This window comes from Enterobacter cloacae complex sp. 2024EL-00227 (assembly GCF_043945315.1).
Taxonomy (GTDB): Bacteria; Pseudomonadota; Gammaproteobacteria; order Enterobacterales; family Enterobacteriaceae; genus Enterobacter; species Enterobacter roggenkampii.
In genome coordinates this window covers 109,474-167,144 of the sequence record NZ_JBIMQP010000009.1, presented here as the reverse complement: position 1 = coordinate 167,144, position 57,671 = coordinate 109,474, and the positions used below count along the sequence as shown (strand labels likewise).

The 57,671-nt window shown below is 57.0% G+C and carries 35 protein-coding genes and 2 pseudogenes (2 of these 37 only partly in view); 23 read left to right on the top strand and 14 right to left on the bottom strand.

All coding sequences use genetic code 11. The annotated features are described in order from the left end of the window. Positions 1–397, bottom strand: the 5' portion of a protein-coding gene (locus ACHH0Z_RS16790) for a DUF421 domain-containing protein (protein WP_023327438.1). It extends 50 nt beyond the left edge of the window; only the first 397 of its 447 coding nucleotides appear in the window; it begins with the start codon at positions 395–397; its stop codon lies beyond the left edge, outside the window. A gap of 9 nt (positions 398–406) precedes the next feature. After that, positions 407–910, bottom strand: a complete 504-nt coding sequence (locus tag ACHH0Z_RS16785) for a hypothetical protein (RefSeq protein WP_045410522.1) — start codon at positions 908–910, stop codon at positions 407–409. A 138-nt stretch (positions 911–1,048) separates the two neighbouring features. On the opposite strand from ACHH0Z_RS16785, the gene ACHH0Z_RS16780 reads away from it, so the two are divergent. From ACHH0Z_RS16780 to ACHH0Z_RS16765, 4 genes are all read left to right on the top strand, one after another. Further along, positions 1,049–1,438 (top strand): YdeI family stress tolerance OB fold protein, encoded by a 390-nt coding sequence (locus ACHH0Z_RS16780; RefSeq protein WP_008502282.1) that lies wholly within the window; start codon positions 1,049–1,051, stop codon positions 1,436–1,438. A 64-nt stretch (positions 1,439–1,502) separates the two neighbouring features. Beyond that, positions 1,503–2,387: an SDR family oxidoreductase gene (locus tag ACHH0Z_RS16775; RefSeq protein ID WP_021242539.1), complete on the top strand. Its 885-nt coding sequence runs from the start codon at positions 1,503–1,505 to the stop codon at positions 2,385–2,387. Positions 2,388–2,567: 180 nt separating this feature from the next. After that, a complete protein-coding gene (locus ACHH0Z_RS16770) occupies positions 2,568–3,491 on the top strand; it encodes a LysR substrate-binding domain-containing protein (protein WP_021242540.1) in 924 nt (307 codons plus the stop codon). A gap of 250 nt (positions 3,492–3,741) precedes the next feature. After that, positions 3,742–6,123 carry a glucose/quinate/shikimate family membrane-bound PQQ-dependent dehydrogenase gene (locus ACHH0Z_RS16765; protein WP_045410109.1) on the top strand — a complete coding sequence of 794 codons (2,382 nt, stop codon included), beginning with the start codon at positions 3,742–3,744 and terminating at the stop codon, positions 6,121–6,123. Positions 6,124–6,241: 118 nt separating this feature from the next. Here ACHH0Z_RS16765 and ACHH0Z_RS16760 read toward each other — a convergent pair whose 3' ends face one another. The 3 genes from ACHH0Z_RS16760 to ACHH0Z_RS16750 form a co-directional block, all read right to left on the bottom strand. After that, positions 6,242–7,933 carry a methyl-accepting chemotaxis protein gene (locus tag ACHH0Z_RS16760; protein WP_045410107.1) on the bottom strand — a complete coding sequence of 564 codons (1,692 nt, stop codon included), beginning with the start codon at positions 7,931–7,933 and terminating at the stop codon, positions 6,242–6,244. A gap of 160 nt (positions 7,934–8,093) precedes the next feature. Next, the gene (locus tag ACHH0Z_RS16755; RefSeq protein ID WP_021242543.1) at positions 8,094–9,212 is read right to left on the bottom strand and encodes an S-(hydroxymethyl)glutathione dehydrogenase/class III alcohol dehydrogenase; all 1,119 of its coding nucleotides are present in this window, start codon (positions 9,210–9,212) and stop codon (positions 8,094–8,096) included. 30 nt (positions 9,213–9,242) lie between these two features. Next, on the bottom strand, positions 9,243–9,518 hold the full coding sequence (locus ACHH0Z_RS16750; RefSeq protein ID WP_021242544.1) for a metal/formaldehyde-sensitive transcriptional repressor: 276 nt from the start codon (positions 9,516–9,518) through the stop codon (positions 9,243–9,245). A 298-nt stretch (positions 9,519–9,816) separates the two neighbouring features. On the opposite strand from ACHH0Z_RS16750, the pseudogene ACHH0Z_RS16745 reads away from it, so the two are divergent. The 7 genes and pseudogenes from ACHH0Z_RS16745 to ACHH0Z_RS16715 all read left to right on the top strand — a co-directional run bounded on the left by ACHH0Z_RS16745 (position 9,817) and on the right by ACHH0Z_RS16715 (position 15,943). Next, positions 9,817–10,951 (top strand): annotated as a pseudogene (locus tag ACHH0Z_RS16745) (IS3 family transposase). A gap of 388 nt (positions 10,952–11,339) precedes the next feature. Continuing rightward, positions 11,340–12,488 (top strand): AAA family ATPase, encoded by a 1,149-nt coding sequence (locus tag ACHH0Z_RS16740; protein ID WP_045410102.1) that lies wholly within the window; start codon positions 11,340–11,342, stop codon positions 12,486–12,488. Then, positions 12,485–13,159: a hypothetical protein gene (locus ACHH0Z_RS16735; RefSeq protein ID WP_045410099.1), complete on the top strand. Its 675-nt coding sequence runs from the start codon at positions 12,485–12,487 to the stop codon at positions 13,157–13,159. The genes ACHH0Z_RS16740 and ACHH0Z_RS16735 overlap by 4 nt, the downstream gene beginning before the upstream one ends. 454 nt (positions 13,160–13,613) lie before the next feature. After that, positions 13,614–14,018 carry a site-specific integrase gene (locus tag ACHH0Z_RS16730; RefSeq protein ID WP_072050679.1) on the top strand — a complete coding sequence of 135 codons (405 nt, stop codon included), beginning with the start codon at positions 13,614–13,616 and terminating at the stop codon, positions 14,016–14,018. Positions 14,019–14,325: 307 nt separating this feature from the next. Continuing rightward, the gene (locus tag ACHH0Z_RS16725; protein WP_127913782.1) at positions 14,326–14,646 is read left to right on the top strand and encodes a hypothetical protein; all 321 of its coding nucleotides are present in this window, start codon (positions 14,326–14,328) and stop codon (positions 14,644–14,646) included. Between the two features lie 179 nt (positions 14,647–14,825). Beyond that, the gene (locus tag ACHH0Z_RS16720) at positions 14,826–15,449 is read left to right on the top strand and encodes a hypothetical protein (protein ID WP_395149555.1); all 624 of its coding nucleotides are present in this window, start codon (positions 14,826–14,828) and stop codon (positions 15,447–15,449) included. Beyond that, on the top strand, positions 15,446–15,943 hold the full coding sequence (locus tag ACHH0Z_RS16715; protein ID WP_226881244.1) for a surface-adhesin E family protein: 498 nt from the start codon (positions 15,446–15,448) through the stop codon (positions 15,941–15,943). Before ACHH0Z_RS16720 ends, ACHH0Z_RS16715 begins: the two co-directional genes overlap by 4 nt. Before the next feature lie 149 nt (positions 15,944–16,092). On the opposite strand, the gene ACHH0Z_RS16710 is transcribed toward ACHH0Z_RS16715, so the two are convergent. After that, positions 16,093–17,022: a LysR family transcriptional regulator gene (locus ACHH0Z_RS16710; RefSeq protein WP_045410092.1), complete on the bottom strand. Its 930-nt coding sequence runs from the start codon at positions 17,020–17,022 to the stop codon at positions 16,093–16,095. Positions 17,023–17,112: 90 nt separating this feature from the next. On the opposite strand from ACHH0Z_RS16710, the gene ACHH0Z_RS16705 reads away from it, so the two are divergent. From ACHH0Z_RS16705 to ACHH0Z_RS16695, 3 genes are all read left to right on the top strand, one after another. Beyond that, a complete protein-coding gene (locus tag ACHH0Z_RS16705; RefSeq protein ID WP_008502292.1) occupies positions 17,113–17,589 on the top strand; it encodes a GNAT family N-acetyltransferase in 477 nt (158 codons plus the stop codon). A gap of 124 nt (positions 17,590–17,713) precedes the next feature. Then, positions 17,714–18,382: an epoxyqueuosine reductase QueH gene (locus ACHH0Z_RS16700; RefSeq protein WP_008502293.1), complete on the top strand. Its 669-nt coding sequence runs from the start codon at positions 17,714–17,716 to the stop codon at positions 18,380–18,382. 119 nt (positions 18,383–18,501) lie between these two features. After that, positions 18,502–18,774, top strand: coding sequence for a YqjD family protein (locus tag ACHH0Z_RS16695; protein ID WP_045410090.1), 273 nt, complete (start codon positions 18,502–18,504; stop codon positions 18,772–18,774). A 29-nt stretch (positions 18,775–18,803) separates the two neighbouring features. On the opposite strand, the gene ACHH0Z_RS16690 is transcribed toward ACHH0Z_RS16695, so the two are convergent. Beyond that, a complete protein-coding gene (locus ACHH0Z_RS16690; RefSeq protein ID WP_045410087.1) occupies positions 18,804–20,267 on the bottom strand; it encodes an EAL domain-containing protein in 1,464 nt (487 codons plus the stop codon). Between the two features lie 276 nt (positions 20,268–20,543). On the opposite strand from ACHH0Z_RS16690, the gene ACHH0Z_RS16685 reads away from it, so the two are divergent. Beyond that, on the top strand, positions 20,544–21,428 hold the full coding sequence (locus ACHH0Z_RS16685; RefSeq protein WP_032663545.1) for a hypothetical protein: 885 nt from the start codon (positions 20,544–20,546) through the stop codon (positions 21,426–21,428). A 35-nt stretch (positions 21,429–21,463) separates the two neighbouring features. On the opposite strand, the gene ACHH0Z_RS16680 is transcribed toward ACHH0Z_RS16685, so the two are convergent. From ACHH0Z_RS16680 to ACHH0Z_RS16665, 4 genes and pseudogenes are all read right to left on the bottom strand, one after another. After that, positions 21,464–22,639, bottom strand: coding sequence for an HlyD family type I secretion periplasmic adaptor subunit (locus tag ACHH0Z_RS16680; protein ID WP_021242553.1), 1,176 nt, complete (start codon positions 22,637–22,639; stop codon positions 21,464–21,466). Further along, complete coding sequence (locus ACHH0Z_RS16675) at positions 22,636–24,816, bottom strand: type I secretion system permease/ATPase (protein ID WP_045410085.1); 2,181 nt, start codon at positions 24,814–24,816, stop codon at positions 22,636–22,638. Before ACHH0Z_RS16675 ends, ACHH0Z_RS16680 begins: the two co-directional genes overlap by 4 nt. A 72-nt stretch (positions 24,817–24,888) precedes the next feature. Beyond that, positions 24,889–42,894: pseudogene (locus ACHH0Z_RS16670) on the bottom strand (Ig-like domain-containing protein). Positions 42,895–43,015: 121 nt separating this feature from the next. Further along, the gene (locus ACHH0Z_RS16665) at positions 43,016–44,353 is read right to left on the bottom strand and encodes a TolC family outer membrane protein (protein ID WP_045410083.1); all 1,338 of its coding nucleotides are present in this window, start codon (positions 44,351–44,353) and stop codon (positions 43,016–43,018) included. A 739-nt stretch (positions 44,354–45,092) separates the two neighbouring features. Here ACHH0Z_RS16665 and ACHH0Z_RS16660 point away from each other — a divergent pair. Both ACHH0Z_RS16660 and ACHH0Z_RS16655 read left to right on the top strand, forming a co-directional pair. Beyond that, positions 45,093–45,836 (top strand): DeoR/GlpR family DNA-binding transcription regulator, encoded by a 744-nt coding sequence (locus ACHH0Z_RS16660; RefSeq protein ID WP_045410080.1) that lies wholly within the window; start codon positions 45,093–45,095, stop codon positions 45,834–45,836. Between the two features lie 13 nt (positions 45,837–45,849). Then, entirely contained in the window at positions 45,850–46,917 is a 1,068-nt protein-coding gene (locus ACHH0Z_RS16655) for an oxidoreductase (RefSeq protein ID WP_045410078.1), read from the top strand. A gap of 90 nt (positions 46,918–47,007) precedes the next feature. On the opposite strand, the gene cybB is transcribed toward ACHH0Z_RS16655, so the two are convergent. Beyond that, positions 47,008–47,538: a cytochrome b561 gene (gene cybB, locus ACHH0Z_RS16650; protein WP_021242559.1), complete on the bottom strand. Its 531-nt coding sequence runs from the start codon at positions 47,536–47,538 to the stop codon at positions 47,008–47,010. 189 nt (positions 47,539–47,727) lie between these two features. Here cybB and gap point away from each other — a divergent pair, with 189 nt between their 5' ends. Next, a complete protein-coding gene (gene gap / locus ACHH0Z_RS16645) occupies positions 47,728–48,729 on the top strand; it encodes a type I glyceraldehyde-3-phosphate dehydrogenase (protein ID WP_045410076.1) in 1,002 nt (333 codons plus the stop codon). 48 nt (positions 48,730–48,777) lie between these two features. Here the strand turns inward: gap and ACHH0Z_RS16640 are convergent, their stop codons facing one another. Further along, positions 48,778–49,572 (bottom strand): YdcF family protein, encoded by a 795-nt coding sequence (locus ACHH0Z_RS16640; protein ID WP_045410074.1) that lies wholly within the window; start codon positions 49,570–49,572, stop codon positions 48,778–48,780. Between the two features lie 327 nt (positions 49,573–49,899). Here ACHH0Z_RS16640 and ACHH0Z_RS16635 point away from each other — a divergent pair, with 327 nt between their 5' ends. The 5 genes from ACHH0Z_RS16635 (at position 49,900) to ACHH0Z_RS16615 (ending at position 56,254) form a co-directional block, all read left to right on the top strand. Continuing rightward, positions 49,900–51,219 (top strand): MFS transporter, encoded by a 1,320-nt coding sequence (locus tag ACHH0Z_RS16635; RefSeq protein WP_044596393.1) that lies wholly within the window; start codon positions 49,900–49,902, stop codon positions 51,217–51,219. A gap of 158 nt (positions 51,220–51,377) precedes the next feature. Further along, a complete protein-coding gene (locus tag ACHH0Z_RS16630) occupies positions 51,378–53,030 on the top strand; it encodes an MFS transporter (protein ID WP_008502308.1) in 1,653 nt (550 codons plus the stop codon). Between the two features lie 22 nt (positions 53,031–53,052). After that, positions 53,053–54,135 (top strand): HlyD family secretion protein, encoded by a 1,083-nt coding sequence (locus ACHH0Z_RS16625; RefSeq protein ID WP_045410071.1) that lies wholly within the window; start codon positions 53,053–53,055, stop codon positions 54,133–54,135. Continuing rightward, positions 54,132–55,511 (top strand): efflux transporter outer membrane subunit, encoded by a 1,380-nt coding sequence (locus ACHH0Z_RS16620; protein WP_045410068.1) that lies wholly within the window; start codon positions 54,132–54,134, stop codon positions 55,509–55,511. The genes ACHH0Z_RS16625 and ACHH0Z_RS16620 overlap by 4 nt, the downstream gene beginning before the upstream one ends. 83 nt (positions 55,512–55,594) lie before the next feature. After that, positions 55,595–56,254 carry an O-methyltransferase gene (locus ACHH0Z_RS16615; protein ID WP_008502311.1) on the top strand — a complete coding sequence of 220 codons (660 nt, stop codon included), beginning with the start codon at positions 55,595–55,597 and terminating at the stop codon, positions 56,252–56,254. An 82-nt stretch (positions 56,255–56,336) separates the two neighbouring features. On the opposite strand, the gene hrpA is transcribed toward ACHH0Z_RS16615, so the two are convergent. Then, positions 56,337–57,671, bottom strand: partial view of an ATP-dependent RNA helicase HrpA gene (gene hrpA / locus ACHH0Z_RS16610; protein WP_045410064.1) — the 3' end only. Its footprint extends 2,568 nt past the window's final position; the window shows 1,335 of its 3,903 coding nt (coding positions 2,569–3,903); its start codon lies off the right edge, out of view; its stop codon occupies positions 56,337–56,339.

The window sequence follows — 57,671 nt, the reverse complement described above, 5'->3', positions numbered from 1 at the left end:
CATATTTAATTTGGCTTATTTCGGTAATGCCATTATTCTGACGCGCGGAAACCAGAATATCATCGCAAGAGACATCGACCTTTTTGAGTTTATCCGCCAGGGGAATGCCGTTTTCCACCAGAATCACGGGTGTTCCGTCCAGAATATTCTCTACCGGGGAAAAATACTTTTTCATAAGGCCAAAAATAATATCCACTACCACCAGGGTGGTAATCGTAATCATCGCGCCGGTGACGGAAAAATCCTGCCCCAGAAGCGCCTGCTGCGTGGCCTCACTAATTATCAGGAGAAGAATGAGATCAAAGCTGGTCATCTGCAGCAGCGCGCGTCGCCCGGCCACTTTAAATACCACCACGAGGAACAGATAAATCGCCAGCGCACGAAAGACCATATCCATATCAGCCTCCTACGGGTAAATAAATTGCCAGAGGGTGATCTCCGGTTCGTTGTTTACGCGGATGACCGAGTTCCATTTACCGGCTCGGGACGGTGTGGTAAAGAGTAATACCGAAAAGTTGTCCGTCTTTTTCAGGTTGTGATAAACAAAATAAAGGCTGTTTCCGTGGCTGAACATGGCGTCCGGCTGGGGCCAGACGCTGCCTGGATCATACGCCTCGCTACGCTCGCTGGTGACGCTGAGGGTATAGGTCCCCTCCGTTTTCACCGGAAACGCAAGCTGCATCCGTGTCTCCGTCTCCCGCCGCCCAAAGCGCTCATAGTTTATGGTCAGCGACTTAGCGGAATTTGTTTTTACCGTATCGCTGACTATTCCGCTTGAAAACAGACCGGCAATGGCGGCAACGATAATACCTAACAGAACAATAAACCCCACCTGACGAAACGCGTATTCAAACGTCAGCAAGCGATATCTTTCATCTATCCCGGGTAACTTTTCATTTTCACGCTTCATGGCCATCGTCACCGTTTCGCTTATTATCCGATAATTTTGATTTCTAACGCGATTGTTTTTAGGACTTATCACATTTGCCACATAAAGGAATAGCAACAATACTTAATAAGTCAAGACACCCAAAATGAAGGATATCCGATGAAATTATCGCTTATTTCCGCTTTTTTGATATTTCTGGTTCCGGCCGCATGGGCAGATAATAACGGCGGGTTACAAAAAGGTGAAGCCCCACCGCCTCCCCACGCCCTGGATAGCGGATATCGCGGAACCGATGACGCGCGTATTATGACCATCGATCAGGCAAAACAACTGCACGACGGTGCGACCATTTCATTACGCGGTAATCTTATTGACGGTAGCGGCGATAAGTTTGTATTTCAGGATAAAACCGGAAAAATCGACGTTATTATTCCCCAGGCAGTCTTCGACGGCAGAACGGTAAAACCCGACCAGATGATCAGCATCAACGGTTCGCTTGATAAAAAATCATCTCCTGCTGTCGTCCGTGTCGATCGTTTGCAGAAATAATTCAGCGAAGCGTTAACGCTGCAGTTATCCATCAAATCTCACCCCTTGGCTTAAGGAGTCAGCTATGAGTGATACCCAACAACGTACGAACGCTTACCCGCAGCCCCCGTTCCCGGAACAGCCACAGACGCCACCGGGACTGGCATCCGAAATGCAGCCTGTACCCGATCACGGGGAAACCAGCTACAAAGGGCATGGCCGCCTGGCCGGTAAAAAAGCGCTGATTACCGGCGGTGACTCGGGTATCGGTCGCGCAGTGGCCATCGCCTATGCCCGTGAAGGTGCCGATGTGGCCATTAACTACCTGCCTGAAGAGGAAAAAGACGCCGCGGAGGTCATCGACCTGATCAAAGCCGAAGGCCGGAACGCCGTCGCGCTGCCGGGGGACGTTCGGGACGAAACCTTCTGCCAGAATCTGGTCGAAGAAGCCGTCTCGAAGCTGGGCGGGCTGGATATTCTGGTCAATAACGCCGGTCGTCAGCAGTTCCGTGAATCCCTTGAAGAGCTGACCACCGAAGATTTTGACGCGACGTTTAAAACCAACGTCTATGCCCCCTTCTGGATCACGAAGGCGGCGCTGCGCCACCTGAAAGCCTCGTCCGTTATCATTAATACCTCCTCCGTTCAGGCCGTGAAGCCGAGCCCGGTGCTGCTGGACTACGCCCAGACCAAAGCCTGTCTGGCGGTATTTACCAAATCCTTAGCCAAGCAGCTGGGTCCGAAAGGCATTCGCGTCAACGCGGTCGCTCCCGGCCCCTACTGGACGGTACTGCAATCCAGTGGCGGCCAGCCGATGGAAAAAGTGAAGGAGTTTGGCGGCGATACCCCGCTGGGACGTCCGGGTCAGCCCGTCGAGATTGCCCCGCTGTACGTCACGCTGGCCTCGGATGAATGTTCATTTACCTCCGGCCAGGTATGGTGTTCTGACGGCGGTGACGGCGTGATCTGACCCCTTAACCCTCCCTCTCTGTAATGAGCAATAAATGAACAAGGATGTTCACATTTCTTTCCCTGCCGAAAAACATGTTGTAACTCAAACAGATCAAATGTTAAAAATATTTTGCTATCAAGTTATCAAAATTAAACAACTTAGCTTGTCACCCGCATCGCTCTGTTTTTAACATCGCCTATGGAAAAAAATGGTCTGTTCAGTCAGCGCATACGCTTGCGCCATTTGCATACATTTGTGGCCGTCGCTCAACAGGGAACGCTGGGGCGTGCGGCTGAAACTCTTAACCTGAGCCAGCCTGCGCTCTCGAAAACCCTCAACGAGCTTGAACAGCTGACCGGCGCCCGTCTTTTTGACCGGGGTCGGCTGGGGGCGCAGCTTACCATCGTGGGCGAACAGTTCCTTACGCACGCCGTCAAAGTGCTGGATGCGCTCAATACCGCAGGCCAGTCGCTGCATCGAAAAGAAGAACACACCAGCGAGGTCGTCCGCGTTGGGGCACTGCCCACCGCCGCGCTGGGCATTCTTCCGCCGGTGATTGGCCAGTTCCACAAGCAGCAACGGCATACCACGATCCAGGTTGCCACCATGAATAACACCATGCTGCTCGCGGGGCTGAAATCGGGAGAGCTGGATATCGGGATTGGCCGCATGTCCGACCCTGAACTGATGGGCGGTCTCAATTACGAGCTGCTGTTCCTGGAGTCCCTGAAGCTGGTGGTTCGTCCCGATCATCCGCTGCTGCAGGACACGGTGACGTTAAGCCGCGTCATGGAGTGGCCGGTGGTGGTGTGCCCGAAAGGGACCGTCCCACGTCAGACCGCCGAAACCTTGCTGCAAATGCAGGGGTGTACGCTGCCCTCAGGGTGTATCGAAACGCTGTCGGCCTCGCTTTCACGCCAGCTCACCCTCGACTATGACTACGTCTGGTTCGTTCCCTCCGGCGCGGTAAAAGATGATTTGCGCCAGGGCACGCTGACCGCTCTCCCGGTAACGGCCCCCGGCGCCGGTGAACCTATCGGCATTTTGACCCGGGTAGATACCCCGCTTTCCACGGGCGCGCAGACGCTGCTGAGCGCCATCCGTAAATCGATGCCGGTTTAATACCCCTCACCCTAACCCTCTCCCCTAAAGGGGCGAGGGAACAGACCTGCGCGTTAATCAAATAATGCGAAATCATTCATTAACAATTGCGTAAAACAATTTAACAGTTTTATCATAGCCGTGAATTCACCAAATGGTTCATAAACGGTTTGATAAAAACGAATTCACCCGTACTAATCATCAATCTCACCGCATTTATTACCCAACTGGTACATACCCGACACGGCGGCGGGATCTAAAGGAGAGAGAAATGGCATTTGGCAGCGCGCCACGTGGAATACCGCGTATTCTGCAGTGGCTTCTTGCCGGACTGATGATGCTCATCGGTCTGGCGGTCGGCGGGTTGGGCTTTAAGCTCGCCACCGTAGGCGGGAGTAGTTACTTCCTGATAATGGGCGTGGCAATGGTGATTGCCGCGATCCTGATTTTCCTCAACCGCACCAGCGGGATCATGCTTTACGGCATCGCGTTTATTGCCTCGCTGTTCTGGGCGGTAAGCGATGCAGGCTGGGATTTCTGGCCGCTCTTCTCCCGCCTGTTTACCTTTGCCGTGCTGGCGTTCCTGTGCGCCATCGTCTGGCCCTTTCTGCGTGCGGCAAACCACACTGCACCAAACAAAGCCCCCGCTTTTGGCGTCGCGGCGCTGCTCGCGGTGGCCATGCTGGTCAGCCTCGGCTGGATGTTTAAGCCGCAAACCCTTGTGGCAGCGAACGAGCCCGTGCCTGTGAAACCCGTCGCACCCGGCGAGCAGCAAAAGAACTGGGAGCACTGGGGCAACACCACCCACGGCGACCGCTTCGCCGCGCTGGATCAGATTAACAAGCAAAACGTCAGCTCGCTGAAAGTCGCGTGGGTTGCGCACACCGGCGATATTCCGCAGAGCAACGGCTCGGGTGCGGAAGATCAGAACACGCCGCTGCAGATTGGCGACACGCTGTATGTCTGTACGCCGTACAGTAAAGTGCTGGCGCTGGACGTGGATTCCGGTAAAGAAAAATGGCGTTATGATTCGAAAGCCACCGCGCCGAACTGGCAGCGCTGCCGCGGTCTGGGCTACTTTGAAGATCATGAAAACGTGACAGCGTCACAGACCGGAACATCGCCAGCGGCATGCCCTCGCCGCCTGTTCCTGCCCACCACTGATGCCCGTCTGATTGCCATTAACGCGGATAACGGCAAGGTCTGCGACGACTTTGGCGACCACGGCACCGTGGATCTGAGCGTCGGCATGGGTGAGATTAAGCCCGGATATTATCAGCAGACCTCCACGCCGCTGGTAGCCGGAAACGTCGTTGTCGTCGGCGGTCGCGTCGCGGATAACTACTCGACCGGCGAGCCGCCGGGCGTGGTCCGCGCCTACGACGTTCACACCGGTAAGCTGGCCTGGGCGTGGGATCCGGGTAATCCGAACCTGACCGGCCTGCCGCCGGAAGGCCAGACCTACACCCGCGGCACGCCGAACGTCTGGTCAGCGATGTCCTACGACGCCAAACTGAACCTGATCTACCTGCCAACCGGCAACGCCACGCCAGACTTCTGGGCGGGCGAGCGTACCGCGCTGGACGATAAGTACAGTTCCTCCATCGTCGCCGTCGACGCGGCCACCGGCCAGGTCCGCTGGCATTTCCAGACCACCCACCACGACCTGTGGGACTTTGACCTGCCTTCCCAGCCGCTGCTGTACGACCTGCCTGACGGCAAGGGCAGCACCACGCCTGTGCTGGTGCAGACCAGCAAGCAGGGCATGATCTTCATGCTTAACCGCGAAACCGGCAAGCCGGTGGCGAAGGTCGAGGAACGCCCTGTCCCGGCGGGTAACGTTGAAGGTGAACGCTACTCCCCAACCCAGCCGTACTCTGTTGGCATGCCGATGATTGGCAACCAGACGCTGACCGAGTCCGACATGTGGGGCGCGACGCCAGTCGACCTGCTGCTGTGCCGCATTCAGTTTAAAGAGATGCGTCATCAGGGCGTCTTCACTCCACCGGGTCTCGACCGTTCCCTGCAGTTCCCTGGCTCACTCGGCGGGATGAACTGGGGCAGCGTCTCCGTTGACCCGAACAACAGCCTGATGTTCGTCAACGATATGCGTCTGGGTCTGGCAAACTACATGGTGCCGCGCGCGAACGTGGCGAAAGATGCCAGCGGCATCGAGATGGGGATTGTCCCGATGGACGGCACGCCGTTCGGCGCGATGCGCGAGCGCTTCCTGTCGCCGCTGGGCATTCCGTGCCAGAAGCCGCCGTTTGGCACCATGTCGGCCGTTGACCTGAAAACCGGCAAGCTGGTGTGGCAGGTTCCTGTTGGCACGGTGGAAGATACCGGCCCGCTGGGCATTCGCATGCACATGCCAATCCCGATCGGCATGCCGACGCTTGGGGCATCGCTCTCGACCCAGTCTGGCCTGCTGTTCTTTGCCGGCACCCAGGATTTCTACCTGCGCGCGTTTGATACCGCCACCGGGAAAGAGATCTGGAAAGACCGCCTGCCGGTCGGCAGCCAGTCCGGCCCGATGACCTACGTGTCGCCGAAAACCGGTAAGCAGTACATCATCATTAACGCCGGTGGCGCCCGCCAGTCGCCGGATCGCGGTGATTACGTTATCGCGTACGCGTTACCCGATAAGCAGTAACAAATGAAAAAAGGGACCGAAAGGTCCCTTTTTTTGCCCGGTGGCGCTACGCTTACGCGGGCCTACAAATACAAGTAGGTCGGGTAAAGCGAAGCCGCCACCCGACAAAACACGCGACTCAGAACGTCTCCCAGTTATCCCCCGAAACTGTCGCCGCCGGGCGCAACGGCGCGCTCGTCGCCACTGGCGCTGACGCCACCGCGCGGTTCGGCTTCGCACCGCTCAGACGAAACGCCCCAACCGCCTCGGTCAGACGCGCGCCCTGTTCTTCCAGAGACGCCGCCGCCGCGGAGGCTTCTTCCACCAGCGAGGCGTTCTGCTGGGTCACTTTATCCATCTCCGAAATCGCCTGGCTCACCTGGACGATACCGCGACTCTGCTCATCGGACGCCGCGGCAATCTCCAGCATGATGTCGGTCACGCGCTTCACCGCTTCGACGATCTCATTCATGGTGTTACCGGCGGCAACAACTTCACCGGACCCCTGATCGATCAGCGAAACCGATTCGTTGATCAGGCTTTCGATCTCTTTTGCGGCATTCGCACTGCGGCTTGCCAGGGTGCGCACTTCACTGGCCACCACGGCAAATCCGCGCCCCTGTTCACCCGCCCGCGCCGCTTCTACCGCCGCGTTAAGCGCCAGGATATTGGTCTGGAAGGCAATGCTGTTAATCACGGCGGTGATTTCAGAGATCTTCTTCGAGCTGCTGGAGATATTGCCCATGGTTTTCACCACGCCGGAGACCATCTGGCCGCCGCGGGTGGCTTTCCCGGAGGCATCTTCCGCCAGCTTGCTGGCATGATGGGCGTTATCCGCGTTCTGCTTCACCGTCGCAGTAAGCTGTTCCATGCTGGCGGCGGTCTGCTCGATGGCGGCAGCCTGCTGCTCGGTGCGGGAAGAGAGATCGGTGTTACCGGCAGAGATCTCGCTGGTGCCGCGGTAAATCTCCTCCGCCCCCTGACGCACGGTGCCGACCGTTTTTTCAAGCGAGTGCTGCATGGTTTGCAGATCCCGCGTCAGGCGGCCAATTTCGCTGCGCCCGGCCACGTCGTCCGGCATCGTCAGGTCGCCCTTAGCGATATTCTCGATACGTTTCGCTGCCCGCTGCAGCGGATTGATTACCGTGCGGCGCAGCACGACAAAGGTCATCGCCGTCAGCACCAGCGCCAGCGCAAACGCGCCCACCATAAACATCAGACCCAGCTGCGTGCGGCTGTGCGCCTGCGCCGTTAGCGCATTGGCACGGTCGGTACGGATCTTAATCGCCTTCAGCAGTACGGCGTTGTACGCGTCATCCAGCGGACGCGCCGTTTCGTTTTCGTGATTGATGATCGCCTCGAACATGCCGTTTTTGGCGAATTTCACCATCGGCTGCATGCCCGCGATATAGGCGTCATACCGGGTCTTAAGCTCCGCATCCAGCGCTGCGCCCTCGGCGGTACGCACGGCGCGATTCATGTAGGCGGTAAAGCTCTCCTGGGACTGCTTAATGCGCGTTTCCGCCTCGCTGATGTTCTGCTTCATCGCATCCATCTCTGCGATACGGCTTGCCGCACCGGCGTGGATCAGATTGATACGCGCGGTTCGCAGATGGTTTGAGCTGTTCGACAGCCCCATACGCACCTGAATTTCGGATGTGACATCCTGCTGATCGTTATCGGCCTGCAGCAGGAAATACCCTGCCAGACCCGAGCTCAAGGCAAACAGAAGAATAATGCCACCGAGAATGGAGGAAAACAGCGGAACCAGCCTGATGTGATGCAAGAAGCCCAGCTTGCGCTGCGCCAGCATCGAAGTAGTGTTGTCCATGACCGTCGACTCTCTTGTAGGTAAGATGCGTAAAAACACGCCTGTTAAATAGTCATCGGCACGGCAGAGATTTAGATTACGGCTAAAAACGCCGCACTGGTCACACTTTAGAGAAGATTATTAAAGAAATGCCAGCGGCGAAAAACCGCTGGCAGAAGAGTTACTTGTCGCCGAAATGGATAACGGTACGGATGGATTTTCCTTCGTGCATCAGATCAAACGCCTCGTTGATCTGTTCCAGCGGTAAGCGATGGGTAATGAACGGATCGAGCTGAATCTTGCCGACCATGGCATCTTCAACCATACCCGGAAGCTGGGTACGCCCCTTCACGCCGCCAAACGCGGAACCACGCCATACGCGCCCGGTGACCAGCTGGAATGGACGGGTTTTAATCTCCTGACCCGCACCGGCGACGCCAATGATGATGCTCTCGCCCCAGCCTTTGTGGCAGCACTCCAGCGCGGAACGCATCACGTTGACGTTGCCGATACACTCGAAGCTGAAGTCCACGCCGCCGTCGGTCATCTCAACGATGACGTCCTGAATCGGCTTCTCGTGATCTTTCGGGTTCACGAAATCGGTCGCGCCCATTTCACCCGCCAGCCTGAATTTCTCCGGGTTGGTGTCGACCGCAATGATACGACCGGCCTTCGCCTGCACCGCGCCCTGAATCACCGCCAGACCAATGCCGCCGAGACCGAACACCGCCACGGTATCGCCCTCTTTGACTTTTGCGGTGTTATGCACCGCGCCAATACCGGTGGTCACGCCGCAGCCCAGCAGGCAGACTTTATCCAGCGGCGCCTGAGGGTTCACCTTCGCCAGCGAGATCTCCGCGCAAACGGTGTATTCGCTGAAGGTGCTGGTGCCCATGTAGTGATAAACCGGCTCGCCGTTGTAGGAGAAACGGGTCGTCCCGTCGGGCATCAGCCCTTTCCCCTGGGTGGCGCGAACGGCCTGGCAGAGGTTAGTTTTGCCGGATTTACAGAACTTACACTCGCCACATTCCGCAGTGTACAGCGGGATCACGTGATCGCCCGGCTTCAGGCTGGTCACACCCTCGCCCACTTCTACTACAATCCCGCCGCCTTCATGGCCGAGCACCGCCGGGAAGACGCCTTCCGGGTCGTCGCCCGAGAGCGTAAACGCATCGGTATGACATACGCCGGTATGGGTGATTTTGATCAGCACTTCGCCTTTCTTCGGCGGTGCCACGTCAATTTCAACGATTTTGAGCGGCTGGCCGGGGCCAAATGCAACTGCAGCGCGAGATTTCATATGTCTTCCCTTCTTGTCAGGTATGTGGATTTATTTTAGATAAGAGCGCAGTAAATGGCCGACTTCCGCCATGCGAACGGCACGCTGATCCGGCGTGGTTTCCCCCGCTACCAGCTCATCTTTGAGGTGAATTTCAACCATTTCGCCCATCAGGCCATTGGCAGCCCCGCGCACGGCGGCAATTTGCTGCAGGATGGCCAGACAGGGGTCGCCCGACTCCAGCGCGCGTTCCAGGGCATCAACCTGGCCCCGAATGCGGCGGACGCGGGTAAGAATACGTTTTTTATCTTCGGGTGAATGCGGCATACGCCCTCCTGATACTATAGAGGAGTATTGTATCTTTCAACGCAACTTTATGTAAACATTAAGTTTTATATGGTTATCAGGCATTTACGCGGTATACACAAAAGGCACTATCGGACATAAAAGGACTTTTTACTGCCCCTAAATCATCTTTTGCCCCCAAATTTGCCCCAAAAAGCTGTTCAACTTAGCTCTTCACATCACCGGATTATCGTCAAATTTCATTGTCCTCATGTCACTCAATGGACTGACCCCGCCCCGGTAGACGATCCTGCCCTATAGTTTGAGATAGGAGGAGCGTATGGGCACACCACGATTTACACCTGAATTTAAGAAAGAAGCCGTCCGTCAGATAACGGAACGCGGTTATTCCGTCACCGAAGTTTCTGACCGGCTGGGCGTTTCAGCACACAGTCTCTATAAGTGGTTGCGGGCTATCAAACACGATAACAGCGAGCAGCATGCCCGTGATTTACTGGAAGCGAAAAGCGAGCTCCTGAAGCTCAGGACCCAACTGAAGCGCACTGAAGAAGAACGGGACATTCTGAAAAAGGCGGCGCGGTACTTTGCAAGGGAGCCCGACTGAAGTACCGCTTTATCAATGAGCACCGCACTGTATGGGGTGTCATGACGATGTGTCGGGTGTTGTGTGTTGCCCGGGCCAGGTTTTATGCGTGGCTGCATAACCCGGTCTGCGCGCGGGATAAAGATAAACAGCGTCTGCTGACACTTATCCGTGACTCCTATTCATTGAGCGGAGGCGTATACGGAAACCGCCGGGTTCATGGCGATCTGAACGAAATCAGGGAAACCTCTGTAAAAACCGGGTGGGCCGTATTATGCAACTGAACCGGATTAAAGCCGTGCGCGTCTGTAAAGCTCCGCATCGTATCGCTGGCAGACCTTCAGTGGTTGCGCATAATCGTGTGCAGCGGCAGTTTACCGTTGTCTGGGCCAATCAGGTCTGGGTCAGCGATATTACTTATATTCGCGCCTGGCAGGGCTGGCTGTATCTGGCGGTGGTTATCGCTCTCTTAGCCCGTAACGTGGTTGGCTGGTCGATGAAGCCCACTCTCTCTCGCGAACTCGCGTTGGACGCTCTGATGATGGTCGTTTGGCGTCGAAAACCGGACGGCGAGGTTATCGTACATAAAGATCAGGGCAGCCAGTATGGTAGTGACGACTGGCAGCGCTTCTACCGGGCCAATAACCTGGCGCCGAGCATGAGCAGGCGTGGCAACTGCTGGGATAATACGGTGGCCGAATCGTTCTTCAGTTCGCTGAAAAAAGAACGGATCAGAAAACGCATACATAAAACCAGGGATCTGGCCCGGGCGGATATCTTCGATTACATTGAAGTGTTCTGCAACCGGGCCCGACGCCACAGTCATCTCGGCGGCGTCAGTCCGGAGGCCTTCGAACAGGCCTCATCGTGAGGACAGAATTTGTCCACGGCATAGGGTCAGCCCAAACAGAACGCCTGCTTCCTTCGCAACTAGCCTCACAATCGTGATTGTTTAGCGAACATAACTTATAGCAGTTTCAGCACACACTGACATATGTAGTGTTTCTAAAGGCTGAGTAATATTGATGCTAACTTATTTATTTTTATCTTTAAATTCAATAGGTTAATCAATAACCCCTTAGCATTTGCCACACAACAAAGAAATTTGAGAAAATCTCTTTTTTTACTGCCAGTAAACAGCATTTGTTATACACTCAAGTCGAGTGTAAATCATTCCTAAGGAATCAACCAAGGAACGGTTCAAACATGCAAGATGCCACGAGTTTCATACACTCATCCAACGAGATGAAAACGATACAATGAAAATAATTTCACTTACTGCAAAAAACACCCATTCGAACCTTGAGATACTGCCTGTACAGTTCGATAACCTGTCCCTTCTGGTAGGAGCATCAGGAGTAGGTAAGACACAGATACTCAATGCAGTTCGAGACGTCTCCCGGATCGCGAGAGGGTTCGCTGTTGGAAGTTTTAAGTGGGAGCTCACTTTTGAAATAGATAACTGCACCTATTTTTGGGCTGGTGAAACTGACAAGTCTAAAGACAACTCGTTTCAAGCAAAAGCAATGGGTGGTTTTTGGGGTTTTGACCAAAAAGAGAACAGGCCAGATGTTGTTAATGAAATCATCAAAAAAAATGATGTGGTTCTAATAAACCGTGATGGACTCGACATCATTTTTAAAGGCAAAAAAACAGTAAAACTTTCTTCTAAGGAAAGCGTTATACACTCACTTAAGGAAGAGGATGATATTAGAAAAATTCATGAAGCATTTTCTTCTGTAATAACTACAACTGATCTCGAAATGCCACGCTTTCCCGGGTTTTATGGTGTACCTAAGAATAAGCCAACTCATTTCGATAATCTTAATGCACTTCGAAACTCAAAAAGACCTTTTATCCAAAAGCTTTATTATTGCCAAGAGTTTTTTGCTTCTGATTTCGAAGAAATAATTAATTCCTATATGGATATCTTTCCTTATGTTGAAGATGTTGCCATTGACAGAGTGTCTGTTGGCCATTCTGACGATGAGGAAGAATACTTTCAATTCATTCTTAAAATAAAAGAGCGCGGGATCAATGAATGGGTGTTCCAGCATGATATGTCTTCAGGTATGTTTAAAACCCTATACCACATTTCATGCATTTTCCTTTCATCTGACGGATCTGTATTTTTGATTGATGAATTTGAAAATGGGTTCGGTGTAAACTGTATTGATGATGTCACAAAAACACTTATTTCATGTGGCAGAAACATCCAATTCATTATCACTAGCCATCATCCATATATAATCAATAATATACCCGCATCAAAATGGAAGATAATTTCTCGTAAAGCGGGCAGGATTTCTGCGCATGATCCATCTGAGTTTTCGCTGATGAAATCAAATCATGAATCATTTACTAAACTCATAAATCTTAGTATCTACCAAGATGGTGCTGATAGATGAGACTCTATATTCTTGTCGAGGGTAAGCAAACTGAACGTAAAGTTTATCCTTGTTGGCTGGCCCAACTTGCTGCTCATATGCAACAGGTTGAGTCACCTGATCTGGTACTTGAAAATAATTATTTCCTCATCAGTGGTGAGGGTTATCCTCGACTCTTAGACGTGTCCCTACAAAACAGTTTGAATGATATTGCTCAAAATGGCAATTATGATATGTTTTGGATAGTTTTAGACTCTGATGGCGAGGATGTTGAGGCAAGGGCAAATGACATTTATGAGCGTATATCTGATTTGAATATCGACATTAAAGATTGTTCGGTAGAAATTATAATGCAAAACCCTTGTATTGAGACATGGGGTTTAGGCAACAGAGGTGTAATTAGCTTAAACCAATTACATGATGAATTCAATGAGTGCTTCCATTTTTATGATGTAGCGTCAAATGATCCTGAGTTGATGACAAAACCTGATAATTTCATTGGTACTATTGCTAACTATCATGAATATTATATAAAAAACATGTACAAGCAAGTCAGAATGACTTACAGCAAAAACAGACCAATCGCACTAACCAGCAGCAATACGCTAGAACAAATAATCAAAAGAACGAATGATACACCAGATCATTTACCATCATTTAAAAAATTCTTTGATTTAGCGAGTCAACTCTAAACGTTAAGCCTGCATCGCAGGCTTAATTTGTTTATAGATTTTATTAGTTGTGTTAGTTAACATTAACAATCATACAAACATACCCCCTCCACTCTCCGACATATCTAGTGAAGCACATTTATAATTAATTTTGTTTTTTCAGTCTGGATAAGATTAATATAACCCCCTCTTAAAAATAAATTATTCATTCCGAAAGTTACCAATATGCTTTCTATAGCTACCCCAGTTAAAATTCACCCACAAACCACCATGCATAGTCAGCCGAACCATAATCCGTACGCCCAGGACGCGCTCCAACTCACCGTGGTTCAAGATACAGGACAGGTTCATATCCAGCGCACCTGACGGGCTAGGGTGATTTTGTACCCCCAAAGCCTAAGGCTGGAGATCGAATAATCACCCTTTCACACCTGCGCTTGATGCGCTGCGTGCAAAATATGCGCTCACTGGCCATTTGCCGGAAACGGAGATCGTTCATCATTTCAAGGAGTACGGAAGAACAGAAATTCAGAAACACCGCTTCGTCTTTCTGCCTGGCCTGAAAACCAAAAAACCGGGCCATTATTTTTCAACACAATCGATCACTGATCGCTGGGATGCTTCAGTAAAAAAATCCGTTATCCGCAGACGTACGCCTTATCAGTCACGACACACATATGCATGCTGGTCTCTGGCCGCTGGCGCAAACCCATCGTTCATCGCCAGCCAGCTCGGGCACGAAGATGCAGAAATGGTCTACCGGGTGTATTCAGCCTGGATCAAGGAGTTTGACGGCGAGCAGGTGGAGCAGTTGAATGAGCGGTTAGGGTTTGCCCCCAATACGCCCCCGGAAGGAAAAATCATAAAAATAAACGAGTAAAAACAGCAATCTGAGAGCACCACCCTTTACTATAGAGGGGTATTGTATCTTTTAAAGATGCTTTATGTAAACCTTATGTTTTCTATGTTTATCAGCCAGTTACTTAACATGTTAAAAGTTTCGTTACGCAACTCTTTTCTCTCTACCCTATTCGTGACATCAGATAAATAGTGTCGAGGTATCTTAAAGTGATTTTCTGCTGCCTGAATTAAATACCCGGCGACAGTCCTGGAAGATGATGAGGTGTCAAGATCTGAATACTATTCAGAACAACGCAAACCATAAACTCGCTAAGCTGGACGTTTTTGTGTTAAATGGTGGCATCAATCAGCAGGTGATTATTGTGAAATTTTTTTGGCTAATTTTAAAACTCATAACAGCATCACTTTATGTGTTCCTGGTAGTTTTTAGTTCTGGATTTGTAGGTTCGAGTACAGCCAATGCAATTAATCTTGAAACACTTAACCTAAACTATGGGTTAATTGCAAAGGATTCGGCGGTATACGCAATCTGCGCAACTGGTGCGACATTGGTTGTGCCACCTGTCTTATATGTAATTCAGCATTATGTCTGGCCTGTACTGAAGTTTATCGGCCTGAAGATTCGCTACTTCTTTCATGGATACTAAAACTTCGTAGGGTTTTAAACGAAGGCAATAACCCATCGCCAGATGCTTGATGAGCAGGGTTAACTGACTGTAGGTTAGGTATTCAATACGCCTAATAACGAAGCAAAATAAAAAAGCGTAAAGTCCCATCCTGATAAGCCGATAAAAATAGGGTCTTTTTTTTAATATAGGGATATTACATGCGTAAACTCATCTCCTCCATTGGGCTCATAGCAGGTATGGCTGTAGCCACACCCGCGGTTCACGCCAGCACGTTGACACAAACGTTAACCCGCTGCGACTCAACCTTTTTCAACGAGATTTATCATCAGCGAGCCAAACTCAGCCGCGTAGCCCCCTTAACGCTTAACAAGCATTCGCAGGCCTGGTTCAAAGCACCTGAAGACGGCAATCGCACCATCTGGTTTGCTCAACCGCTGCATGAATTAAATCTGACGGTATCGGGATATTACCTGCAAACCAGCAATCTCGATGAAATCAATTACGGTAAGTACTATTACTGGGGACTCATTTTCAAAGAGTCACAAGAAGAAGTGATGTCCAGACTTGATCATTTGTCCTGGAAAAAGGCGGGAGATGATTATGTTTCTCAGATGATGATTAAAATCAACCCAAACAGTGACTGGGAAGACAACGCGCAGGCGGTGTCAGGTATTGCTCCGGCAAAAGAAAGTACCGAAAAGCTGTTAATGCTCAGCAAAAGCAAAGACGGGACATTATTGCTCTGTACCGTTCAGGGAAATGTAACGCCTGACATGCTGACGACATTACGACCTGATTTATCCGCAGGGGATGCGAAATGAAAAAGCTAACATGGCTGTTATTACTTATGCTGACAGGTTGTACCGGGACAAGTAAACCCCAGCCCCAGTCTCCCCCCAAGCCACCGGCAGGCGTCATAAAAATCCTTGAAGATAAAAGAATTGCTTCGTATATCGATTTTCGGGTGATTTCAACTTATCAGGGTAACGATCACTTACGCCGCTTTTATTTCATCAATAACTACGCCGAGAAGACACTCATTATAAAAAATCCTCCCGTCTACATAGCGAGCTCACGGGCAATCGACGTGATTAACTGCGACAAAAACCAGCGTGCCGTTATGGCGCGAACCTATTTTTCGAAACCGTTCGCGGAAGGCGATGTCGTACATGTGACACAGGATGTGGGACAATGGGAAAGTTACCCGAAAGACTCTCTTTTTGGGATAATAGCGGAAAGCATGTGCAGTATTCCCGTTGAAAAACTCAAGCCAGAGCCAGCGAAAGATAATCGAAAACCGTTACTGGATGAATAAAATCTCCCGGAGCTAAGTTTCTATGGACAGACTCACTCTGCTCTACATGAAAGCGCGGGTTGGGCTGTCCGCTAACAAATAGCCTGCCGTTAAATTAAAGATCCGTTACTGACCGTCCTTTCTGCCGGGCGGCACTGCGCTTACCCGGCCTACCGTCCCCTGGCAGCCTGCGCCAGCGTTTGCAGTTCCTCCTTCAGCCAGCGCGTTGCGCCCCGCTGGCCGCTGCGTTTATGCGAGTAAATTTTCACTTCAAACGTGCGTATCGAGAACGGTAAAGGAAAAATCCTCAGGCCTGCTGCCGCAACCAGCTTCTCAGCGGCGTATCGAGGGATGGCCATCAGCAGGTCGCTTTCCGCTACGATAAACGGTGCGCTGAGCATCGACGGCGTTTTGATCGCGATTTGTCGGGTATAGCCCAGTTGTTCCAGCCGCACGTCCAGAACGCCCTGCTTCTCATTCCATGGCGTCACCACCAGGTGTCGGGCCGCGAGATACTCCTCCAGCGTCAGACGCGTCCGGCGCGCGTTGCTGATGACCACATACTCATCTTCAAACCAGTCGATCTCTTCCAGCTCCGGGTGCCGGATATCATCCTGAGTGCTGAACCCCAGCGCCAGATCCACCTCGCCCGCCAGGAGTTCCGTCAGCGCCGGGCTGTGAGGCAGATAGCGCAATTCGAAACGCAAGCCCGGGGCCGCAAGCTGCAGCCTGTGCATCAGCGCCGGGAAAATGCACAGCGCGGTAAAGTCCGTTATCGCAATTTGTAAGCACTCCGAACTGCTGGCTGCATCAAACTCCGGCTGCGGGGTCAGCTCATGATTCAGGAACGAGAGTGCGGAAGCAATGGAAGGCGCAAGCTGAGAGGCATACACGCTGGGGGACATGCGGTGCCCTTCGCGGAAAAACAGCGGGTCATTCAGGGTGGCACGCAGACGCGACAGCGCATGGCTGAGCGCGGATGTGCTCATCGCCAGCTCGTCAGCGGCCAACCGAACGGAGCGGTGGCGGTAAATCGCGTCGAAAACGGGCAGCAGGTTTAAATCAAGACGTCTCAGGGCCGGATGCATAATATTCATCATTTGTTGATTTCATTGCACTTAATTCTTCAGACAATACGCCGTATGCTTAACGCCATCAATCAAGACGCACGCTAAAAAGCAGGTAAAACAATGAGCATCACCCTTCGCCAGGCACGCCCCGAAGATGCGGCGGCCATTTACGCCATGATTTACGAGCTGGCGGTGTATGAAAAAGCCCCGGAAGAAGTGGTTACCACACCGGAGGAGATCCGGGAAACGCTCTTTGGCGCAGGTACTAAAACCGAAGCGCTGATCGCGGAGTGTGAAGGCAAAATCGCCGGCTATGCCGTGTTCTTCACCAGCTATTCAACCTGGCTTGGCCGCAACGGGATTTATATGGAAGATCTGTATGTTTCCCCAGCTTATCGCGGCCTGGGGGCGGGAAAAGCACTGCTGAAACATATCGCCCAGCTCGCCGTACAACGGCAGTGCGGTCGCCTTGAATGGAGCGTGCTGGACTGGAACCAGCCCGCCATCGATTTTTATCTGAGCATTGGCGCGCTGCCGCAGTCCGAATGGGTGCGCTACCGTCTTGACGGAGAAGCGTTGCTCAAATTTGCCGAATAGCGGCACGTCATACCCGAGAAGATCCCGCCCCGCGGGATCGCGCTTTCCTGCGTCGATCCCGTCTCAACAGATTATGAATTTATGCTACCCTTCCATAAATTTCATAAACATAGTGCAGAACGCCATGACGACAGCCCCTTTTATCCGCCCTCAACTCACCCTGCCAAACGGCGCTGACAAACTGCTGCTGCACTCCTGCTGCGCCCCCTGCTCCGGTGAAGTGATGGAGGCTATCCAGGCGTCGGGCATTGAGTACACCATTTTCTTCTATAACCCCAATATCCATCCGCAAAAGGAATACCTCATTCGTAAGGAGGAAAATATTCGCTTTGCGGAAAAGCACGGCGTGCCGTTTGTTGATGCCGATTACGACACCGATAACTGGTTTGAGCGCGCGAAAGGCATGGAATGGGAACCCGAGCGCGGCGTCCGCTGCACCATGTGCTTCGATATGCGTTTCGAGCGTACGGCGCTCTATGCGGCAGAAAATGGATTCAGCGTCATCAGCAGCTCGCTGGGGATCTCCCGCTGGAAGAACATGCAGCAGATAAATGACTGCGGCCAGCGTGCGGCGGCGCGCTATCCGGGTATGGTGTACTGGGACTATAACTGGCGCAAACAGGGCGGATCCTCACGCATGATTGAGATCAGCAAGCGGGAACAGTTTTACCAGCAGGAATACTGCGGCTGCGTTTATTCGCTCAGGGACAGTAACCTGCACCGTAAGTCACAGGGCCGCCCGCTGATCCGCATTGGGAAACTGTTTTACGGTCAGGATGACAATGAGAAATAACGGGTTCCGGGTATAGAGATATATCCGAAAACTGCCCTTTCAGGTGCCGAATTTAGCCTTTCGTCTGCCGTATCCACAAAGAGCGGCTATCCTTTAACTATCAACAAAAGGAGGCAAAAATGTCTGATTTCGGTACTGATAAAAACACCCAGTTTGCTGAAGATAAAGCAAAAAATAAATTTGATGAACTTGCAGGTTCAGCGCAGCAGCAGTTTGGTGAATTCGTTGATTCACCAAAACATCAGATTAAAGGTGCTGCTAAAAAATATGCCGCTCAGGCCAGCGATGCCGTTTCCGATGTCACTGAAGCCGTCAGAAACAATCCCCTCACCGGCCTCGTTGCCGCGGGTGCAATCGGTATTGTTCTCGGCTTGTTGCTGGGCCGGAAATAACCCAGGGCCCTTCGGGGCTTTATTTTTTCTTAACTAAACAACCTGACCATGCGGTCTAACTCCTCCTCTTTCACGGCGCGCGATAAATAATATCCCTGAAAGTTCTTGACGCCCAGCTCGACTAATTTCTCAAACTTTTCTTCACTATCAACCCCCTCTGCAATACAGTCCGTTCCGGTCATGTCGCTGTAAACCTGTATCGCTTTAATCAAATTATAGTCATTGTCGTTTGCCACAAAATGCTCAACGATGTCCCGATCCAGCTTAAGCCCATCGAAATGCACCTGGCGCACCGGGAACATGGTTTGATGGTTAGAGAAGCAGTCATCCAGGAACAATCGACACCCCGTATTGCGTAAATGCCGCATGGTTTCAGGGATCCTTTTGTCCTTCGTCACGTCAATATCTTCTGCAAATTCAAAAACCAGCTTTTCGGCCCACTGCGGTTTGAGCAGCATGCCGATGGCTTTCCGTGCCATATCAGGCAAAGCATTCCCGGACGCCAGACGAGGCGGAATATTCACTGAAAAATAGTATTTCCCGTTATACTTATTAATACCTGAAACGGCGGCATGGATGACCAACGCCGTAATTTTCAGCCAGATTTCATGATTGGAAACATCCGTTAAAAAACTGGCAGGCTTGACAATTTTACCGTTTTTATTCCAGCGAATCAGGATTTCAAACCCAACCCCTTTTTTATCTCGATCGGTAATAATCTGATATGCCGGGAATATTTCCCGATTACGTAACGCATTAAAAATTTCGGCTTCTTTTTCCGTGAACCCCACTTTTTGACGCGGGTGTTTATCAGGTTTATCTGCTTTAAAATTGTGCGGATCGTGTAACCAGCGCTTAATTAAACGTAATTTAAGCACACCTTCCTTTCGGTGGGTGTAAACCGTTTTATTCGATAACCCCATTCTATCGCACATTTCCTTTACGGACATACCACGATAGAAATTTAATAAAACGTCAATCTCTCTTCTTGTTAACCACTTTAGATTTTCTTCAGAGCCAATATCCATGTAGCGTTCGCGTAATACTCGAGAACGATCCTTAAAGCTTTTGTAATGGGTATTAAAACAGCCTACTATGTCCGAAACGCTGGCAACGCGAATCAATGATAATTGATAACTGTTATTTAAAAGACTGCCCAGCGTGCGGTACAGCCAGCCGCCAGGAATATCACCATACAGGGTGACATGCCGAATAACGGGGAGTGCATTGAGTACCGAGGCCAGTCGCTTCAGGCTTTCCAGGAGATTGACGACACCTTTCCCGAGGAACACCACGATATGGGCATCCTGATTTTTAAGGATATTTTCAACATCCTGTTGGGATGCCTCATCTCCGTTAAAGTGAATTTGGGAAGCGTGGATCCCGTACTTATTGAGGATCGAACAATACCCCTGAAATGTGAAGCCGCAGGCTGAGATGACAAATTTATGTTCATCGCAAACCCCATTTTTGAGAGACATTTTTTGGGTCATAACCTGCTCCTGGGCACCAAAGCGCCATTTCTGTTTGAGTATGCATAAAATTTATTGCATGTGTTGCGTAGTATAATTTTACAGTAGCACCCAGGGTTAAGAAACTGTTATCAGCCTAATTCACCGGAACATCTTTGCGTTAATCACAAACGTTTAACTATACTTTTCTTTTCAAATAACCACGGCAAATATTTTATTCTCAGGGTATAATGAAAATTCCGAAAAAGAAGACTGGACACTTCATCTATCGGCTCATTCAAATACGAGAAAAATGCTATGGATAATCATATCTCATCCAGGGCCTTGCTACATCGAAGGGATGTCATAAAGAGCAATCCACGATTCGGTGAGGCAATATTAGAGCACTACACAATTAATGACACCATCTACAAAAAACAACCTTTGTTCTACAAGACAATGCTACAGGAATCACGGTTCAACATTATTCTCTCCATGTGTTGTTTTATTTTTGGCAATCAGGCCGAGTCAGTTTCTGAAATTAAAGAGTTATGTTCTCGCTATAAGATAGCCAGCCCCAACAGCGTTATTGCGATCATTACGATACTCAGAACCACCGGGCGCATCAGGACCTGGCGCTGTACGGAAGACAGACGAAAGACGAGAATCGCGCCAACCGAAAAAGGCCTGAATGAACTAAAGCGTTATATGTCCGGCGCTTTTTTGCCCGTCAGCATTCTTTATCCGACATTTAATATTAATGTAAACCTGCTGGACAATGATATTTTGAGAAGTAACTTCTTCCGCCGCGCGGCAGAATATCTTTTTCGGGGATTAACGTTCAGAAAGGTTTTGCCTGAAGTAGGATTATTTATTGATAAAGATGGTGGCCGTATGATTATGCTTTATCTTTACCTGCAGGCTATGAAAAACAAATCCGCCCATGGCGCCGTTATTGACTATTCAGCCAGCACGCTCGCAAAAGAATTTTTTGTATCGCGCATCCACGTCAACCGGATTATCAAATCAGCTCAGGAGGCGGGCTATCTGAAAGATCGGGGTGATGGTCGGCTATCGGTCTATCCGGCGTTTATCGAACTCGTCGAAAACTATGCCGGATTATATTTTGCGTATGTCACGCATTACATCAACGTGGTTCCTAAAGAGCGACGCCACGCTCACAACGTGACGTCAACCGTATAATTCACCAGGCGTTCGGTGTTCCGAACGCCCTTCACCTATCGTTCCCGCAGCGCCTCTTTTGCCTTGTTCAGCGGTTTCAACAGATAATCCAGAATGGTTTTGCTGCCGGTTTTAATATCAACGGTGGCAATCATGCCCGGAAAGACCGGAAATTCCTGACCCTGCTTATTGGTCAGATGGTTACTGTCGGTACGAATATAGACGCGATAGTAATAAACATCTCTTTTCACCTCATCCTGCAGGGTGTCCGGCGAAATCATGGTTACTTCCCCTTCCAGCCCGCCGTAAATGGAGTAGTCATAGGCCGTCACTTTCACCAGCGCCTTCTGGCCGGGATGGATAAACGCCACATCGCGCGGCGAAATTTTCGCCTCAATCACCATCTGATCGTCAAGCGGAACCAGACTCATCAGCTTGCCGTTCGGCGGGATGACGCCGCCCACGGTCGTGACGTCAATATCCTTTACGATCCCGCGAACCGGCGCATTGAAAGTCAGTCGGGTCAGGGAGTCTTCCCGACCCTTCATCACCGAACGCTGGGCTTCAATCTCCGCATTGGCTTTCGCCAGCTCTTCACGGGCGCGGACGTAATACTGGTTTTTCATCTCGGTGATTTTATTCTCAAGCTCATTTTTTTGACGCTCAAGACGCAGCACCTCCACCTTGCTGGCCGCCCCCTGGGTCACCAGCGGACGAGTCAACGACAGCTCGCGTTGCACCAGCTCGGCACCCTGACGTAAACCAGCCAGCCCCTTTTCAAGGCTCTCGCGACGGGACTGATAGAGCGCCGTTTCCTGCTTAACCAGCTCAACGTCGTCATCCAGCTCCTCGGGAAACGTCAGCTCCGTGTCGTTAACTTCGGCCTTCAGGCGTGCCGCCGTGGCCAGCGCCGCATTCAGACGCGACTCGCTCTCCAGCACGCTCGACTCGGTTTTTGTCCGATCGAGCTGCGCGAGCTGCTGGCCGCGCTCGACGATGTCGCCTTCGCGCACCATCAGGCTGTGGATAATGCCGCCTTCCAGGGACTGGATGACCTGCTCATGAGAAGACGGTATCACCTTACCGCTGCCGGTCGTCACCTCATCAAGTTGGAACAGGCTCGCCCAGGCGATAAACGCCGCCAGCAGGGCGAACAGCGACCATGCCACCAGCGTGGCGCGCGGAAGGCGCGGCTCTTTCAGTCGGCTATTAAAACGGGAGAAATCATTCATGCCGCGCCCTCCTCTGCAACCGCCGCCGGTTTCATGGTCACGGTGCGCTGTGTTGTCTTTTGCGGCGCCATGCCGTGCTGGTGCAGGATGGCGTCGCGCGGGCCATCCATCACCACCTTGCCGTTTTCCAGCACGATGATGCGGTCGACCAGGTCCAGAATCGGCAGGCGATGCGTCGCCACCACCAGCGTCCGGCGCTTACCCAGCCATGTGTGAAGATGCTGAATAAACTGCTTCTCGCTCATTTCGTCCAGCCAGGCGGTAGGCTCGTCCAGCAGCAGAATAGTCGGCGAGGTGATCAGGGCGCGCGCCAGCAAAAGCGCCTGTCGCTGACCGCCGGAGAGGCCCGTTCCGCCCTCGTTGATGATAGTGTTCAACCCCATTTTCTGTTTGCGCACAAACTCCAGCGCGCCGCTGTTGACCAGCGCCTGGTGAATCTCATCGTCAGTCGCCAGCGGGTTACCCATCAGGATGTTGTCCCGCACGGAGCCAAAGAACAGCCGGGCCTGCTGGCTCAGCAGCTGCATGTCGCGACGCACGTCGGCCGGGTCGAGATGGTTAAGGGCAATATCGTCCAGCAGAATGCTGCCCTGCTGCGGCTCCTGCATGCCCGCCAGAAGCTGTAGGAGCGTGCTTTTGCCGGAGCCATTGCGCCCGAGCACCGCCACGCGTTCTCCGGCGCGGATCTGCAGCTTGCTGATGTTGAGCACGGTGAGTTTCTCTTCCTCGTCGTAATAAAACCCGACGTCCTCAAGCGCATAGTCGCCGCGCAGGTGGGCTTTGTGCACCTTCTTGCCGTGCTGCGGATCGTCAATCGGCCGCTGCATCAGGTCGTCCAGCCCCTTGCGGGCCACTTTTGCAGACTGCCAGCGCGAGAGCACGCCTGAGATCTGCGACAGCGGCGCAATGGTCCGCGACGCCAGAATCGAGGTGCCCACCAGCGCACCGGTGGTCATGTCGCCGCTGATGACCAGATAGCAGCCCACCAGCAGCACCACCGCGTAAACAATCGACTGTACCTCCTGCGTCCAGGTGAGCAGCAGGCCCGTCAGCCAGCGCTGCTTCATGCCGACGCTGGCGGCGACGTCGTTGGTGTTATTCCACTGGTTCTGGAAACGCTGCTCGGCGCGCATCAGCTTGATGTCTTCAATGCCCTGCACCGCTTCCACCAGCGTGGCGTTACGAATGGCGGATTCACGCATCCCTTCGCTGGAGAGTTTCCCCAGCGGGCGCTGCACCAGCAGGCCCGGAATAAGCAACAGCGGCACGGCGAGCAGGACCACCAGCACCAGCGGACCGCCAATCATCCACAGAATGAAGACGAACAGCAGGAAGAACGGCAGATCGGAGAGGGCCGCAATGGTCGTCGAGGTGATCAGCTCGCGCACCGACTCCAGCTCGCGGATCTGCGCGATAAACGATCCGGTTGATTTCGAGCGCGCGCCGTTTTTAATCCGCAGCGCGTGGGCAAAGACGCGTTCAGAGATGCGCAGATCGGCGCGCTTCCCCACCACATCAGAAATGTGCACACGCAGCATGCGCATGATGAATTCGAACACGATGGCAATCATCACGCCGCCGAACAGCACCCACAGCGTGGCTTCTGACTGCGACGGTACCACCCTGTCGTAGACCTGCATGGAGAAGACCATGCCGGAAAGCGCCAGCACGTTGGCGACCAGCGCCACCAGCATAATGTCGCCGTAGCGTCGCCAGTCCTTCAGCGCCAGCTGCCAGAACCAGTTTTTTTCATACGGTTTGATGTAGTCATCCACGCGGGCATCCGGCGTGGACTCGAGCGGGCGCAGCACCATCAGGCCCTTTAATCGCGACCCGAGCGCCTCGCGCGTCAGCGTCGTCTCCAGGCCGCCGTCGCCGCTGAACTGCAGGCTGACGTTGCCTTCGTTGTCCATGCGGTTGATCACCGCAATCTGCCCGCCGGTGAATTCTGCCAGCAGCGGCAGGCGCCACGGATCGAGGGATGCCGCTTCTGCCGCCACCACGCGCATCCCCAGCCCAAGCTGGCGCGCCATCTCCTCCAGCACCAGCTGGCGCGGCGACTGGCTTTCATGGTTAATCGTGACCCGAACGTGCTCCACCGAAAAGTCCAGCCGGTAGTGCTTCGCGATGATGAGCATGCCCTGCAGCCAGGGTTCGTACTGTGGATGTGTCTTCATAATCTCCGGGGTAACGCAATTCGTCTAAAGAAACGCCAAAAGGCCGCGGGGATCGCTCCCCGCGGCGTTGTTTTACGCAATTAACAGTTGATGGTTCGCCAGCAGCGTCGCCAGATCCGTCTGCACGCCGTTCAGCGTCACCAGGGTGGTTGGCGAGAACTGACCGCCGGTACCGTCCAGGTCAACCTGGATCTCGGTATTGCTGCCGTTCTGCACCACGCGGATGTAATCGCTGATATTCCCCGCGCCGCTGTCCAGCGTGGCCACGCCGTTCACGTAGCTCGCCGAGCCCGTGCCGGTATAGCCGCTGCCGGAGAGCAGATCGCGCAGGTCAATACGATCCGTGTCCGCCGTCCCTTCCCAGGTGCCGACCGTAAAGCCGTTCACCACGTCGTGACCGTTACCGCCCGTGGCGTCCGAGGCGTTGATCAGCTTGTAGAGCAGCGTATCGTGACCGCCGCTGCCGATGTTGAAGGTGTCATTTCCGCCGCGGCCTTCGAACCGGTTATCACCGCTGTTGCCGGTGATGACGTCGTCGTAATCCGAGCCGTTAATCCCTTCAATGTTCAGCAGACGCGTGGTGCCGAAGCCGGTGTCCTGCGCGGTTGAGAGGCGCAGATCCACGGTCACGCCAGAGGTCGCGTTGCGGTAATCCACCACGTCCATCCCGCCGGTGTTGCTCCAGGTGTCATGGTCGGAATGGGTAGTCCAGCCGCCGGAACCGTTGTAGGTATAGGTACCCTGCTCTGCGATAAAGGTGTCGTTATACCCGGTTCCGGTAATGGTTCCGCTGTGGCCGCCGGTGGCCGCTTCGGCCGTCAGGACGTAGCCCTCTTTGCCGTTGCCCGCTTCCAGACCGCTCCAGGTGACGTTATCCGACACGCCGTTGGTGATCTTCAGGATCTCGGCCGAATAGGTTTCATTCGGATCCAGCCCGTAGAAGCTCACCAGCGCGGACGTATCGTTCGACCCGATACCGGACTGGGCGTTGATGATCTGCGAGGCCACCAGCACGCCCGCGGCGTTGTACAGGTTGACCGTATTGCCGTAGTAGGCGTTGATGCCCTCGCTGTCGACAATGTGCAGATGCATCGCGGTGCCGTCAGCAATGGTTTTGCTGTTTTGCACCAGCACCACCTTGCCGTTCTGCTGAGAGACCAGCAGGTCCTGCGCGCCGTCCCAGTTGTAGTCCACTGCCGCCACGCCGGTGGCGTAAGCAATGCCGGACGCCAGCTGGCTGGCGGTCCAGGTGGATCCGTAGCCGTTGTTGGTGAACAGCGTCGCCGTCTGCGAGCCGCCGTAGGTGCTGAGCTTGACGATGTCCATCTGCCCGTCACCGTTCCAGTCCACCGCCACCGACAGATAGCCCGCCGCTGCGTTAGAGGCCTCGACCGCGCTCTTGGTGGCCGAGAGCTTCCCGGTACCGTCGTTGTAGTAGATCACTCCGCCGTTGTTGTTGTAGCTGCTGCCTAGGTACAGATCCATGTAGCCATCGCCGTTGAAGTCCGCCCACGTCATGGACGCCGCCGTGGTGGTATTCGAGGCGTTGGGCACAAACACGTTCGTCAGGTTCTGACCGATGGAGAGCGTGCCGTTGCCGTTGTTGTTGATCACGGTTAACGAGTACGCGCCGCTGCGGTTGGTGTGCTGAACCACATCCACGGTGCCGTCATTGTTAATATCGACGCCGGAGATTTCACGCATGGTGGTGAACTGTCCCCAGAACCCCGCGCCGCCGTAGGTGCCGTCAGGCGAGAGTACCCCGTTGTTGTTGATCAGATAGGTAATGGAGTCCGCGCCGGAGTCACCGTACGCCAGGTCCAGATACCCATCCCCGGTTTTATCGTAGGCAATCACGCCGCCGAACCAGATGGTGGTGCCCATTGCCAGCTGGCTGGCGTTATAGGTGCTGCCATCGTAGGTCCACATCACCTGCGTTGACCCGGCGTAGGTATTTTCCGTCGCGAAAATGTCCTGCGTGCCGTTACGGTCAAAGTCGGCGGCGGTCTGGCTCACCACGTAGTAGTTACGGGTGTTAGTCAGCGTATTGCCGGCATAGGTCGAGCTATCGCTGCTGGAGTAAGACTGGCCGTTAGCGATGATATTCCACAGACCGCTGCTGTTCATGCCGAGGGTCATGGTGGAGTTGTTGCTGTTCCCCGCCGTGGTTGCCCAGTCGGTGTTCACCGAGGTGGTATCAATCACCAGGCTGCCGGTCGCCGTACCGGTGGTATTGCCGTTACCCGCGCTGCTCTTCACCTGCGCGGTCACGCTGTAGCTCGCCACGCTCAGCGCATCGCCGTCCGGGATCTGCAGATACCAGGTGTTGTGATCCGGGTCGACCACCACCGCACCGCCCGTCTGGGAGGTGTAGGTTTTGCCGTTCACCGTCACCACCAGGTATTCACCGTTCACCAGGTCAGCGGAAACGGTACCGGTGACGATCGGCGTGGTATCCGACGTGGTCTGCGCGGTAATCGCCGCCGTGGTGGTCGGGATGCTGGTATCGACGTTCAGCACAAAGCCGTCGGACTCCGTGTAGTTTCCGGCCCTGTCGGTGACGCGCACGATGTAGGTGTGATTCCCGTCGCTCAGGCCGTTGTCCTGGAAGGACCAGCTTGCGCTGCCGTTCATGGTCACCTGGCCGAGCAGAACCCCGTCACGGTAAAGCTGCACGATCTCGCCGTCGTCCGGGGCGCGGTTAAGCGTCCCGTTGATCAGCGGCGAGTTATCGTCCGTTGCCACCGCGCTGCCAAAGGTGCCCTGACGCTCACCTTCACCGTCGGTGTAGCTCACGACCGTGCCAACCGTGGTCGGCGGCGTGGTGTCTACCGTGACGACCTGAGACGCGGTGGAACCCACGTTGCCCGCCTGGTCGATAATCCGCACCTGGTAGGTGTAGTCCCCGTCAGGCAGATCGCGAGTATCGGTGTAGCTCCAGCGCTGGTTGGTGACCGTGGTATCAAGCCAGGTATTCCCGCCGTCGAGGCTGATCTGCACGCGCTCGTCGCTTGCCAGCGCGCTGCCCAGCGAACCGTTGATGGTCAGCGTGGTGTCCATGGTGATGAAATCACTCCCGGACTGGCCGGTATCGTCGCTGATGCTGTCGATGGTGACGCCGTACTGCGGCGCCTGCGTGTCCACCGTCACCGCCTGCGAGGTGGTGGCCCCGACGTTCCCCGCCTGGTCGACAACCCGCACCTGATAGTTATGGCTGCCGTCGGTCAGGGTACGCGTATCGCTGTAGCTCCACTGGGTGCCGCTGACGGTGGCGTACACCCAGGTCGTGCCGCCGTCCATGCTCACCTGCACGTACTCGCCCGCGCCGAGTTCAGCGCCGAGCGTTCCGTGCAGGGTGTACGAGGTCGAACTGGTCAGGAAGTCGTTATTGTCGAAGCCGGTATCCACGGTGATGTTATCCACCGACACCGTGATCGCCGCATCCGGGGCAATCGTATCGACGGTCACCTGCTGATGGGCGCTGGCTCCCACGTTACCGGCGGCATCCACCACGCGGACGTAATAGTCATAGGTCTGGTTACCCAGCGTGCGGCTATCGACGTAGTACCAGCTGTTGCCGGTGACGATCACGTTCTGCCAGGTGACGCCGCCGTCGATGCTGATCTGGGCGTATTCGCCGTCGGCCAGCGTCGCGCCGAGCGAGCCGTGCAGCGTCAGGGACGTGTCGCGAGTGATAAAGTCGCTGCTGCTCAGGCCGGTATCGTCGCTGATGCTGTCGATGGCGATCGTTTTGCTGGCGTCCGGCGCAACGGTATCAATGGTCACCACCTGAGAGGCGGTGGCGCTGATGTTGCCCGCATCGTCAATCACGCGCAGCTGGTAGTTGTAATCCCCGTCGGCCAGCGTGCGGCCATCGACATACGTCCAGCTCAGGCCGCTGACGCTGACGTCGGTCCAGGTGACGCCCCCGTCAAGGCTGATCTGCGCGTGGTCGCCGCTGCCCAGCGCCGCGCCCAGCGTCCCTTTCAGGCTGATCTGGTTGTCGCTGGTGATAAAGTCGCTGCCGGACAGGCCGGTATCCTGCGTAATGGAATCCACGGTAATGGTGGTTGCCGCAGGCTTCGTCAGGTCAATCACCACGTCCTGGCTGTCCGTGGCCCCCACGTTGCCCGCGTTATCAATCACGCGGACCTGGTACTGATACGTCCCGTCCGTCAGGGTGCGGCCATCGGCGTAGCGCCAGGTGGTACCGGTCACGGTCAGGTCGATCCAGGTGACGCCGCCGTCGAGGCTGATCTGCGCCTTCTCGTTATTGCCGAGCTGCGCGGTCAGCGAGCCGTTGACGACGACCTGGCTGTCGTTGGTGATGAAATCCGTTGCGCTCAGGCCGGTGTCGTTTTGCAGCGAATCAATGCTGATCCCCATCGACGGCGCGGTAAGATCCACCGTGACGGTATGGTTATCGCTGGCGCTGTTGCCGATGGTGTTGCTGACCTGCGCGTTAATGACGTAAGAACCGCCGTCTGCCAGCGCGGCCACGTCAGCGCTGCTGACCGTGTAGCTCCAGGTGCCGTCATTCTGGACGGTAGCCGCATAGGTTTTACCGTTCAGCGTGAGGGTCACCGTCTGGCCTGCCGGCGCGTTGGTGGTGCCGCTGACGACCAGCGGCGTGCCGTGCTCGGCGGCGTTGACGATGTCGTCCTGCGCAAAGGTGTTAATGGTGATGGTTGGGACATCGCCGTTCAGCGTCACGTCGTGCGTTGCGCTGCCCGGGTTGCCCGCCCTGTCGCTTACCGACGCGGTGATGGTGTACTCCCCGTCGCTCAGGCCGAGAAAATCACGGCCCGGTACGAAGACCGACCACGATCCGTCCGCCCCGACGGTCGCCTGATAGCTGTGCCCGTTGAAGGAGACGGTCACCGTCTGGCCCTGTTCCGCCGTGGTCGTGCCGCGGATGGTCTGGCCCGCCAGCTGCTCCGCGTTGTTGACGATATCGTCATCGGCCACGGTGCTGATGGTCACGGTTGGCGTGACGGTATCCACCGTTAAGGTGTGCGTGGTCTGGCCGCTGTTACCGGCTTTGTCGTTGACCGAGGCGGTGACCGTCAGCGCACCCTGGCTCAGGGTGGCCAGGTCGGCTGCCGGCACGTCGAGCGTCCAGGTGCCGTCGCTGCCGACAAGCGCAGTGTAGGTTTTTCCTCCCAGCGTCACGGTAACGGTCTGACCCGCCTCCGCGCTGGAAGATCCGTGCACGGTCAGCGGCTGCTGCGCTTCCGCGGCGTTCAGCATGTCGTCAACCGACAGCGTCCCGATGCTCACCACCGGCGCAGTGGTATCCACGCTGATGCCGTGCGTTGCAGACGCGCTGTTGCCCGCGCTGTCCTGTGCCGACACCGATACCTGATAGCGTGCGCCATCGGCCAGAGCGCCCACGTCGGCGGCCGGTACGGTGGTCGTCCAGGTGCCGTCGCTCTGGATCGTAGCCGTATAGGTCTTGCCGTTCAGGGTCACGGTGACCTGGGTCCCGCTGGCGAACTGCGCGCTGGAACCGTTAATCACCAGTGACGAACCGGCTTCAGCCGCGTTGATGACGTCGTCACCGCTAACGGTGTTCACCGTCAGCGCCACGGAGGCGGTGTTAACCACCACGTCATGGGTCTGGGTGCTGCTGTTACCCGCGCTGTCGGTAATGGTCGCGCTGAGGGTCACGGTGCCGTCGGTCAGGGCGGAAATCACGCTGGCCGGAACGCCCACGCTCCAGTTGCCGCTGGCGTCAACGGTGGTGGTGTACTGGTGCGAACCGAGGGTGATAATCAGCTTATCGCCGACGTTCGCGCCGGTTGCCGACCCGCTGACGATCTGCGCCTGGCCGTGCTCCACGCTGTTAATCACGTCATCGCCCGCCACCACGTTAAAGCTGACGGTTGGCGGCGTGGCGTCAAGCGTAATCGTCTTGCCCGCGCTGCCCGGGTTACCCGCGGCGTCGCTCACGCTCACCTGCACGGTGTAGCCGTTATCCGCCAGTGCGGTCAGATCGGTGCCCGGCACGTTCACGCTCCAGACGCCGCCCTGCTGCACCTGGGCGGTATAGCTTTTCCCGACCAGCGTCACGGTGACCGTCTGCCCGGCTTCCGCCGTGGTGGTGCCGGAGATAGCCACGCCCGCAGCCGCTTCGCTGCCGTTAATCACGTTATCGCCTGCGACCGTATCAATGGTCACGGCTGGCGCAGTCGCGTCCACGCTGTATTCGCGGCCCGCCGAGGCGCTGTTGCCGTGCGCGTTGGTGACGCTCACCTGCACGCTGGCGTCACCGTCCTTCAGGCCCGCGAGATCCGCGGAAGGCACGGTGGCCGTCCAGTTACCGTCGGCATCCACCTTCGCGGTGTACGTCTTGCCGCCGAAGGTAACGGTAACGGTCTGGTTTTCCTCCACGTTCGAGGTGCTGCCGGAGAGCACCAGATCCACGCCCTTCTCCGCCGCGTTAATCACGTCGTCAGTGGCAATCGCATCGATGCTGATAGCCACCGCCGCCAGATCGACGGTCACGTCATGGCTGATGGTCACCGGGTTGCCCGCCGCGTTCTGGCCTGCCACGATCACGGTGACCGTACCTGCTGCGAAGGCCGCGACGTCTGCAGCCGGGATCGCCGCGCTCCAGGAGCCGTCTGCCAGCACGGAGGCCGCATAGGTTTTGCCATTGACGGTCACGGTGAGCGTTGTGCCTGCCGCCAGCCCGTCGCTGGTGCCGGAGACGATCAGGTTTTGAGTATGTTCGATGCTGTTGATCACATCGTCGCCCGCTTCCGTATCGACGCGCAGGCCCGGCAGGCTGGCGTCTATAACGATTTCACGCTCGCCCGTTCCCGTGTTGCCGTGGCCGTTGGTCACAGTCGCAGACACCGTCAGGTCGCCGTTGCCCAGCGCCGTCAGGACGGATTCCGGCACGTTCACGGACCAGGTCAGATCGCTCTGCACCGTTGCGGTGTAGGTGTTGCCGCCAATGGTCACAGTGACGGTATTGCCCGCCTCCGCGTTCGCGACCTTGCCGCTGAGGGTCTGGCCCGCGGCCACTTCCGCCGCGTTGATGACGTTATCGCCCGCCACGGTGTTGATGGTGACGGTTGGCAGCGCGGTATCCACCAGCAGGTTCGCGGTGTTGCTCACGCTGTTGCCCACGCCGTTGGTGGCGCTCGCGCTCAGGGTGTAATTCGCTTCGCCCAGACCCGCCAGATCCGCCGCCGGAACGGTCAGGCTCCAGGTGCCGTCTGCCGCCGTCGTGGCCGTGTAGTTTTTGCCGTTGAGGGTCACGGCCACCACGGTGCCTTCTGCCAGGTTGGCGCTGGTGCCGCTGACGCGCAGATCCTGACCCTTCTCTACCGCGTTCAGCACGTTATCGTCGCTGATGGCGTTGAAGCTGACCGAAGGCAGACCGGTATCGACGGTCACGTTATGCGTGCCGGTGCCGGTATTGCCCGCCGCGTCGGTAACCGATGCCGTGACGGTCACGCTGCCGTCGCTGAGGCCGGAAATCACGCTCGCCGGGACGCCCACGCTCCAGTTGCCCGCCGCGTCCAGCACGGTGGTGTACGTCTGACCGCCGATGGTGACGGTCACCTTATCGCCCGCTGCCGCGCCGGTGGCGGTGCCGCTGATGATGTGCGCCTGGCTGTGTTCTGCGAGGTTAATGACATCGTCGCCCGCCACGGTATTGATGGTCACCGCCGGAACGGTCACATCCACCGTCAGAGTGTGATCAACCGATGCCGGGTTGCCCGCCTTGTCGCTGACCGATGCGGTCACGGTCACGCTGCCGTCCGTCAGGGCCGCAACATCGGACGCCGGAACGTTCAGCGTCCAGCTGCCGTCCGCGCTGACGGTGGTGGTGTAGTCTTTGCCGTTCAGCGACACGGTGACCGTCTGGCCCGCTTCGGCGGTGCTGGTGCCGGACACGGTCAGTTCGCTCTTCGCTTCAGCGGCACTCAGAATGTCGTCCGTCGCCAGAGTGTTGATGGTCACGCTCGGCGCGGTCGCATCCACGCTGTACTCGCGGCCCGCCGAGGCGCTGTTGCCGTTCACGTTGGTGACGCTCACCTGCACGCTGGCATCGCCGTCCTTCAGGCCAGCCAGATCCGCAGACGGTACGGTCCAGGTCCAGTTGCCGCTGTCGTCTACTGTCGCACTATAGATTTTGCCGTTCAGGCTGATGGTCACGGTCTGCCCGGCTTCCACGTTGGTGGTCGCGCCTGACAGCACCAGATCCGCCCCTTTCTCCGCCGCGTTTATCACGTCGTCGGTGGCAATGGCGTTGATGCTGATAGCAACGGTCGCCAGGTCCACCGTCACATCGTGGCTGATGGTAATCGGGTTGCCCGCCGCGCTGTCGCCGGTAACGCTGATTTTGACGGTACCTTCCGGCCACGCGCTCACGTCCGCTGATGGAACAGCCGCGCTCCAGCTGCCGTCCGCCAGCACCGTGGCCGCATAGTCTTTACCGTTGATGGTGACGGTCAGGGCCGTACCTGGTGCCAGCCCATCGCTGGATCCGCTGACGATCAGGTTTTGAGTATGTTCGATGCTGTTGACCACGTTGTCGCCCGCCACGGTATCGACGCGCAGACCAGGCAGGTTAGCGTCGATCGCGATCTCGCGCTCGCCGGTCCCGGTGTTACCGTGGCCGTTGGTAACGGTCGCCGTCACGCTCAGGCTGCCGTTACCCAGCGCCGTCAGCACGTCAGACGGCACGTTGACATACCAGGTCAGATCGTTCTGCACCGTTGCGGTGTAGCTGTTGCCGCCAATGGTCACGGTCACGGTATTGCCCGCTTCGGCATTCGCCACGGTGCCGCTCAGGGTCTGGCCTGCGGCCACTTCCGCCGCATTAATGACGTTATCGCCCGCCACGGTGTTGATGGTGACGGTCGGCAGCGCGGTGTCCACCAGCAGGTTCGCGGTGTTGCTCACGCTGTTGCCCACGCCGTTGGTGGCGGTCGCGTTCAGGGTGTAGTTGGCCTGACCCAGACCGGCCAGATCCGCCGCCGGAACCGTCAGGCTCCAGGTGCCGTCTGCCGCCGTCGTCGCCGTGTAGTTTTTGCCGTTCAGGGTCACGGTCACCACGGTGCCTTCCGCCAGGTTGGCGCTGGTGCCGCTGACGCGCAGATCCTGACCTTTTTCCACCGCGTTCAGCACGTTATCATCGCTGATGGCGTTGAAGCTGACCGATGGCAGACCGGTATCGACGGTCACGTTATGGCTGCCGGTGCCGGTGTTGCCCGCCGCGTCGGTGACGGACGCCGTGACGGTCACGGTGCCGTCGCTGAGGCCGGAAATCACGCTCGCCGGGACGCCCACGCTCCAGTTCCCCGCCGCGTCCACCACGGTGGTGTAGGTCTGGCCGCCGATGGTGACGGTCACCTTATCGCCCGCGGCCGCGCCGGTAGCGGTGCCGCTGATAACGTGTGCCTGGCTGTGTTCAGCCACGTTAATCACATCGTCACCCGCGATGGTGTTGATAGTGACCGCAGGAACGGTCACATCCACCGTCAGGTTGTGGTCCACGGACGCCGGGTTACCCGCCTTGTCGCTGACCGATGCGGTAACGGTAACGCTGCCGTCGGTTAATCCTGCCAGATCGGCCGCCGGAACGTTCAGCGTCCAGCTGCCGTCTGCGCTGACGGTGGTGGTGTAGTCTTTGCCGTTCAGCGATACGGTGACCGTCTGGCCCGCTTCGGCGGTGCTGGTACCGGACACGGTCAGATCGCTCTTCGCTTCGGCGGCGTTCAGAATATCATCCGTCGCCAGGGTGTTAATCGTGACGGTCGGCGCGGTGGCATCCACGCTGTACTCACGTCCCGCCGAGGCGCTGTTGCCGTTCACGTTGGTGACGCTCACCTGCACGCTGGCGTCGCCGTCTTTCAGACCCGCCAGGTCGGCGGCTGGCACCGTGGCCGTCCATTTGCCGTCGGCGCCGACGGTCGCGGTGTAGCTCTTGCCGCCGAAGGTGATGGTAACGGTCTGGTTTTCCTCAACGTTTGAGGTCGCCCCGGAGAGCACCAGATCCGCGCCCTTCTCGGCGGCGTTAATCACGTCGTCTGAAGCAATCGCATCGATGCTGATGGCAACGGTCGCCAGATCTACCGTCACATCGTGGCTGATGGAAACCGGGTTACCGGCGCTGCTCTGGCCTGCAACGGTCACGGTGACCGTACCTGCTGCCAGGGCACCCACATCCGCAGCCGGGATGGCCGCACGCCAGGTGCCGTCGGCCAGCACGGTGGCCGGGTAGGTTTTGCCGTTTACGGTGACGGTCAAGGTGGTACCTGCGGTCAGGCCATCGCTGGATCCGGTCACAATCAGATTCTGCCCGTGCTCGATGCTGTTGATCACGTCGTCGCCCGCCACGGTATCCACGCGCAGGCCCGGCAGGTTAGCGTCGATCGTGATATCGCGCTCAGCGGATCCGCTGTTGCCGACGCCGTTGGTCACGCTGGCGGTCACCGTCAAATCGCCGTTGCCCAGCGCCGTCAGCACAGATTCAGGCACATCGACGGACCAGGTGAGATCGTTCTGCACCGTTGCGGTGTAGCGGTTGCCGCCAATGGTCACGGTCACGGTGTTGCCCGCCTCGGCATTCACCACCTTACCGCTGATGGTCTGGCCGGCAGCCAGCTCGGCGGCGTTAATCACGTCGTCGCCCGCAATGGTGTTGATAATCACGCCCGGCAGAACGGACTCCACGTTTACCGTGTGCGACGCGCTGGTGCTGTTGCCGACGCTGTCCGTGGCTGACGCGGTGACGGTATAAAGCGCCTCGCCCAGCTGACCAACTTCGCTCGCCGGAACGGTGGTGGTCCATTTTCCGTTATCGTCCACCTGCGCACTGTACGCTTTGCCGTTCAGCATCACGGTCACTACCGCGCCAGCCGCCAGGCCGGACGCCGTACCGGAGATCGTCAGATCCTGGGTTTTCTCGGTGCTGTTGATCACATCGTCACCGGAAACGGTGTCAATGGTCAGCCCCGGCGCGGTCAGGTTCACCGCCACACCGTGCGTGGCGCTGTTGCTGTTGCCCGCTTTATCGGTCAGCGCCGCGGTAATAGTGTAATCCCCGTCGGCCAGCGCGGTAACGTCTGCCGCAGGCACGCCCACGCTCCAGTTGCCGGAGGCATCCAGGGTGGCGGTGTACGATTTGCCGTTGAGGGTGACGGTGACCACGTCGCCCGCCGCCGCGCCGGTCACGGAGCCCGTGACAATCAATGCCTGCGCGTGCTCGGCGCTGTTGATCACGTCGTCGTCGGACACGGTGTGAATGGTCAGCTGCGGGACGGTGGTATCGACCAGCACGTCGCGATCCGCAGAGGCCGGGTTGCCCGCCTTATCGGAGACCGCCGCGCTAATGGTGTAGTTACCGTCGGTAATCGCGCCGACATCCGCGGAAGGCACGGTCACGCTCCAGTTGCCGTTTGCCTGCACGGTGGTGGTGTAGTCCACGCCGTTCAGGGTCACGGTGACGGTCTGGCCCGCTTCGGCGTTGGTTACACCATTAACGACCAGATCCTGCTGCGCCTCGGCCGCATTGATGATGTTATTGTCGCTGACGATCTCGATAGACACCGTCGGCGCGGTGGCGTCCACGCTGTACTCGCGGCCTGCCGACGCGCTGTTGCCGTTCACGTTGGTGACGCTCACCTGCACGCTGGCATCGCCGTCCTTCAGGCTGCCCAAATCGGCAGACGGCACGGTGGCCGTCCAGTTGCCGTCGGCATCGACCGTCGCGGTGTACGATTTGCCGCCGAAGGTGATGGTAACGGTCTGGTTTTCTTCCACGTTGGTGGTGGAGCCGGACAGCACCAGGTCCGCGCCTTTCTCCGCCGCGTTAATCACGTCGTCAGAGGCAATCGGGTTAATGCTGATGGCGACTGTCGCCAGATCCACCTTCACGTCATGGCTGATGGAAACCGGGTTGCCCGCCGCGCTATGACCTTCAACCTTCACGGTAACCGTGCCCGCGCCGAGCGCGCTGACGTCGGCCGCCGGAATGGCCGCCGTCCAGGTGCCGTCCGCCAGTACGGTGGCCGCGTAGGTTTTGCCGTTGACGGTGACGGTCAGCGCCGCGCCCGTTGCCAGACCGTCGCTGGAACCGGTGATTATCAGGTTTTGAGCGTGTTCGATGCTATTGATCACATCGTCGCCCGCCACGGTATCGACGCGCAGGCCCGGCAGGTTGGCATCAATGGTGATGTCGCGCTCGCCGGTGCCGGTGTTGCCGTGGCCGTTAGTGACGCTGGCTGACACCGTCAGATCGCCGTTGCCGATGGCGGTTAAGACCGAGGACGGCACGTTGACCGACCAGCTCAGATCGTCCTGAACCGTCGCGGTATACGTATTGCCGCCGAGGGTAATAGTGACAGTGTCACCGCTCGCCGCACCGCTCACTTTCCCGCTCAGGGTCTGTCCGGCAGCCACTTCCGCCGCGTTAATAATGTCGTCCGTCGCGACCGGATTGATGGTGACCTGCGGCAGCGCGCTGTCAACCAGCACGCTGTGGCCGGTGCTCGCGCTGTTGCCCGCGGCGTCAGTTACGCTCGCCGTCACGGCGTAGCTCGCTTCGCCCAGCGCCGAGACGTGTGCCGCCGGAACGGTCACGCTCCAGTTCCCGCTCGCGTCGGTGGTGGCCGTATAGTTAATCCCGTTCAGGGTCACCGTAATGGCGGTTCCTTCCGGCTGGTTGCTGGTGCCGGACACCTGCAGATCCTGACCTTTCTCGGCCGCATTGATCACGTCGTCAGCCGCCAGGGTATTGATGGCGACCACCGGCGCGGTCAGGGAGACGTCAAATTCGTGCGTCGCAGTGGCGCTGTTACCGGCTTTGTCGGTGAGGGTCGCGGAGATCGTCTGGTCGCCGTTGACCAGCGCGCCCACGTCCGCCGCCGGAACGCCCACGCTCCAGCTGCCGGACGCGTCCAGCATGGCGGTGTAGTCTTTACCGTTCAGGGTCACGGTAATCACGTCGCCCGCCTGCGCGCCCGTCACCTTACCGGAGACGATCAGCGCCTAGCCGTGCTCGGCAATATTCACGATGTCGTCGCCCGCGACGATGTTGAAGCTAATCTGCGGTACGGTGGTGTCCACCAGCACCGATGAGCCCGCGCTGGCCGGGTTACCTGCTTTATCGGACACGGTCGCCGTGACCGCGGCACCGCCGTCGGTGATGCCTGCCAGATCCGCCGCAGGCACGTCGAGCGTCCAGCTGCCGTCCGCCTGCACCTGCGCGGTGTACTGATTGCCGTTAAAGGTCACGGTGACCGTCTGGCCCGCTTCGGCAGTAGAAGTGCCGCTCAGGGTCAGATCCTGCGCTGCCTCTGCCGCATTCAGCATGTTATCGCCGCTGATGGTGTTGATGGCCACCGTCGGCGCGGTGGTGTCGACGCTGAATGCCTGCGCCGAAGACGCGGCGTTGCCGTTCACGTTGGTGACGCTGACCTGCACGCTGGCGTCGCCGTCTTTCAGGCCGCTCAGATCGGCAGCCGGAACGGTCCAGGTCCAGTCGCCGTTGGCATCCACCGTCGTGGTGTACGTTTTTCCTGCGAAGATAATGGTGACGGTCTGGCCCGCTTCAACGTTAGATGACGTGCCGGACAGCACCAGATCCTGGCCTTTTTCCGCCGCGTTAAGGACGTTGTCGTCGGTCACGCTGCTGATGGTGATGGCGACCGGCGCGAGATCGACGTCCACGACGGTCCCGATAGCCACCGGGTTGCCGGAGGCATCCTGCGCGCTTGCCTTGATATCCAGAGCGCCATCTGCCCACTGGGACACGTCCGCCGCCGGTACCGCGGCCTGCCAGGAGCCGTCCGCCAGCACCGTTGCGGAATACGCTTTTCCGTTGATGGTCACGGTGACGGCGCTGCCCGCCGCCAGATCGGTGCTGGTGCCGGACACAATCAGGTTCTGAGCGTGCTCAATCACGTTGATCACGTCGTCGCCTGCGACCGTATCAATACGCAGCCCCGGAAGCTGGGCGTCGATGGTGAAGTCGAGCGAAGAAGAACCGGTATTGCCGTGCGCGTTGGTGACGCTGGCCGATACGGTGAGATCGCCGTTGCCCAGCGCGGTCAACTGGCTCTGGGTTAACGGCAGGCTCCAGGTGAGATCGTCCTGCACGGTGGCAGTAAAGGTCTGGCCGCCCAGGGAAATCGTGACAGTGTCACCTGGCGCCGCATTTGTCACCTTACCGGTCAGGGGTTGCCCTGCCGCCACTTCCGCCGCGTTAACGATATTGTCGCCCGCCAGCGTGTCGATCGTTACCACCGGCAGCGAGCTGTCCACCAGCACATCGTGCGAGGTTGAGGCGCTGTTGCCGACGCTATCGGTGACGTTCGCCGTCACGGTGTAATTCGCTTCGCCCAGCGCCGAGACGTTTGCCGCCGGAACGGTTACGCTCCAGTTTCCGCTGGCGTCAGCGGTAGCCGTGTAGTGAATGCCGTTCAGGGTCACCGTAATGGTCGTGCCTTCCGGCTGGTTACTTGTGCCGGAGAGCAGCAGATCTTCGCCCTTCTCGGTCGCGTTAATCACGTCGTCCACCGCCAGCGTGTTGATACCGATGACAGGCGTCACGGTATTCACCACCACATCCAGTGAACTGCTTCCGGTATTGCCGGATCGGTCGGTCACGGAGACGTCGATGGTCCAGGTACCGTCCGTCAGCCCCTGTACGGCAGACGCCGGCAGGCCAAGGCTCCAGTTGCCCGCCGCATCCACCACGGTGGTGTAATCGACGCTGTTAATAGTGATAGTCACCCGATCGCCCGCTGCCGCCCCGGTGACGGAGCCGCTCAGGATCTGCGCCTGTGCATGGGCGAGCTGGTTAATGGTATTGGTGTCGGTGACAAAGTCGTTAATGGTCACCTGCGGCACGGTGGCGTCCACCAGCCCAACGCGGTCGGCGCTGCTGCTGTTACCTGCCACGTCGCTTACGGTGGCCGTCACGGTCACGATGCCATCGTTGAGGGCACCGACGTCAACCGCCGGTACGATCAGCTGCCAGGTTCCGTCCGCCTGAACCGTGGTCTGATACGTTTTGCCGTTCAGCGTCACGGTGACCGTCTGGCCCGGTTCCGCAGTACTGGTGCCGCTTAAGGCTAAATCCTGCTGCGCCTCAGCCGCATTGATGATGTTATCGCTGGTGAGGTTATCGAGGGTAATCGCCGGCGGCAGCGTATCCACCGTGACCACGCGCGACGCGTCGGCACTGTTACCGTTGACGTTCGTGACGCTGACGCTCACCTGCGCGCGCCCGTCGATCAGGGTTTCCATGGCGCTGGCGGGCACGGTCAGGCTCCAGGAGCCATCCTGCTGCACCTGGGCGGTAAAGGTCTGGTCGGCGAATTTCACCACCACGGTCTGCCCCGCCTCCACGCCCTGCGTCTGGCCGGAAAGGGTTAAATCACTGCCTTTTTCAGCCGCATTCAGCAGGTCATCGCCGGAGACGGTATCAATGGTGACCGCCACGGCGTTGAGATCGAGTTCAATCGGGTGTTCAGCCGCAACGGTATTGCCCCAGGCATCTTTTGCGCTGACGCTAACCGTCACCTCTCCCGCGGTCCAGGCCTGAAGGTCCGCAGCAGGAACGCCAATGCTCCAGCCGCCGCTGGCGGTAACCACGGCGTTATATTCGACGTTGTTAATGGTGACGACGATCGGCGTGCCCGCGGCCAGGTGGGTGCTGGCGCCGGTGACGGTCAGATCCTGCTGCTGTTCGATGGCGTTGACCACGTCATCGCCGGAAATGGTGTTCACACGCAGGCCCGGCAGCTGTGCGTTGATATTGATATCGCGCTCGCCGGTGCCGGTATTGCCGTGCGAATTGGTCACCGACGCGGTGAAAGTTAAATCGCCGTCGCCGAACGCCTTAAGATCCGCTGACGGGATTTTCACGCTCCAGGTCAGATCGCTGCCCACCGTGGCGGTGTAGCTCTTGCCGCCCACGGTGACAGAAACGGTATCGCCCGCCGCCGCGCCGGTAACGCGACCGCTGAGGGTTTGATCGACACCCGCTTCGGCGTTATTGACCAGGTTGTCGCCCGCAAAGGTGTTGATGATCACCTGCGGCAGCACGGTATCCACCAGCAGCGTCGCCCCGGCAGAGCCGCTGTTACCCACGCTGTCAGTGCCGCTGACGCTGACGGTGTAGAGAGTGTTCGCCAGATTCAGCACGTCGGAAACCGGCACCTGGACCGCCCAGATGCCGTTTTCAACGGTGGCCTGATAGCTGACGTTGTTCAGCGTCACGGTAATGGCGCTGCCGTCAGGCAGGTTGCTGGTACCGGTCAGGCTCAGCGGCTGCATCGCCTCCTGGGCATTCAGCACGTTGTCCTGGCTAATGGCGTCAATCGTAAATTCTGGCGGGTTGCCGCTCAGCGTAATGCCGTGCGTGGCGCTGCCGGTGTTGCCCGCCGCGTCGGTCACGGATACTGAAATCGTGTGGTTGCCTTCACCCAGCGCGCCCAGCACGGATGCCGGAACGCCCACGCTCCAGCTGCCGTCCGCCAGCACCACGCCGGTGAAGGACTGGTCGCCAACGGTCACGGTGACCACATCGCCTGCCGACGCGCCGCTCGTCTGCCCGGAAATAATTTGCGCCTGGCCCTGTTCGCTGGTGTTCAGTATGTCGTCGCCCGCCACGGTATCGATGGTGACCACCGGCGCGGTGGTATCCACTGTGAAATCTGCGGTGACAGACGAACCGTTGCCCGCTTTGTCGCTGACGTTCACCGTCAGGGTGTGATTACCCTCGTTGAGCGCCTGCACGTCGTCCGCAGCAAGCGTGACGGACCAGGTACCGTCGCTGCCCACCGTGGCGTTGTAGTTTTTACCGTTCAGCGTGACCGTGACGATCTGACCGGCTTCCGCAGTCGTTTTGCCGGTCAGCGTCAGCGGCTGGCTGTGCTCGGCGGCATTAATAATGTTGTCCTGCGCGAGGGTATCGACAGAGAGGGTTGGCGCGACGCTATCCACGCCGATTGTCTGGCTGCCGCTCACGGTGTTACCCGCCGCGTCTTTGCCGATGACGTTGACCGTCCAGGTGCCATCGCCCAGCGCCTGCGCGTCGGCCGCGGGCACGTTAACACTCCACGTCCCGTCCGCCCCCACTTCCGTCGTATAGGTTTTACCGTTCAGCGTCACGGTGAGTGCGGTACCTTGCGCCAGATTCTTGCTGGCACCGGAGAGCGTAAAGCCCGCGGATTGCTCGCTGGCGTTAAGCACGTTGTCGCCCGCCGTGGTAGCCAGCGTAATGGCAGCCTCGGCGGTCGAGACCGTTACGGTAATGTTGCCCGCATCGGTGGTTTTACTGCCGTCGATCTGCACCACCGACCAGGTGTGTTCCCCGTCCGTCTGGGTCGGTAATTTTACCGTCCAGGTGCCCTCTTTACCGACCATGGCGCTGGCGATGGTGCTGCCGCTGCTGTCTTTGATCTGGATGGTCGCGCCCGGCTGGCCGGTACCGCTAAAGGTTGGCGTGTTGTCGTCCGTGATCGCGTTTGCTGTCAGCACGCCCTGCTTGTCGCCCGCTTTATCCGACAGCAGGAAGGTTGGCGTGGCGCTTTCCACTTCTTTCGTATTATCAATAACTTTTGTTTTAGTCTCGCCGTCGCCGCCGTTTGCCAGCAGCGCCCCGATGGCACCGCCGCCTAATGCAGCTCCCGCAATCCAGCCCCACGGGGCGTCGCTTAAGACGCTTCCCTGCTCCAGGAAAGGTTGAATGCTGCTAATCGGTGTGGCCTGCGCGGTTAGCTCGGTCACCGCAACGCCTGACGCTTCCCCGGTATCGGCAAAAGAAATATGCGTCAGTTCCTGACGATCGTTGAACACCAGCTCTGACTGGTTGTGCGTCTCAGGATCTTCAACAAAATAGTTATTGCAGCGAATCACGCTGCCATCTTTCATATAAATGAGGAGGTCTTTACCCTGGCGGACATATCGCACCACATCCTGAGCAGAACCCTGGATTTCAATCACGCTCGGGGAGGAAATAGAGACCGACAAATTTCCTTCGCCGGTTAATTTCGTTTTCTCCGCCGTTTTGCGAATGATGACATCAACAACCTTTATGTTACTCATATTTCTCTCCTTGCAGGTGTGCGGATTCCTGTGGATATGTCCACCAGACGGATGTAGCTATCCCTGGGAAAAAACACCCATTATTTTCAGACTTATTTTGCGCGACAATACGCGTCTTTTTTTAACTCAAATCGGGTAGTTTTGCGGCAGCGCTTTTCTCTATTCCAATAAGCGGCATTAAATTATCAACCGCGGAAGCATAATTAATTGCCGAACTCCAGCCATCATACTCAGCGATTATTTTCGCCGAGGTGGCCTGCCAGACATCCTGCTCAACGCTGAGCAGATCGTTAATGCTCCGCTTGCTCAGGGTGTACTCATTTTTATAAACATCACGGGCGCGCAGCGCATTTTCCAGTTGCTGTTTCCCGGCCTCCATTCTTCCCCGCGCGCCGGTCCAGTCCGCCTGCGCGACGGAGGCTTTTTGCAGGACGTCGAAACGCGCCTGATCGACCTGAGAGGAGGCCATCGCCCGCGCGCCTTCAGCCTGCCGCACGCGTGCAGAGACCGCGCCGCCCTGATAAAGCGGTGCGTCAATGTTGAGTTGGATCTGGTCGTCCCAGTACGAACGGTTGTCAGACTCGTAACGGGTACGTCCGCCCTTCAGGCTGAGGGTCGGCCAGTGCTGGGACTTCGCCGTCTCCACGCCATACTGGGCAGAGCGCTCCATGTTTTGCGCGGCCATGACCGCCGGTATCAGCGAATAATCAATGCGGTTGAGCGAATCAGGTTCAACCGCGAGGTTTGCGGGTACAGGCGAATAGTTTTCTGCCTGCATGCCGGTTAATACCGCAAGCCTTGCGCGGGCGCTGTTTAAGGCGGCCTGATACTGCGCGACCGTTGCCTGCATACCGGCAATACGCGTGCGGGTCTGGAGCTCATCGGAGGTCGAGCTCACGCCCGCGTCGGCGCGCAGCTTCGCCAGCTGCTCAACATTTTTCAGCGCCTGAACGTTCTCCTTTGCTGCCTGCAGCAGATCGGCATAGCGTTTGACCTCGACATAGCTCAGCGCCGTTTTTTCCGCCACGTCAGAGAGCGTGCTCATCAGCTGGTAGCGATAGCTATCGCGCTGGGCGGAAGACTGGCTGATGCTGTTATTGGTCTTGCCAAAATCATAGATCAGCTGCGTCAGGCTCAGTCCCCAGGCGGCTGAATTCTTCAGCGACCCGCTGGAATCGGTGGTCTGGCTATGGCCCGTGCTCCCGTTCAGCGATATTTGCGGCATCCAGCCGCTGCGCGCTTCATCTATTTGTGCCTGACCAATACCGAGCTGCGCAGCCTGCTGACTAATAGACGGATCGCGATCGATAGCAAAAAGAATACTTTCTTTTAAGGTGGTCCTGGCAACCGGGGCAATACCCACCTGATTACTATTGGCGTACGCCGTATTTATGGCTAATGAAATGAATGCCAGCGCTGCTGTAAATCGGCGTAACATTGGCTTTCGTAATATCGTCATTTTATCTCCCTGACTCTGAGTGACACTGAAGCAATTACCCAAAAAGAGGTATAGATAATTAGACAAATATCTTTTTTAGCATCCTTGCCGAATTTTAGGTAAAACTCCCCATACCCATTTCCCCCTGGAGATGAGATCTGCCTGCGTCTTATTTAATTAAGAATTTACTTATTTCCTAAAGTGGTTAGCAGCATAACAAAATGTGTTATAGGCCACTACACCCACAATGTTAATGTGGTGTTACAATTAAGAAAAAAGATGGGGTTTCTGGACAAAACTCTTAAAATGACCTTTCAGATGAAACATATAAACCGTCTGTTATTTAAGGAAAATTCTTAATTTGCTCCCTGCACATTTTTGCGTTAATTTCCGCGCGGGTCAGACACAAAGATTTTCAAAGAAGTGTCAATTTAAGTAGCCAAACAGGATGAATTGGGATTTATCGCTATTAAAAAACTAATTAAAGCAATTAATATCTATAAATATCTATTTTGTCGAAACTTAACTCCAGACAATGGTGTTGCACTGGTTACATAATCCAAACCGTTAAATAAAACATAACAATAACATTATGATTAACATTCAAAACGGCTTGCTTATACCTGTTTAATAAAATTTTAATAATCACGCATCTGAATCATCACACCTCTCCCCGACACCAAAACGACTTTGCCCTTTTCTCTGCGTTAAAATGCTGTATTATGCAAACTATTGCGACATTTTGCAGGAACGCACACCGATGCACAAAACCGCACGACAACGCCACGTACTGGATATCCTGAGCGAGCAAGGCCAGGTCAGCATCACTGAGCTGGCAGAAAAGCTGCAGGTTTCAGCCGATACCATCCGTCGGGATCTGACCGACCTGGAAAACCAGGGGCTGGCGCAGAAGAACCACGGCGGGGCCATCGCGCTGAATCTTTCCGCCATGAACCGTCAGGGCCGCAATACGCTGCTGCCGGAAACCAAACAGCGCCTGGGAAAACAGGTCGCCCAGCAGGTCCCTGCGGGTTCTACCCTGTTTCTGGATGCGGGCAGCACGGTGATGGCTGTCGCCTCCTTTCTTCGTGGGCCGCTCACCGTCATAACCACGTCGCTGGATATCGCCCAGCATTTTAGCGACCGGGAAGACGTTGAACTGATCCTGCTCGGGGGGAAATGGGACCACCAGCAGCGCCTGTTTGCCGGAAGCGCCACGTTGTCGTTGCTGTCCCGCTATCGGGCAGATATCGCCATCCTCGGGGCGTGCGCCATTCATGCCGAACTCGGTTTGAGCGCCGGTAAAGAAGCGGATGCCGATGTTAAGCGCGCGATGCTTGACGCAAGCCATGCGCACTGGATTGTTGCCGACCACCTGAAAGTCAACCGCTGCGAGCCGTATCTGGTTTCCGGGTTATCCAACATTCAACAACTCTTTTTAGATCGTCCCTGGCCTGAGCTTGGGGACCCTGGCGCATTGCAGGTCACGGTGTGCGCGAATTAACGTGGAGAAGTTCATGAGTACAGTTCGAACAATTAACATTGCGCTGATCGGGTATGGATTTGTGGGCAAAACCTTCCATGCCCCGTTAATCCAGTCTGTGGACGGGCTTAAGCTGGCCGTGGTCTCTTCTCGTGATGAAGAGAAGGTTAAACGCGATCTGCCGGACGTAGAGGTGGTCGCCACCCCTGAAGAGGCTATTCAGCATCCTGATGTTGACCTGGTGGTGATTGCCTCCCCCAACGCCACGCACGCCCCGCTGGCGACGCTGGCTCTGAACGCCGGCAAGCATGTCGTGGTGGATAAGCCTTTCACCCTCAACATGCAGGAAGCCCGCGACCTGATTGCGCTGGCGGAGGAAAAGCAGCGTCTGCTCTCCGTCTTCCACAACCGCCGCTGGGACAGCGATTTCCTCGGCATTAAGCAGATTATTGAGCAGGGCACGCTTGGCAAGGTCAAACACCTGGAGTCGCATATCGACCGCTTCCGCCCGGAAGTGCGCGTGCGCTGGCGCGAGCAGAACGTCCCCGGAAGTGGCTTATGGTTTGACCTGGGTCCTCATCTTATCGACCAGACGCTGCAGCTCTTTGGCCTGCCGCAGTCGGTTCAGGGGAATATCGCGACGCTGCGCGACGGTGCAGAAATCAACGACTGGGCGCACGTGGTCTTAAACTACCCGGAGCATAAGGTGATTCTGCACGCCAGCATGCTGGTGGCGGGCGGTACGGCGCGCTTTGCCGTCCACGGGGACAAGGGCAGCGTGGTGAAGGCCAGAATCGATCAGCAGGAAGCACAGCTGCTCTCCGGGGTGATCCCCGGCAGTGAGGCCTGGGGCGAAGACAGCGACAGCATGGTGTTCTTTGGCGCTGACGGCGCATCGCAGACGATCCCTACCCCGAAAGGCGATCAGCGTCAGTACTACATCAACGTGCGTAATGCGCTACGCGGGGAAATCGCCAATCCTGTCCACCCTGTTGAGGCATTAGCGGTGATGGCTGTGCTGGAAGCGGCGGTGACGTCGTCGGAAACGGGGTCAACGCAGACGCTGGCGTTAACGGCTGAAGAGCGTGCTCTGTTGGGTTAAAAAACAAGCCGGGTGGCGCTGCGCTTACCCGGCCTACGATTCAGAGCCGTTTGTAGGCCCGTGCAAGCGAAGCGCCGCCGGGCGAGAAGACTACGAACGCTTTTTCGGCATCATGCGCAGAAGGGTATTATCTTTCCAGAAATAGTGGTGCATCAGCGCCGCCGCGGCGTGCAGGCCAATCACAAAATAGCCCAGATTTGCCAGCGTCTCGTGCCACTCTTTCAGCATATCTACCAGGTCAAAATTGGACTCCGCCGCATGCGGCATCGCCAGGCCAAAAGCAAACCAGTCGCTGCCCCGGTTATACATCATCACAATGCCAATCAGCGGCAGCGCAATAAACAGCAGATACACCACCAGATGCCCCAGATGAGACATCCCCGTCACCATCGCTTTTGGCTTCGGTTGAATCGGTGGTGCACGGAATTTCAGGCGAACCAGCAGACGCGTCACCATCAGCACCAGGATACTGATCCCGCATGAGACGTGGATCATGTTGATCGTCGGGCGCGCGGTGCGCGGGAAGAAACCTCTGAACTCCATGGCGCAGTAGGCGACGATGATTAACAGAAACACCAGCCAGTGGATGCCGATTTGCAGGCTTGTATATTTAGTGCGCATGTGATTTCTCGATTAAAAACAGTTACCGCGCCAACATAATCTCCTTTCCTTAAAAATTCATTAACTTTTCTGTATGGTTTTTCAAATACATCCTCCCGCATGAAGCATCTTCAATTGCCGCCCTGCCCGTGATGGTCTAAGCCTGGATGAGTTCAAACTGTCACATCGACACGTTTACAGGAGAACACCATGAGTAAAATTGGCATTAACGGATTTGGACGCATCGGACGTCTTGTTCTGCGCCGCCTTCTTGAAACCCAGGACAGTAATACCGTCGTCGCCATCAACGACCTCACCTCTCCAAAAGTGCTGGCCTACCTGCTCAGGCACGATTCCAACTACGGTGGCTTCCCGTGGAGCGTGGATTTCACCGAGGATGCGCTGATCGTTGACGGTAAAACCATCGCGGTCTATGCCGAAAAAGAGGCAAAGCACATTCCGTGGAAAACCGCGGGCGTGGATATCGTCGTGGAGTGCACCGGCTTTTATACGTCTGAAGAGAAATCACGGGCGCACCTGGAGGCGGGCGCGAAGAAGGTGCTGATCTCTGCGCCCGCGGGGGACATGAAAACCATCGTCTACAGCGTGAACGACGAGACCATTGACGCCAGTGATACCATTATTTCCGTCGCCTCCTGCACCACTAACTGCCTCGCCCCGCTGGCAAAAGCCCTGAACGACGCGTTTGAAATTAAGGTGGGCACCATGACCACCATTCATGCCTATACCGGTACCCAGGCGCTGGTGGATGGCCCGCGCGGGAAAGATCTTCGCGCCTCCCGGGCGGCGGCAGAGAATATCATTCCGCACACCACCGGCGCCGCAAAGGCCATCGGTCTGGTGATCCCTGCGCTCAGCGGCAAACTGAAAGGCCACGCCCAGCGCGTGCCGGTTAAAACGGGCTCCGTTACCGAACTGGTGGCCATTCTGGGCAAGAAAGTGACCGTTGAGGAGATTAACGCCGCGCTGAAAAAGGCCACTCAGGGCAATAAATCGTTCGGGTATACCGATGAAGAGATTGTGTCGTCAGATGTGATTGGCTCGCATTATGGTTCGGTGTTTGACGCCACGCAGACGGAGGTGTCAGAAGCGGGAGACCTTCAGCTGGTGAAAGCCGTTGCCTGGTATGACAACGAGTATGGGTTTGTGACGCAGCTGGTGCGGACGCTAGATAAGTTTGCGGCGCTGTGATTTTCCCCCTCACCCTCTCCCCAATGGGGCGAGGGGATCGTTCCGTGCCTAAATTATTTTACGTGCGCCCTTCAGGACAGGATCCTGCTGCAGCTGTTTCCACGCGGCGGTGACGGCCTCGGGGAATTCAACGTGAGCAATATAATCCCGCCCGGCCGGGCCATAGCCGTTGGCGTCATCATACAGGCGCGGCAGCTCCCCCATAACCAGTGAAAGGTAACGGTCAACGGGCCACAGCCCGGTGTGGCCCTCGCTGAATTCCACGCCCTCGTTACCGTTTTGCAGCGTCGGCGTAAACCCGGGATGGCTTATCCACTGCGGTGAATCGGGCTCATCACGACACACGCGGGCAAACGTCGCCATCGTGCGGCGCTGCATCGTCGGATCCTGCACCACCAGCACCCGCCCGGTCGTTCGATGATGCTGTTTCAGCATGTTCCAGCTAAAGCGCGCGTTTTCACCGCAGTTGGTGGAGCGATCCTCAACCCACAGACGCGCCTCGGGGATCTGCCAGAACGCCCGCGCAATGTCGGCAAGAATGCTCGCTTCGGCCCGCCCTGTGACCGGTACGGTGTGATAACGCGGATGGCTGCCGATGGCAGCATATAAAAAGGGGGTCGAATGCCCGATACCGCCGCTGATCAGAAGCGGTACATCTCTCTGGGCGGCAATACGGCAGGCCGCGTCAATGGTGGGGATCACCGCGTTTCCGGCCAGAATCACCGCATCGACTTCCGGGCTCGGACGGGTCGCGCTCAGGTCGTCCTGCGCCAGCCATTCACCGACAGTATTGAAGGCCGCCAGCGTGGCATCCGCCAGAACGGGAAAATGGGGCTGAACCATGGTGAACTCCTCACGTTGTTGAAGCGCCGAATTTATCATTTTTCTGAAATAACCAGAAACATCCAAAAATCATCGGGTTGCACCTGCCTATTATGCTTTTGATTTCCAGCCCTACAAAACATTGTATTGTGCAGGCGTCATGAAAAAGCACCCAACGCTGCTTATTTCGCCGTGATCTGACCAGTTTTATCCCCCCTGCGCTTGCCAAAGACAACATCCAACCCTAAGTTGCTTAACAATTTCACAACCTTTTTTATCAACACAGGTTGCACCTGAAGCGCGCCAGGTGACACCTCTCTCATCATCAACGTGGCGGGGTTTCAGGTCATGACAGAACATGAAAGTACGACGACGGTGTTACGTAAAAATAAAAAGGTGTTAATCGCAAGCCTTACCGGGAGCGCCATTGAATGGTTTGACTATTTTCTCTACGGTACGGCGGCCGCGCTGGTCTTCAATAAGATCTTTTTCCCGATGGTCGATCCGGTGATCGGACTCATCCTCTCTTATCTCTCTTTCTCATTAACCTTCTTTATTCGCCCCATTGGTGGGGTACTTTTCGCCCACATCGGCGACCGCATCGGACGGAAAAAAACCCTCGTGCTGACCCTCTCTTTGATGGGAGGTGCAACCGTTATGATTGGCCTGCTGCCCACGTATGAGATGATTGGCCTCTGGGCGCCTGCGCTGCTGATCCTGATGCGCATCATTCAGGGGATGGGCATCGGCGGTGAATGGGGCGGCGCGCTGCTGCTGGCCTATGAATACGCGCCAGAAAAACGTAAAGGCTTCTTCGGCAGTATTCCGCAGGCGGGCGTCACCATCGGCATGCTGATGGCAACCTTTATCGTGTCGCTGATGACCCTGTTCAGCGAGGAGGATTTTCTCTCCTGGGGCTGGCGCATCCCGTTCCTGCTGAGCTCGGTGCTGGTGTTGCTCGGCCTGTGGATCCGCAAAGATATTGACGAAACGCCCGATTTTCAGCGAGTCAAAGCGTCCGGTCAGGTAGCGAAGGCTCCCCTGCGCGATACGCTGAAACATCACTGGCGTGAAGTGTTGATTGCCGCCGGTTTGAAGGTGGTTGAAACCGCGCCGTTCTACATCTTCTCGACCTTCGTGGTGAGCTATGCCACCAGCACGCTGACGTATCAGAAATCGCAGGCGCTGGAAGCCGTGACGCTGGGAGCCCTGGTGGCGACCATTATGATCCCGCTAATGGGGCTGCTCTCCGATAAGGTAGGCCGTCAGCGCATGTACGCAATCAGCGTCTTCGTGCTGGGCCTGTTTATCGTACCGTGGTTTATGCTGCTCAATACCGGCACCACGTGGGGTATCGTGCTCGCGACGGTCATCGCCTTTGGCGTGTTGTGGGCCCCTGTCACGGCGGTACTCGGCACGCTGTGCTCTGAAATCTTTAGCGCAAACGTGCGCTACACCGGCATTACGCTCGGCTATCAGCTGGGTGCCGCGCTGGCTGGCGGTACCGCGCCGCTGATTGCCACCGGCCTGCTGGCAAAATACGACGGCGACTGGGTGCCGGTGGCCTGGTATCTTGCCGTCACGGTGACCATTTCTTTAATCGCGATTTTCTGCGCCAGCCGCGTTAAGCGCGCCACTCTCATCCAGGCGCAGCCCGAACGTCTCTGACCCTTCCCGGCCCGTCCTGCGGGCCGCTCTTTTTCCTTAAATTTCCCTTCACCATTTGATTAACATGCGTAAATCATATTCACTTGAATTATCATTTGCGGGAGTCGTAGAATCGCTAGCCCGCTAATTATTCAATCATTTCTAAGGTAAACGACGTTATGCGCCTGCCCGAACGCGACCCTTATGCTCCTCGCGAGTGGCAGCCACATGAGAAACCCGCCCTGCTGGGTTCGCCCTCCACGCCCGAACACAGTACGCCAAAACGCATTGCCTATGGCGTCGTGGGCCTGCTGGTCTGCCTGACGGGAGCGCTGGGGAATGCGGTGGTAACCGCCAACCTGCAAAATTTGCAGGGGACCTTCGGGGCCTGGTCGACCGAAATCGCCTGGCTGCCCGCGGTTTATGTGATGACCAACATCTCCATCAACCTGCTGCTGGTGAAATTCCGCCAGCAGTACGGTTTGCGCGCCTTTACGGAAGGTTTTCTGGTGCTGTACGTGCTGGTGACCTTTTTCCACCTGTTCGTGAACGACCTCAGCTCGGCGCTGATGGTGCGCGCCGCGCACGGCATGGTGGCCGCCGCGCTTAGCTCGCTGGGGATTTACTATCAGATCCAGGCCTGGCCTGCGAAGCACCGCCTGAAGGCGCTGACCATCGGCATCACCGGTTCATCACTCGCCATCCCGCTGGCGCGCCTGTTTTCAACCGAGCTGCTGCAGCTGGACGAGTGGCGCGGGCTTTATTTCTTCGAGCTGGGACTGGCGCTGATCTCCCTGGCCTGCGTCATCGCCTTAAAACTACCGCCGGGCGACCGGCGCAAGGTCTTTGAGAAGAAGGACTTTATCACCTTCTTTTTACTGGCCCCCGGGATGGCCCTGCTCTGTGCCGTCCTCTCTCTGGGCCGCCTTGACTGGTGGTTCGAAGCGCCGTGGATCGGCTGGTCGCTGGCGCTATCGCTGGTGCTGATTGTCGCAGCCATCGTCTTTGAACATAACCGCAGCAACCCGCTGCTGAACACCCGCTGGCTGTCGAGCGGCAGCATCGTCCGCCTGGGGCTGATTATGCTGCTGATCCGTATCGTGCTGGCCGAGCAAAACACCGGCGTCATCGGCTGGCTGCAGTACGTGGGCTTACAGAACGAGCAGATGACGCATCTGGCGTGGTCCATTTTCGCCGGGATCGTCTGCGGGATTGTCACCAGCTGTCTCACCATCAAGCCGACGAAACTGGCGTGGCCAATCATTACCTCTCTGGCGCTGATGATTGTTGCCTCGCTGCTGGACAGCCAGTCCAACAACCTGACCCGTCCGGATCAGCTGATGGTAAGCCAGTTCCTGCTGGGCTTCGGCAGCGCCTTCTTCCTGGCGCCCGCTATGCTGGCCGCCATTGGCGGGGTGATCGCCGACCCGCGTAACCTGGTCAGCTTCTCGGTGATGTTTGGCATGAGCCAGAACCTCGGCGGCCTGCTGGGCTCCGCGATCCTCGGCACCTTCCAGACCTGGCGCGAGAAATACCACTCCAGCCTGCTGGCGGACCAGCTCACCACGCTCAACCCACTGGTCAACGAGCGAATTCAGCTTTATACCCAAATGTACAAAAGCCTGATTGGCGACAGCGCGCTGCTGGGCACCCAGGCGATAACGCAGCTGCAAACGGTCACCGCGCTGGAGGCGAATATTCTGGCTTATAACGATACTTATCTGCTGACGGCGAGCATCGCTGCCGCCACGCTGGTCTGGATTTTATGGCGCTTGCTGCGCCTGCGCATCACTGCCCGTCTGGCGCTGAAGAACGCCACCGGCAACAAATAATTGAAAGAGTTCTGGAGAGTTTATGAGTCAGCAGGATGCCGCCAAAGAGCAGGCCAACACCCGCAAAAATGTGCGCATTGTTTCCGTTTTCACCGCCGCCGCCATCGGTATTGTCGGCGTGCTGGTGATCCTTTATGCGTGGCAACTGCCGCCATTCACCCGTCACGCGCAGTTTACCGATAACGCCTACGTGCGCGGCCAGACGACGTTTATCAGCCCGCAGGTGAACGGCTATATCACCGAGGTGAAGGTTCAGGACTTTGTGCAGGTGAAAAAAGGCGACCTGCTGCTGCAGATCGATGACCGTATCTATCGTCAGCGGGTGCATCAGGCAGAGGCGCAGCTGGCGATGAAAATTGCCGCCCTGAATAACAACCTGCAGCAGCGTAAAAGCGCCGAAGCAACAATCGCAAAAAATGACGCCGCGCTGAAAAATGCCCGCGCCCAGAGCCTGAAAAGCCAGGCGGATTTAAAACGGGTGAAAGAGCTGACGGCGGACGGCTCGCTTTCCATTCGCGAGCGCGACGCCGCGCTGGCCAGTGCCGCCCAGGGCAGCGCCGACATCGACCAGGCGAAAGCCGCCCTTGAGATGTCGCGTCAGGATCTGCAGACGGTGATTGTCAATCGCGGTGCGCTGGAAGCGGATGTTGAAAACGCCAAAGCAGCGCTGGAGCTGGCGGAGATTGACCTGCAAAACACCCGCATTGTGGCGCCGCGTGACGGCCAGCTCGGCCAGATCGCCGTGCGTCTCGGGGCCTACGTGACCGCCGGAACCCATCTCACCACCCTGGTGCCGCCGCAGCACTGGGTCATCGCCAACATTAAAGAGACCCAGCTCGCGGAGCTGCGCGTCGGCCAGCCGGTGAAGTTCACCGTCGATGCCCTGAACAACAAAGCGTATCAGGGCCGCGTGGAGAGCATCTCCCCGGCGACCGGCGTGGAGTTTAGCGCCATCACGCCGGATAATGCCACCGGGAACTTTGTCAAAATTGCCCAGCGTATTCCGGTGCGTATTGAGGTGCTCGGTAAGCCAGAAGATTCCGCGCTGCTGCGTCCGGGTATGTCGGTGCAGGTGACCATTGATACGCGGGAGGCGAAGCAATGATCCTTCGCCCGATAGCCGCGCTGGTGGCGGCGGTCATGCTGGCCGGATGCCAGTCCGTTGACGTCAAACCGGCGCAGCCGACGCTGCACATCCCCACCCAGTGGCGCACCGTCTCCGGCCCTGCCAGCCCGGCGGAGCAGCTCTGGTGGCGTAATTTCCATGACAACCACCTGAACCGCTATGTGGATCAGGCGCTACAGCACAACAGCGACGTGCTGATCGCCCGCGAACGGATAAACGAGTATCAGGCGCGGGTCTATGCGGCCGACGGCAGCCTGTTTCCCTCCCTCGACGCGGGCGTAACCGGGACGCGCGCCCGTTCACAATCCGCGGCGACCGGGCTGCCGGTTTACGGCACAGTGTACAAAGGGAGCCTGACGGCGAGCTATGACGTGGATATCTGGGGCGTCAACCGCAGCACCTCTCGCGCTGCCGAAGCCTCGCTGGCGGCGCAAAAAGCCGCCGCCGCGGCCGCGGATTTGACCGTCGCCTCGTCTGTGGCATCCGGGTATGTCACCCTGCTCTCGCTTGACGAGCAGCTGCGGGTGACCGAGTCCACGCTGAAATCGCGCGAAGAGGCGTTTAACCTTGCGAAGCGTCAGTTTGAGACGGGCTACAGCTCGCGCCTGGAGCTGATGCAGTCGGATTCCGAACTTCGCTCAACGCGGGCGCAGGTGCCCGTGCTGCAGCACCAGATTGCACAGCAGGAGAATGCCCTCAGCCTGCTGCTGGGAAGCAACCCGGGCGACGTGGCGCGCAGTGAAAGCTTTGCAGCACTGACGCCGCTAACGCTGCCGTCGCAGCTGCCTTCTACGCTGCTGAACCGCCGCCCGGATATCGTCCAGGCCGAACGCCAGCTGGTGGCGGCGGATGCCTCGCTCGCGGCCTCGCGCGCCAGCCTGCTGCCGTCGATCAACCTGACCGCGACAGGATCGGTTCAGGATCGCACCCTTTCCGGCCTGCTGGACAACCCGCTTCAGCTCTGGAGCGTCGGAGGCAGTATTCTCGCCCCGCTGCTGAACCGCCAGGCGCTGAATGCGCAGGTGGATATTTCTCAGTCCCAGCGTAACCAGGCGCTGTACGCCTATGAAAAAACCGTGCGTAACGCATTTGCCGAAGTGAACAACAGCCTTGATGCGATAAGTCGCTATCAGGAACAGCTGACGGAGCTGCTTGCCCAGCAGGATGTGGCCCAGGAGACGCTGCGCATTGCGCAGAATCGCTATCGCAACGGTTATTCCTCCTATCTTGACGTGCTGGACGCGCAGCGCACGCTGTTCTCGGTCCAGACCAGCGTCGTGCAGGTGAAAAATAACCTGCTGCTGGCGCAGATTGATTTGTACAGAGCGCTGGGCGGCGGCTGGGTCAATGTCTGAAGGCGCTTAACGGCCTGGATTTCGTCACGTAGGCCGGGTAAGGCGCAGCCGCCACCCGGCGATTCCCCCTCAGGAGACAATCTATGCAACAACAGTGGTCTGCAGTTGATAATTTCATGATTTCGTCACTTATTCCTGACGATGACGTACTGAATCAGGTGCTGGAAAACAACAAACGCGCCGGGCTGCCTGAACATGATGTCGCGGCTAATCAGGGGCAGCTGCTGGCGCTGTTCGTGCGCATGACGCAGGCAAGACGCATTCTTGAGATCGGGACGCTGGGTGCCTACAGCTCAATCTGGATGGCGCGCGCGCTGCCGCCGGACGGTAAGCTGATTACGCTTGAGGCCGATCCCACGCATGCCCGCGTTGCGCGCGAGAATATTCAGCTTGCGGGGTTAAACGAACGCATTGAATTAATTGAAGGCCCGGCGCTGAGCTCGCTGGAGAATTTCGGCGAGGTTCCGCCGTTCGACCTGATCTTTATTGATGCCGATAAGCCGAACAATCCCGGCTATCTGGAATGGGCGCTGCACTACTCCCGCCCCGGTACGGTGATTATCGGCGATAACGTGGTCCGTGATGGCGAAGTCATTAACGGCCAAAGCGACGACGCGCGCGTGCTGGGCGTGCGGCGTTTTATTGAAATGATGGGCGATAACCCGCGCTTAACCGCCACCGCGCTGCAAACGGTGGGGATTAAGGGATGGGATGGGTTTACGCTGGCGATTGTAGAACGATAACCAGCCGGGTGGCGGCTTTGCCTTACCCGACCTACATTTCGCACTCGTTGGCCCGGTAAGCGCAGCGCCACCGGGCAAGGGTTTAACCTGAAATCTGCTCCATCGCCTGCAAAATACGCTTATCCGAAATCGGATACGGCGTACCGAGCTGCTGGGCAAAGAAGCTGACGCGCAGCTCCTCGATCATCCAGCGGATCGCCTGCACGTCTTCATCGTCGCGGCGCGCTGGCGGCAGCTTGTTCAGCCACTGCTGCCACGCCTGCTGCACGCTCTCCACTTTCAGCATCTGCGCGCGATCGCGGTGCGGGTCGATAGCCATTTTCTCCAGCCGTTTTTCAATCGCCTGCAGATAGCGCAGCGTATCGCCGAGACGGTTGAAGCCGTTGCCGGTGACAAAGCCGCGGTAAACCAGCCCCGCCATCTGCGCCTTCACGTCCGACAGACCCAGCGCCATGGTCATATCCACGCGCCCTTTCAGACGCTTGTTGATATTGAACACGGTGGTGAGGATCTGCTCGACCTGTTTGGCAATCTCCACCACGGTGTCGTTCAGCTCCGCACGCACCTTCTCGTGAAGCTGAGCAAAGCTCTCTTCCGTCCAGACCGGGCCGCCCGCCTCGTGGATCAGTTTGTCCACGCCGCAGGAGATGCAGTCGTCAATCAGATCCAGCACCTTGCCGTACGGGTTAAAGTAGAGCCCCAGCTTGGCCTTGTTCGGCAGCTTCTCGTGCAGATACTTGATCGGCGACGGGATGTTGAGCAGCAGCAGGCGACGCAGCCCGCGCCACATCATCTGCTGCTGTTCCTGCGGGTTATCAAACAGTTTGATCGCCACGCTGTCGCGCTCGTCCACCAGCGCAGGCCAGGCTTTCACCTTATAGTTGCCGCGCTTCTGCTCGTAGCTTTCCGGAAGCTGGCCAAAGCTCCAGATGTGCAGCCCGCTCTGCTCGATGCCGTCGTCCGCCACCGCAGAGAGCGTCTCCTGGACTTTGCCTTTCAGCGCCTCTTTCAGCTCGCTCAGGGAACGCCCTTCCAGCAGTTTTTTGTTTTTATCGTCCACCACGCGGAAGGTGATTTTCAGGTGATCGGGCACCTGATCCCAGTTCCAGTCGTCGCGGTCGATGGTGGTGCCGGTCATGCGGCGGAACTCGCGCTCCAGCGCGTCCAGCAGCGGCAGCTCCAGCGGCGTGACGCGGCCCAAAAACGCTTCCGCATAGTTCGGCGCAGGCACAAAGTTGCGGCGCACCGGTTTCGGCAGGGATTTGATCAGCGCAATCACCAGCTCGCGGCGCAGGCCGGGGATTTGCCACTCGAACCCGCTCTCGTCGACCTGGTTTAACAGCGGCAGCGGAATGTGGACGGTCACGCCATCCGCGTCGGCCCCCGGCTCAAACTGATAGGTCAGCCGCAGCTTGAG

Excerpts from the sequence above, each read along its gene's own strand:
- ACHH0Z_RS16740 (WP_045410102.1), top strand. The coding sequence starts at position 11,340 with ATGAAAATAATTTCACTTACTGCAAAAAACACCCATTCGAACCTTGAG.
- ACHH0Z_RS16635 (WP_044596393.1), top strand. The coding sequence starts at position 49,900 with ATGACAGAACATGAAAGTACGACGACGGTGTTACGTAAAAATAAAAAG.
- ACHH0Z_RS16675 (WP_045410085.1), bottom strand. The coding sequence starts at position 24,816 with ATGAAGACACATCCACAGTACGAACCCTGGCTGCAGGGCATGCTCATC.
- cybB (WP_021242559.1), bottom strand. The coding sequence starts at position 47,538 with ATGCGCACTAAATATACAAGCCTGCAAATCGGCATCCACTGGCTGGTG.
- ACHH0Z_RS16700 (WP_008502293.1), top strand. The coding sequence starts at position 17,714 with ATGACGACAGCCCCTTTTATCCGCCCTCAACTCACCCTGCCAAACGGC.
- ACHH0Z_RS16780 (WP_008502282.1), top strand. The coding sequence starts at position 1,049 with ATGAAATTATCGCTTATTTCCGCTTTTTTGATATTTCTGGTTCCGGCC.
- ACHH0Z_RS16665 (WP_045410083.1), bottom strand. The coding sequence starts at position 44,353 with ATGACGATATTACGAAAGCCAATGTTACGCCGATTTACAGCAGCGCTG.
- ACHH0Z_RS16630 (WP_008502308.1), top strand. The coding sequence starts at position 51,378 with ATGCGCCTGCCCGAACGCGACCCTTATGCTCCTCGCGAGTGGCAGCCA.
- ACHH0Z_RS16705 (WP_008502292.1), top strand. The coding sequence starts at position 17,113 with ATGAGCATCACCCTTCGCCAGGCACGCCCCGAAGATGCGGCGGCCATT.
- ACHH0Z_RS16710 (WP_045410092.1), bottom strand. The coding sequence starts at position 17,022 with ATGATGAATATTATGCATCCGGCCCTGAGACGTCTTGATTTAAACCTG.
- ACHH0Z_RS16735 (WP_045410099.1), top strand. The coding sequence starts at position 12,485 with ATGAGACTCTATATTCTTGTCGAGGGTAAGCAAACTGAACGTAAAGTT.
- ACHH0Z_RS16765 (WP_045410109.1), top strand. The coding sequence starts at position 3,742 with ATGGCATTTGGCAGCGCGCCACGTGGAATACCGCGTATTCTGCAGTGG.
- ACHH0Z_RS16785 (WP_045410522.1), bottom strand. The coding sequence starts at position 910 with ATGAAGCGTGAAAATGAAAAGTTACCCGGGATAGATGAAAGATATCGC.
- ACHH0Z_RS16660 (WP_045410080.1), top strand. The coding sequence starts at position 45,093 with ATGCACAAAACCGCACGACAACGCCACGTACTGGATATCCTGAGCGAG.
- ACHH0Z_RS16760 (WP_045410107.1), bottom strand. The coding sequence starts at position 7,933 with ATGGACAACACTACTTCGATGCTGGCGCAGCGCAAGCTGGGCTTCTTG.
- ACHH0Z_RS16690 (WP_045410087.1), bottom strand. The coding sequence starts at position 20,267 with ATGACCCAAAAAATGTCTCTCAAAAATGGGGTTTGCGATGAACATAAA.
- ACHH0Z_RS16655 (WP_045410078.1), top strand. The coding sequence starts at position 45,850 with ATGAGTACAGTTCGAACAATTAACATTGCGCTGATCGGGTATGGATTT.
- gap (WP_045410076.1), top strand. The coding sequence starts at position 47,728 with ATGAGTAAAATTGGCATTAACGGATTTGGACGCATCGGACGTCTTGTT.
- ACHH0Z_RS16620 (WP_045410068.1), top strand. The coding sequence starts at position 54,132 with ATGATCCTTCGCCCGATAGCCGCGCTGGTGGCGGCGGTCATGCTGGCC.
- ACHH0Z_RS16625 (WP_045410071.1), top strand. The coding sequence starts at position 53,053 with ATGAGTCAGCAGGATGCCGCCAAAGAGCAGGCCAACACCCGCAAAAAT.
- ACHH0Z_RS16750 (WP_021242544.1), bottom strand. The coding sequence starts at position 9,518 with ATGCCGCATTCACCCGAAGATAAAAAACGTATTCTTACCCGCGTCCGC.
- ACHH0Z_RS16680 (WP_021242553.1), bottom strand. The coding sequence starts at position 22,639 with ATGAATGATTTCTCCCGTTTTAATAGCCGACTGAAAGAGCCGCGCCTT.
- ACHH0Z_RS16715 (WP_226881244.1), top strand. The coding sequence starts at position 15,446 with ATGAAAAAGCTAACATGGCTGTTATTACTTATGCTGACAGGTTGTACC.
- ACHH0Z_RS16720 (WP_395149555.1), top strand. The coding sequence starts at position 14,826 with ATGCGTAAACTCATCTCCTCCATTGGGCTCATAGCAGGTATGGCTGTA.
- ACHH0Z_RS16775 (WP_021242539.1), top strand. The coding sequence starts at position 1,503 with ATGAGTGATACCCAACAACGTACGAACGCTTACCCGCAGCCCCCGTTC.
- ACHH0Z_RS16615 (WP_008502311.1), top strand. The coding sequence starts at position 55,595 with ATGCAACAACAGTGGTCTGCAGTTGATAATTTCATGATTTCGTCACTT.
- ACHH0Z_RS16770 (WP_021242540.1), top strand. The coding sequence starts at position 2,568 with ATGGAAAAAAATGGTCTGTTCAGTCAGCGCATACGCTTGCGCCATTTG.
- ACHH0Z_RS16695 (WP_045410090.1), top strand. The coding sequence starts at position 18,502 with ATGTCTGATTTCGGTACTGATAAAAACACCCAGTTTGCTGAAGATAAA.
- ACHH0Z_RS16640 (WP_045410074.1), bottom strand. The coding sequence starts at position 49,572 with ATGGTTCAGCCCCATTTTCCCGTTCTGGCGGATGCCACGCTGGCGGCC.
- ACHH0Z_RS16685 (WP_032663545.1), top strand. The coding sequence starts at position 20,544 with ATGGATAATCATATCTCATCCAGGGCCTTGCTACATCGAAGGGATGTC.
- ACHH0Z_RS16755 (WP_021242543.1), bottom strand. The coding sequence starts at position 9,212 with ATGAAATCTCGCGCTGCAGTTGCATTTGGCCCCGGCCAGCCGCTCAAA.